At 52.2% G+C, this 57,671-nt stretch carries 43 protein-coding genes (1 of these 43 running past the window's edge); 7 read left to right on the top strand and 36 right to left on the bottom strand.

Annotation, left to right across the window (positions count from 1 at the left end; all coding sequences use genetic code 11):
* The 34 genes from CLV60_RS06370 to CLV60_RS06205 form a co-directional block, all read right to left on the bottom strand.
* On the bottom strand, positions 1-167 hold the beginning of the coding sequence (locus CLV60_RS06370) for a TonB-dependent receptor (RefSeq protein ID WP_106594935.1). Its footprint begins 3,097 nt before the window's first position; the window shows 167 of its 3,264 coding nt (coding positions 1-167); its start codon is at positions 165-167; the stop codon falls past the left edge of the window.
* Between the two features lie 243 nt (positions 168-410).
* Positions 411-1,595, bottom strand: coding sequence for a FecR family protein (locus CLV60_RS06365; protein ID WP_106594553.1), 1,185 nt, complete (start codon positions 1,593-1,595; stop codon positions 411-413).
* 146 nt (positions 1,596-1,741) lie between these two features.
* Positions 1,742-2,323, bottom strand: a complete 582-nt coding sequence (locus CLV60_RS06360; protein WP_170118721.1) for an RNA polymerase sigma factor — start codon at positions 2,321-2,323, stop codon at positions 1,742-1,744.
* A 272-nt stretch (positions 2,324-2,595) separates the two neighbouring features.
* Entirely contained in the window at positions 2,596-3,579 is a 984-nt protein-coding gene (locus CLV60_RS06355) for a Gfo/Idh/MocA family protein (protein ID WP_106594551.1), read from the bottom strand.
* Between the two features lie 6 nt (positions 3,580-3,585).
* A complete protein-coding gene (locus tag CLV60_RS06350; protein ID WP_106594550.1) occupies positions 3,586-6,300 on the bottom strand; it encodes a PQQ-dependent sugar dehydrogenase in 2,715 nt (904 codons plus the stop codon).
* A 10-nt stretch (positions 6,301-6,310) separates the two neighbouring features.
* A complete protein-coding gene (locus tag CLV60_RS06345; protein ID WP_106594934.1) occupies positions 6,311-7,825 on the bottom strand; it encodes an ADP-ribosylglycohydrolase family protein in 1,515 nt (504 codons plus the stop codon).
* 14 nt (positions 7,826-7,839) lie between these two features.
* Positions 7,840-8,670 carry an endonuclease/exonuclease/phosphatase family protein gene (locus CLV60_RS06340; RefSeq protein ID WP_106594549.1) on the bottom strand — a complete coding sequence of 277 codons (831 nt, stop codon included), beginning with the start codon at positions 8,668-8,670 and terminating at the stop codon, positions 7,840-7,842.
* 34 nt (positions 8,671-8,704) lie between these two features.
* Positions 8,705-9,814, bottom strand: a complete 1,110-nt coding sequence (locus CLV60_RS06335; RefSeq protein ID WP_106594548.1) for a metallophosphoesterase — start codon at positions 9,812-9,814, stop codon at positions 8,705-8,707.
* 71 nt (positions 9,815-9,885) lie between these two features.
* Positions 9,886-11,289 (bottom strand): DUF5018 family protein, encoded by a 1,404-nt coding sequence (locus CLV60_RS06330; RefSeq protein WP_106594547.1) that lies wholly within the window; start codon positions 11,287-11,289, stop codon positions 9,886-9,888.
* A gap of 30 nt (positions 11,290-11,319) precedes the next feature.
* Positions 11,320-12,915 (bottom strand): RagB/SusD family nutrient uptake outer membrane protein, encoded by a 1,596-nt coding sequence (locus CLV60_RS06325; RefSeq protein WP_106594546.1) that lies wholly within the window; start codon positions 12,913-12,915, stop codon positions 11,320-11,322.
* Between the two features lie 33 nt (positions 12,916-12,948).
* Entirely contained in the window at positions 12,949-16,341 is a 3,393-nt protein-coding gene (locus CLV60_RS06320; protein WP_211302202.1) for a TonB-dependent receptor, read from the bottom strand.
* A gap of 205 nt (positions 16,342-16,546) precedes the next feature.
* Positions 16,547-17,677, bottom strand: a complete 1,131-nt coding sequence (locus CLV60_RS06315; protein ID WP_106594545.1) for a FecR domain-containing protein — start codon at positions 17,675-17,677, stop codon at positions 16,547-16,549.
* 102 nt (positions 17,678-17,779) lie between these two features.
* Complete coding sequence (locus tag CLV60_RS06310) at positions 17,780-18,373, bottom strand: RNA polymerase sigma factor (RefSeq protein WP_106594544.1); 594 nt, start codon at positions 18,371-18,373, stop codon at positions 17,780-17,782.
* A gap of 219 nt (positions 18,374-18,592) precedes the next feature.
* Positions 18,593-21,478, bottom strand: coding sequence for a glycosyl hydrolase (locus CLV60_RS06305; RefSeq protein ID WP_106594543.1), 2,886 nt, complete (start codon positions 21,476-21,478; stop codon positions 18,593-18,595).
* Positions 21,479-21,566: 88 nt separating this feature from the next.
* Positions 21,567-23,288: a RagB/SusD family nutrient uptake outer membrane protein gene (locus tag CLV60_RS06300; protein WP_106594542.1), complete on the bottom strand. Its 1,722-nt coding sequence runs from the start codon at positions 23,286-23,288 to the stop codon at positions 21,567-21,569.
* A 14-nt stretch (positions 23,289-23,302) separates the two neighbouring features.
* Positions 23,303-26,731, bottom strand: a complete 3,429-nt coding sequence (locus CLV60_RS06295) for a SusC/RagA family TonB-linked outer membrane protein (RefSeq protein WP_229210838.1) — start codon at positions 26,729-26,731, stop codon at positions 23,303-23,305.
* 232 nt (positions 26,732-26,963) lie between these two features.
* Positions 26,964-28,010 carry a FecR family protein gene (locus tag CLV60_RS06290; protein WP_106594540.1) on the bottom strand — a complete coding sequence of 349 codons (1,047 nt, stop codon included), beginning with the start codon at positions 28,008-28,010 and terminating at the stop codon, positions 26,964-26,966.
* Positions 28,011-28,173: 163 nt separating this feature from the next.
* Entirely contained in the window at positions 28,174-28,755 is a 582-nt protein-coding gene (locus tag CLV60_RS06285) for an RNA polymerase sigma factor (protein ID WP_106594539.1), read from the bottom strand.
* Positions 28,756-28,859: 104 nt separating this feature from the next.
* Positions 28,860-29,654, bottom strand: coding sequence for an SDR family NAD(P)-dependent oxidoreductase (locus CLV60_RS06280; RefSeq protein ID WP_211302201.1), 795 nt, complete (start codon positions 29,652-29,654; stop codon positions 28,860-28,862).
* 3 nt (positions 29,655-29,657) lie between these two features.
* Positions 29,658-30,593: an aldo/keto reductase gene (locus CLV60_RS06275; RefSeq protein ID WP_106594538.1), complete on the bottom strand. Its 936-nt coding sequence runs from the start codon at positions 30,591-30,593 to the stop codon at positions 29,658-29,660.
* A 6-nt stretch (positions 30,594-30,599) separates the two neighbouring features.
* The gene (locus CLV60_RS06270) at positions 30,600-31,655 is read right to left on the bottom strand and encodes a hypothetical protein (protein WP_146151523.1); all 1,056 of its coding nucleotides are present in this window, start codon (positions 31,653-31,655) and stop codon (positions 30,600-30,602) included.
* A gap of 8 nt (positions 31,656-31,663) precedes the next feature.
* Positions 31,664-32,497, bottom strand: a complete 834-nt coding sequence (locus CLV60_RS06265) for an SMP-30/gluconolactonase/LRE family protein (RefSeq protein WP_106594536.1) — start codon at positions 32,495-32,497, stop codon at positions 31,664-31,666.
* A 6-nt stretch (positions 32,498-32,503) separates the two neighbouring features.
* Positions 32,504-34,018 (bottom strand): M81 family metallopeptidase, encoded by a 1,515-nt coding sequence (locus CLV60_RS06260; RefSeq protein WP_211302200.1) that lies wholly within the window; start codon positions 34,016-34,018, stop codon positions 32,504-32,506.
* Positions 34,019-34,024: 6 nt separating this feature from the next.
* Positions 34,025-34,405 (bottom strand): RidA family protein, encoded by a 381-nt coding sequence (locus CLV60_RS06255; RefSeq protein ID WP_106594534.1) that lies wholly within the window; start codon positions 34,403-34,405, stop codon positions 34,025-34,027.
* The gene (locus tag CLV60_RS06250; RefSeq protein ID WP_106594533.1) at positions 34,402-35,046 is read right to left on the bottom strand and encodes an RraA family protein; all 645 of its coding nucleotides are present in this window, start codon (positions 35,044-35,046) and stop codon (positions 34,402-34,404) included. Before CLV60_RS06250 ends, CLV60_RS06255 begins: the two co-directional genes overlap by 4 nt.
* On the bottom strand, positions 35,043-36,308 hold the full coding sequence (locus CLV60_RS06245) for an MFS transporter (protein WP_106594532.1): 1,266 nt from the start codon (positions 36,306-36,308) through the stop codon (positions 35,043-35,045). Before CLV60_RS06245 ends, CLV60_RS06250 begins: the two co-directional genes overlap by 4 nt.
* 54 nt (positions 36,309-36,362) lie before the next feature.
* A complete protein-coding gene (locus CLV60_RS06240; RefSeq protein WP_106594531.1) occupies positions 36,363-37,262 on the bottom strand; it encodes a dihydrodipicolinate synthase family protein in 900 nt (299 codons plus the stop codon).
* Complete coding sequence (locus CLV60_RS06235) at positions 37,255-38,346, bottom strand: PLP-dependent lyase/thiolase (RefSeq protein WP_106594530.1); 1,092 nt, start codon at positions 38,344-38,346, stop codon at positions 37,255-37,257. Before CLV60_RS06235 ends, CLV60_RS06240 begins: the two co-directional genes overlap by 8 nt.
* Positions 38,343-39,158, bottom strand: a complete 816-nt coding sequence (locus tag CLV60_RS06230) for an SDR family NAD(P)-dependent oxidoreductase (RefSeq protein ID WP_106594529.1) — start codon at positions 39,156-39,158, stop codon at positions 38,343-38,345. Before CLV60_RS06230 ends, CLV60_RS06235 begins: the two co-directional genes overlap by 4 nt.
* Positions 39,151-40,119 (bottom strand): succinylglutamate desuccinylase/aspartoacylase family protein, encoded by a 969-nt coding sequence (locus CLV60_RS06225; RefSeq protein WP_211302199.1) that lies wholly within the window; start codon positions 40,117-40,119, stop codon positions 39,151-39,153. Before CLV60_RS06225 ends, CLV60_RS06230 begins: the two co-directional genes overlap by 8 nt.
* Positions 40,067-40,873, bottom strand: coding sequence for an SGNH/GDSL hydrolase family protein (locus CLV60_RS06220; protein WP_106594527.1), 807 nt, complete (start codon positions 40,871-40,873; stop codon positions 40,067-40,069). The genes CLV60_RS06225 and CLV60_RS06220 overlap by 53 nt, the downstream gene beginning before the upstream one ends.
* Positions 40,874-40,881: 8 nt before the next feature.
* Positions 40,882-42,000 (bottom strand): sialidase family protein, encoded by a 1,119-nt coding sequence (locus CLV60_RS06215; RefSeq protein WP_106594526.1) that lies wholly within the window; start codon positions 41,998-42,000, stop codon positions 40,882-40,884.
* A gap of 32 nt (positions 42,001-42,032) precedes the next feature.
* Complete coding sequence (locus tag CLV60_RS06210; RefSeq protein ID WP_106594525.1) at positions 42,033-43,514, bottom strand: RagB/SusD family nutrient uptake outer membrane protein; 1,482 nt, start codon at positions 43,512-43,514, stop codon at positions 42,033-42,035.
* 19 nt (positions 43,515-43,533) lie between these two features.
* Positions 43,534-46,737: a SusC/RagA family TonB-linked outer membrane protein gene (locus tag CLV60_RS06205; protein WP_229210837.1), complete on the bottom strand. Its 3,204-nt coding sequence runs from the start codon at positions 46,735-46,737 to the stop codon at positions 43,534-43,536.
* A gap of 187 nt (positions 46,738-46,924) precedes the next feature.
* On the opposite strand from CLV60_RS06205, the gene CLV60_RS06200 reads away from it, so the two are divergent.
* Positions 46,925-47,635: a FadR/GntR family transcriptional regulator gene (locus CLV60_RS06200; protein ID WP_106594524.1), complete on the top strand. Its 711-nt coding sequence runs from the start codon at positions 46,925-46,927 to the stop codon at positions 47,633-47,635.
* Between the two features lie 12 nt (positions 47,636-47,647).
* Here CLV60_RS06200 and CLV60_RS06195 read toward each other — a convergent pair whose 3' ends face one another.
* Together CLV60_RS06195 and CLV60_RS06190 are read right to left on the bottom strand one after the other, a co-directional pair.
* A complete protein-coding gene (locus CLV60_RS06195; RefSeq protein WP_106594523.1) occupies positions 47,648-48,271 on the bottom strand; it encodes a hypothetical protein in 624 nt (207 codons plus the stop codon).
* Positions 48,272-48,354: 83 nt separating this feature from the next.
* Positions 48,355-48,936, bottom strand: coding sequence for a Crp/Fnr family transcriptional regulator (locus CLV60_RS06190; RefSeq protein WP_106594522.1), 582 nt, complete (start codon positions 48,934-48,936; stop codon positions 48,355-48,357).
* Positions 48,937-49,399: 463 nt separating this feature from the next.
* On the opposite strand from CLV60_RS06190, the gene CLV60_RS06185 reads away from it, so the two are divergent.
* From CLV60_RS06185 to CLV60_RS06155, 6 genes are all read left to right on the top strand, one after another.
* Positions 49,400-51,805 (top strand): FtsX-like permease family protein, encoded by a 2,406-nt coding sequence (locus CLV60_RS06185; RefSeq protein ID WP_106594521.1) that lies wholly within the window; start codon positions 49,400-49,402, stop codon positions 51,803-51,805.
* A 733-nt stretch (positions 51,806-52,538) separates the two neighbouring features.
* Positions 52,539-53,129 carry a TetR/AcrR family transcriptional regulator gene (locus CLV60_RS06175; protein ID WP_106594520.1) on the top strand — a complete coding sequence of 197 codons (591 nt, stop codon included), beginning with the start codon at positions 52,539-52,541 and terminating at the stop codon, positions 53,127-53,129.
* Positions 53,130-53,354: 225 nt separating this feature from the next.
* Entirely contained in the window at positions 53,355-54,122 is a 768-nt protein-coding gene (locus CLV60_RS06170) for an SDR family oxidoreductase (protein ID WP_106594519.1), read from the top strand.
* Between the two features lie 38 nt (positions 54,123-54,160).
* Entirely contained in the window at positions 54,161-54,967 is an 807-nt protein-coding gene (locus tag CLV60_RS06165) for an SDR family NAD(P)-dependent oxidoreductase (RefSeq protein WP_106594518.1), read from the top strand.
* 137 nt (positions 54,968-55,104) lie between these two features.
* A complete protein-coding gene (locus CLV60_RS06160; protein WP_106594517.1) occupies positions 55,105-55,983 on the top strand; it encodes a strictosidine synthase in 879 nt (292 codons plus the stop codon).
* 96 nt (positions 55,984-56,079) lie between these two features.
* A complete protein-coding gene (locus CLV60_RS06155; protein ID WP_106594516.1) occupies positions 56,080-57,081 on the top strand; it encodes an NADP-dependent oxidoreductase in 1,002 nt (333 codons plus the stop codon).
* Positions 57,082-57,671: the final 590 nt, after the last annotated feature.

Below are 57,671 nucleotides of genomic sequence, written 5' to 3'. Positions count from 1 at the left end.
CGGATAAGCTCCGTTTTGTACCAGAATGAATAGCCGCTTTGCTTTTCAATTTCCTTTAATACCTTTTCCAGCGGCGCATTCTTCGCCAGGATGGTGATCTTCTGCGAAAAGCTGCTGGCGCTTACCTGCATACAGAATGCGAGCGATATCATAAAGATCAGTTTCATAATCCGGATGGCCCTGATAAAGGGAGAGCAGGGAGGTTCTTCATGGGCATATGAAGGCCCTATCCCCTTTTGGATAAAAGAGTTGTGGTTCATACTTTTGTCTTGAGAGTTGGTACTAAACAGTTGGACAATTGTTTACAAGTGCCGGGCTCTTGCCGGATCGGGAGCGGTTGCAACGTTCCCGTTCTTTTTTACCAGAGGCCGGTGAGAGAGTCGCTATTCGGTCATAGGCAGAGAGGGGGGTTATGGTGTTACAATAATGGTCTTATCTTCAATCCTGAATTTCACGCCGCTTAGGGAAAGGATTTTCAGGACACTCGATACATTGGAGTTACGGGTAAGCCGTCCGGTGAAGTTCTCCCCCTTGCTATTGCCCTCATACCTAACCTCCACATCATACCAGCGCGAAACCTGCCGCATAATGCTTTCCAGGCTCTCGTCTTCAAACTGGAAATAGCCATTTTTCCAGGAAAGCTCTTTTCCGGTATCCACGTCATCGACCACACGCAAACTACCCGTCGCCGGGCTGATCCGCGCCTGTTGCCCGGGCGCAAGCAATGCCTGCCTCCCGCCCCGGGTCACTTTCACCGCTCCTTCGAGCAACGTCGTCCGCATGATCTTCTCGTCGTCGTAGGCCATTACATTGAAATGCGTTCCGAGCACGGTAATCTCCGTCGGCCCGTTCTTCACGACAAAAGGCATCTGCCGATTGTGCGCCACTTCGAAGTACACCTCGCCGGTAATCTCCACGCTGCGCTGCTTGCCGGTGAATGCCGTTGGGAAGCGAAGGCTTGAAGCCGCATTGAGCCAGACGCCCGTCCCGTCGGGCAGTACAATGTGAAACTGGCCGCCTTTGGGTGTCGAGACCGTATTAAAAACCGGAACGATTTCGTCTTTCCCACCCGATTTGTAAACGAGCTGCCCTTTGCCCGACTGGGTCACGCTCGTGCCGCCCTGGCTTGCAAGCACGCCGTTACCGGCACTATCGAGGGTAATGCTTGATCCGTCGCCAAGGGTAAGTATGGCCTTGTTACCACCTGGTGGGATGTCGGCCAACTGCACTTTTACAGCTCTCTCCTGCTGCGCCACATCGCGACTGCCGCGATAGCTCGCCCACCAATACACGCCCAACCCAATCACCAACGCTGCCGCGACAAGCTTCGGCCAAAGCCAGGCAATACCTCCACTTTCTTCGGGCTCGTCTTCGGAAACCGTTGCCGGAAAGATGTTGCCCAGAATACGGTCGGAAATGACTTCGGGCATCGGTTGCTCCGGCTCGAACCGCTCCCACGCACGTTCCAGCGCCTGCGGGAAACGTGCGTCGTCGGGATTGAGCTGTACCCATTCGGCCAGCTCGCGTCTCTCCGTCGCATTCAGCGTTCCGCCGATCAGTTTTCCTATTAAAATTTCGATCCGTTCGTCAGGCATAAAATATCTCCATTCCAGCAATCACCATCATTTAAATTTGGCTATTCCCTATATTTTTAGCTCAATAGCAAGCGATTCTTTCCGGTTGCCAAATGAAAGACAACCGGCAAAAGGCCAGGGACTAGTCGGACGAAAAATTTTTTGAATTATTTTTTCAGAGAGATCAGCATGGCCGCCACAAGCAGCGAATCGGCATGACGGCGAAGCTGCGTACGAATGGTAGCCATCGCCTGCACAATGTGGTTTTTAACCGTATTGGGAGATATTTTGAGAAGATCAGCGATTTCTTCATGGGTTTTCCCCTCTTCCCGGCTAAGGCGGTATACGGCGCGTTGTTGGGGCGGCAACGTATCCACCACCGACTGCAAAACTTCTTCCACCTCCCTCACAGCCAGCATATCCTGCGCATTGTTGTTACCTGGCTCACCCTCCCGAAACATCTCCGCTACGATGGCCGTCTCGTGTGCCATGCGCTTAAAGTGGTTGAGTACATGGTTCCGGGACATGCGAAAAAGGTATCCGGAGAAATTATCGACCGAGCCCAGCGAGGCATGATCTGCCCAGAGTTTCGTGAAAACATCCTGCACAATGTCCTCCGCCAGCATTTCCGAACCGGTCAGGCGGAGGGTGTAGCCATAAAGTTTGCTTTTGTAGCGATGAAAAAGTGCAACAAAAGCAGCCTGACTGCCCTGTGCGGCAGAGAGTACCAGGTGTTTGTCGCTATTCAAATATGCCTCGCCCAATTATCAAACAGAACTAATAATCAATAAGTAACCACTCAACAATATATTATTTGGAAAATTACAAAAATTAAAGCAGAAATTTTCCGCAAAATATCAAAAACCAAACAAAAGAATGGCTACCCCTGCACGATGGAGTAGCCATTCCGTACCGTTCCTTCAAGACGGTGTTACTGCGGACGAACCATTACTGAGCTCCAAGCCGGCGCTCAGGTACCGATCAAATAATTGCTATCCTGATTTTAACACCTCGTTCAGGTCTATCCATTCATAGGCAGCTGAATCGTTTTTCCGCCCTTTTTGCGGCTCAAATCCGCAGCTTCAATAAAACTGAAAATTTCCAGCGTCTCGGCCGGGCTTACGGGGACCTTGCCGGTCTCGAAAAACGTGACAATCTGTTTTACCAGCGGCTCGTAACCGGAAAAAGGGCCCAAAGGTGCAATGCCCTTTGTTCCGAAAGCCGTTCCGGCGATATTCGAAGCGCCTGTCCGGATGCCACGTACGGTTCCGATGCGGCCATCGCTCCAAACACCCACCGTCAGGTCCGTGCCATCGCGGTAGGTGCGCGAAACGCTTTTACAACCCGGCCCCATCACGGTAAACAGCATTTCGACGCCGTGAATGGCATACCAGGCCAGGTCGCTGTGATGTGGCTCCATTTCGGCAGGCGTATAAACATCCGCACCCGTGACATTACCGATGCTGCCCCCTACGACTTGCCGGACGTTGGCGTCAAAACGCAAAGCAGATGAGGTAAATACCGGTGTGTTGTGCTGCGCGGCAGCCTTGAAAATCGCTTTGGCGCCGTCCAGGGACGCAGCCACCGGCTTATCGATGAAAATACGCTTCCCAGCTTTGAAAACCGGCAGCGCCTGTTCCAGGTGCGGCCTACCATCGTTGGATTCGAGCAGCACTACATCCACTTTGCCCAGCAGCGCCTCAATGGAATCGACGATTTCGACTCCCATTTCCCTGACCTTCGCGGTTACGCCCGGACGAAGGTTTAATGCGGACGCAATATCTTTGCTGCCCAGCTCGTAAGCCGCAATTACCCGGTACCCATTCATATCCGGGGAACCGCTGTTGATCATCCTCGTGAAAACCTCGCTATGGCTGGTATCCAGCCCGATTATTCCTACCCTTTTGCCATTTTCAACTTCACGGCTAAACGACAAGTCACGGGCGGCCACCACCAGGCCGGTCGACGACAGGACCGAACTGTAAATGAAACTTCTGCGGTTCATATTTGATTAAGGTTTAGAATTTTCTGAAAAATACATCCAATCGATGTGAAAGAGCGGCCCCGCGGCTTGCTCATTTTTAAAAACCAGGTAAATATCATGCATTCCGGCTCCGCGCTCCACGGGTAACGAGATCTCCTTCCAGCCTTCTTTAAGGTCAGCAAGTTTGCCTCCGGGAATTTGCACCTTACCGGCCAGCGGCCCGTCCCGGCTATCCAGCCTGAGCTCCACCGTTCCACCGGCACCATGCTCCTGAATGCGCAGGCGGATGTTTTGGATATGTGTCAAATCGATCCCATTGAAGCGGGTATATTTCCCATCGGTGATATTGGCAATGTAAGACACAAAGCCCGTTTGCTGCGTCGCGATCACGACGCCTACATTCCCTTCCTGGTAATCCTCCATCTGAACCAACGGGTTGCGCATTACAATGCGGCTTTCGCTTTTAATCGGCGCTATTCCGTTCGCACCTTTATCGGTATACATGGCTTGCAATACATATGCACCCTCGCTGCCCTGGCCGATATGTTCCGTGAGTTTCAGCGTGGATTTTAATGGCAGCTGTGATGCCGGCTTTCCCAATGACAGAATGTACCCGGCCAACTCCCTGGCACTCTTTTCGGGCAAATCAGGGTGAGGCGGCATCGGATATGACCCCCATTGCCCGCTTCCGCCGCTGATGATCTTCCGGGCCAGCATATCGGCAGCACCCGGTTTCCCGTCGTATCGTTTTGCAACCTCCCGTAACGGCGGTCCAATCGATTTCGCATTCATCGTATGGCATGCGCTGCAATCCAGCGATGCGTACAGTTTGGCTGTCGCAGCGTAGCGGATGTTTTCCTCCCCTCCCGACAATGCCCCTGCCAGGTCCTTCCCGAATGCGATGTAGTTGAACGAGGCATGGATTTTCGAAGGCGCGATCTTCCCGTCCTCCCGGTCGGTAGCATTGATTTCGTAGTCGAACGCAGCATTGTCCCAGTAGAAGCTGCGGTTAGCGCCGGTTTTAATCTGCACAACCGGCGGGGTATTCCCAATTTTAAATTCGGTCGTGGCTGTACCCCTGCCCCCATGCTGGTCCGTGACGGTGAGCACCACATTATACACGCCCGGTTTTGTGAATGTGTGTTTCAAAGTTTCGCCGGTGAATTTTCGGGCGCCGATTTTCCACTCGTAAGTAAGCTTGTCTCCGGCGTCATAATCTTTCGAACCTTTGGCAGAAAGCGTGGCCGTAAATGGAGCCCCACCCGTCGTGTTGCCTGCATTCAGTATGGCCACGGGATTCCGGTTGCCCTCTGCGTATTCCACGCGGATAATGCCGGAATCGGTGTTGCGGGCAAACCAGTTGGTACCGTAGGCGAGCAGGTAAATGGCGCCGTCGGGCGCAATCTGCATGTCGATAGGCGCCACCACTTTCAGCTGCGGCAGGAAAGGTTCCATACCTGAGTAATTCCCGTCCTTATCGATGGTGACCGCCATTATCCACTTCCGTATCCATTCAAAAATGAAAAGCTTACCATCGTAATACCCGGGCAGTTTATAGGGAGCATTAGGGTATCGGTCGCTGTGATATACCGGGCCTGCCATGGCGCTGGCGCCGCCTTTGCCCACTAACGGGTATTTTTTTGAAGGGCCTTTCCCATACCAGATAAAAGCCGGTTGTGCCGGAGGCAACTCACGGATGCCCGTATTATGCGGCGAGTCGTTGACCGGCCGGAGCGGATCCTTACCCGGACCTTCTTTCTTGGTCGCAAAATCGTAGTCGGGAAATACCTGGTTATCTGCCAGAAAATAGGGATACCCGAAAAAACCGGGCTTGCGGGCCTGGTTGATCTCGTCATAACTCATTTTACCCTCGCTTCCCGGCACCTCGGTATCGGGTCCCACATCGCCCCAGTAGAGAAAGTCCGTTTTAGGGTCGACAGAGATGCGAAATGGATTCCTCACCCCCATGACGTAGATTTCCGGCCTCCCCTGCGAACCATCTTTGGGAAAGAGATTGCCATCCGGAATGCTGTAAGTACCGTCCGGCTCGGGCTTGATCCGTAAAATCTTGCCCCGGAGATCATTGCTGTTTGCCGTGGATGCCTGGTCGTCGGAAAGCTCACGTCCGGGACGTTCGTCTATGGGCGTATGCCCTTCGATCTCCTCTGCATTGGTATTGTCGCCGATGGAAAGATAAAGCAGCCCGTTCGCGAAGGTGATGTAACCCGCGGAGTGGCAGCAGTATTTACGCTGCGTCGGCACTTCCAGCAGTACTCTGGCAGATTCCTGCACCAGTTTCCTGCCTTTCAGCTCAAAACGCGTCAGCTGACTGACACTTTTTTCGCCTCCGACTCCGTAATAGAGGTAAACCCAATGATTTGTCTTAAAATCCGGGTCTGCGGCTACTCCCAGCAAACCGTCCTCGATGCCACTGAACACATTGAGTTGTGCGATAGTCGAAAGCTCTTTGGTTGCATTGTCGAAATACCGGACGGCACCTTTTCGCTCGGCGACCACCAGGTCATAGTTAGGCAAAATAGCCATTTGCATCGGCTCGTCCAGTCCGGATACGAGCGTGGAATAGGTAAATCGGCTTGAATCCGGCTCATTTTGCGGTACGCTGATCGAAATCGGTAGCCTGTCAGGCAAATCGGCAAACAATTGCGTGGGCTGCTTCGTAGTAGCGCCGGCACAAAGCAGGCAGCCCAGGAAGAGCGCTATGGAGGATCTTACTTTTTTCACGAAAAATTAGTTATTGATAAACAACTGCTTCCCGGGCCACGATCTCATAGTCCGGATTGGGTGCCACCGCTTTCAGTGTAACCCTGTGTGCTCCCGGTGCGAGGCTATATTTCCAACAAAGCTCGGTGCGCCGGTGCGCTGCGATCAATGGCAGGTCAAACTCTTCCAGAAACTGATCGTCGATGTATAGTGCCACGCGGACAGGCTTGTCGGAAGCACTACGGGACAGCTTTTGGACAAATCCCCTCAACACGAAGCCCTTACCATCAAATCGAAAGGAAACTGAGTCGCTGCGGGTGCTATTGACCTGCACTTTCCCCGCCGGAAAATGCCCCGGAAAACTCTCTTCAAACCGCACGGGGCTCACCGGCTCCTGAGGGATTTCTATTATATTGCCTGAAATGCGCCCCCCGTTTTCGGCAACGTGCTGTAATGCATGCTTAACCCCTAGCTCGTACACATCCCGCAATGCCAGGGTGGTATGACTGAACGGCAGCCGCTCGGCCTTTTTGAGCGGGTCCAGCCAGTAAGCAGGGATCTTGGAATACCCGAGCATTGTCCCCAGTACTCCTCCCGCCGTCGACGGATTGCAGTCCGAATCCTGCCCCGCCCGTGTCGATATTTCCATGGTTTTGGTAAAATCGCCATTTCCGTAGAGCAGCCCCAGCACCACATAAGCGGCATTCAGCTTCGCATCGATATTGAGCGGATGAAATACGCCGTCGGGACAACCGGCCTCCGCACTCCATTTCCGCTGGATCTCAAACCAGGTACGTTTCCAATCGGACGGGTACCGCCGGTGCCAGCGGATAACGTCGGCAATGCATTGATAAAACTTGCTTTGCACGGGAACAGCCCGCAATGCCTGCCCGACAACGGTTTTTACGTCGTTGCTCTTAAATGCCTGGGCGTACATATTCGCCACAAAAACACCGCCATACCAGCCGTCGCCGTAATTCATAATATGCCCTACCCGGTCGCACAGGGCAGATGCCGCGCCGGGCATGGCCGGGCTCATCAGCCCTGCAAAGTCGGCCTCGATCTGGAAATCGATATCGTCGGCGTGCGGGTTATGCTCCCAGTGCCCCGATCGAGCCGCCGGGATTCCCTGCAGAACATTGTACCGTCCCGCCTGATTGGCATGCCAGAGCTCATAACCCGCACTCGCGTAGGCACGGGCGAATGAAGCCGCAGGCGCGTGGACACCCAGCCGTTCGATGACCTCCACGAAAGTCAGGTCCATGTAAATGTCGTCGAACAAACCCGGGAAGGTGTGCATTGCTTCGGAAACGTAGTCGGCATGCCATGGGATCGGTTGATAATCCTGGATAAAAGTGCCCTGATAAACGAATTCCGTTGGCCAGCCGAATGTTACGCCGATCGTCTGACCAGCCCATCCCCCTTTGATTTTATCCTGCAAAGTTTCCTTGCTGATGCGGAAAAGGGGCCCTTTTCGCTGCGCCGGAGCCTGCCAGCCCGTCAGCAGCAGTAACAGGGTCAAATTTATTTTGATAAGGTATTTCATGAAGTTGCCTGACATTAGTGGTTCATAGTTAGCTCCATCACCAGCGGAAAATGATCGGAAGCGTAGTGTTCGGCTACCGCGTGATAGTTGTGTCGTTCAAATGCTTTCCCGGCGCGCTGGTTGAGCATCAGGTAATCGAGCGTGCGGTCGGGATGATCCGCGGGGAAAGTAAGCGGGCAACGGGTGCAAGGCATCGCCAGCTTCAATTGCGAAATGACCGGGTTGTTGGGTACCGCATTCAAATCCGCGCCCAGAATGACCGGCCGCTTCCGGTAGCGATGCAGAATGTTATTCAATTGACCTATCTGATGCGACCGGTCCGCATCGCTCAAATGATCCAGGTGCGCCGAAATGAAAACCACCCGGCCCATCGGCGTACGAACCGTAACGACAGCCGCCGCCCGCGTTTCGGCCTCCGGGTGACCAGAAACAGTACTCAGCCGGAAACTTTCGGCCTTCTCGATCGGATAGCGCGACAGCACCGCTACGCCGTAGTCACCATTGCTGCGGTCGATAGCTTTGGCAAAATGATATTCCATTCCTGTGAGTTTACCCAACTCACGGGCCTGGTGCGATTGCTTACCGGATCGGTCTGTAAATGCGTCTACCTCCTGCAATGCCACCAGGTCGGGCTGCTCCCGGTTAATCACCGCCGCTATCGCCGGCAAATCCGTATAACCCCAGCCTTTTGAAGGCGGACTGGCAATACGGATGTTGTAGGTCATTACTTTCAGGCGCTGCGCGGCTGCTCCGCCAGACTGCGCAAAAGCAGTTGTATGGAGCAGCACGGCCATCAGCGCCGGGAGGAAAAGGTTTAGGTATAATCGGTGTAGGGAAAAGGTCATGATAATCTGTTAGCAAATGCGTTGGAACAATGGGTCAGTACAGCGAAAACTCGAACTGGTCGAACGGCTCGGTACGCCAGGCCAGGTGCTGCGTGGAAGGCGACATCGCGAACAGCGGCGAAAAGGTTTTCACCTTTACGGTTTTGCCATCGGGCAAAAATTCGAGGATGCGCAGCCAGCCGTCGCCGCCGTTGCCTTTCCAGTTACCGCCTTCGTTTTGCGCATTGAATAGCATCTGGTGTACTTTTTGTCCCGCTGCATTCAGGTCCGTGCGAAAACCCACGTGCCCCGCATGGGACGCCACATCGATGATATGTCCGCAAAAGACCATTCTGATATTGCCCGCCGGCTTTACGAGCTGCTGCCACAATGTTTCGCCGAGCGTGTAATCACTGAAACCCGGCGGATAATCTTCCTTCACAATCCGCTGGTTATCGCGCACTCCGGAACGCATGTAGCTGTGTGTCAGCACCACACCGGTATGTTTTTGGTATTCGGGCCTTGCAGCCAGCGCTTTCGCCCATTCCACCACGGCCTTCCGCGGCGCATATTCGAGCGAGAATACGAGCATCGGTGGTCCGAATGGCGGTTTGAACACGTAACAGGCATTTTCCAGGGTTCTGACACCGGAAGCATTGGGTGCCATTTCGACGAGTATCCGCCGGTTCAGCGGGTTTCTGTCCGGCGGGAAATAGCTGTTGAACTGTGAGTAGCGATTCTCGGTCGCGTTGGTGCCGTAATCGTGGTTACCGGTGCAGAGTATATAGGGAAGTTTCCCGTCGAGCCGCCCGAATGCCCCGCTCACGCATTGCCATTGCGAGCTGCTGAGCTGATCGCCATTCTCTTTGGGAAGTTCCGTAATGTAGTTTTGCTCCACGAGGTCGCCGGTGCAAAGCACCAGCCCGATGTTCAGGCGTGCACGGTTATCTTCGATCCAGTTGGTCATCAGATCCAGCAAAGGCTGGTTTCTTTTGAACTTGGTATAACCCTGCGGGTCGGGCACAATCACTATCGACCACGATTTCGGGTCCGACAGGCGGGGTGCTTCGTAATGCTGCCCCGCCGCCGGTTTCGCAGCAAGCAAAGCAAGCATCACTATCGCTGCCCGGCAGCGAAGTATGTTCCTGAAAATAAAAGATGACATGTTGGGAATAGGAATGCGGCGAGGAGCATCGCCTTGAAAATAGCCTGGCGACGCTCCTGACGCACATTTGTTTATTGCTTGTTATACTTCATTTTGTAAACCATAATACCCGAAGTGTTGGCTGCATTCGTGGCCATGGTCGCATAGAAATAGATTTCGTTGCCACGCACATCGGCCACAATGTCGCCATAACGGTTGTAGTTGGTACCGCCATAGGCTTCGGACTCAAAGAGCATGAAATCGGAATAACCCGCCGCACCCGGCACCTGGCCGAACTTGCCCGCATCGGTTGTTTCAAACACTTTCACGTGGGTAGCATCCCAGGCGTAGTAACCCTGCGTAAGCATCGCGGTGTATTCGCTGCCATCGAGTTTGAACACATCGAAACCGAGTACCTTATAATAGTGATTCTGCTTTGCAAAAGGCGTGACTTCCATGTCATTGGTAAAAGACACAAACCGGCTTCCCTGTGTAAGGTTAGGATCGGACGCATTGTAATTGCAATAGGTAAAATAATGCCCGGAGGTTGGATCGAGCGACTTGCGCTGCACGTGTGCGAAAGTCCACGCCTCGGCGGCTGCATAGCGGATCACAGTCGGTTCGTTGGAAGCCGGGACGCCGTCCTGCAACTCCCAGTAGTAAATGCTGTTGTTGCCGTTGGTGGTAGCATAAATGTACGCCTTACCCGATTTCAGGTTCCCGATCACACTCACCTTCCGGCCGAGGTTGACAGGACAACCCATGGCTGCCGTATAGTTCAGCAACAGCTTCGGCTCGCTATGGATGTTTTCATAATAATACACCATAAAACCCGCCGAGTACACATTATAGCGGTTGATCGCGAAATGATTGGCATCGTCGGCGACAACCTGCATACAGAACGTAGTCGGCGGAGCGATGGACTTGACCAGCTCGCCGGTCGTTTTGTTGAACACGCGCACGCCATTGTCTTCGCCGGTATTACCACCGTTGAAATCCGCCACGAGCAAGTGTTCACCCACAATCGCAAGGCCTGAGATATTGGTCCGTTTGATCCCCATCGCTTCCGCGGTTTTAAACCAGGATTTTGAAAAAACGGTCTTGGGTAACGTGGGCACCACTTTGATCACATGCCTGCTCACCACACCCCCGCCGTCGGTCACCTCCACCTGCACAGGCTTGCTGAAATCCATAATGCTGCCCAATGCCGGGTGCATAACCGCATTATGCCCAAGACTGGCGAAGGGTTTCAGATGTGCGAGGTCGAGTGGTGCTTCTTCCGTGGAAGGCACCCGCACGAAAATCGTGTCGCCCGCCGCGTACGGCCCTGCCTGCGTCGCGGGATATTCGATGGTTTGGCCCGGGATGGAAACGGAGAAATTCAGCAGCCCCTGCCGCGAGGTCACGCCTTTGTTCAAGTCTACCTGCTCGCATCCGAACAGGCCCAGCAGTGCCAATAGCCAGCATCCTGCCTGATAAATATATGTTCTTTTCATTTCGAGAGTCTTTGACGGTTGCAATTGGGACTATTTCCACTCGTCGAACTGCTCCATTTGCGCATTGCGCTGGAGTTCCACCGACGGGATCGGAAAACGGTTGTATTTTGCCTGATACACACGCTTCTTGCCGTTGTCTGCATCCACCTCGCGGTAGCTGGCCACGGTATCCGCCACGATCACCGGCACGCGACCGGTGCAATTGATGCCATTCAAAACGGTGCGGGCGAGGTCCCAGCGGCGCAGGTCCCAGTAACGGTGGCCTTCAAACGCAAGCTCGACCATCCGCTCATGCCGCAGCAGGCGCATGAAATCGCCCTTGCTGCCTGCCGTCACATCCTGCCTGAACCCAGCACGCTTCCGGACGCGGTTCAATGCCTGCAACGCCTGTTCGATATTCCCCTGCTCGGCCATCGCCTCGGCTTTGATGAGCAGTACCTCGGCATAGCGCATGAAATAGAAAGTCAGCTCGCCCGGCTGAAATCCCAGGTCCTGTGTTTTGACAGAACCATCGAAAAACTTGCGCATGTAATAACCCGTGCTCGTCGTGCCGCCGCCGATCGCATAACCATCCACACCGCCCTCGCGGGTATCCAGCGTGCGGCCCTTCCACGAAGCACCGTGGTACAGGATCGAAGCATAAAACCGCGGCTCCCGGCCCGTGTAAGGTCTGGCTGCGTGTGCCGGGTTAGTCCAACTGAAATCGGTACCATCGGCCATTTGATAAGCCGAAACCAGGTTTTCGGTCGGGCTGACCTGCGAATAGCCCTTATCCCCCGGCGGGCAAAAGAAGTAATCGAAAGAATAGCCGAAATTGGGCGACGAATAACCAAATTCCAGAATGCTCTCCTTATTCTCCTGATGCAGCGCCCGGCGCATCTGGAACAGTTTGTCATAATCCGGATGAAGGTCGTACAAGCCCAGCGCATCCAGTGCATCCACGGCGTCGGAGGCTGCTTTCCAGCGTTGCGCGTACAGCATAGCCCGTGCTTTCAGGCCCAGCGCTGCACCTTTGGTGAGCTTCCCTGTGAGCGTAGCGGGAACGGTAGCCGGCAAATGCAAAGCGCCGAAATCCAGGTCGCTGGCGATGAAGTCCCACACTTCCTCGGGCGTGCTGCGGGCGCCGGAAGGGCCGTCAGGCAGCTGATCGAAGAGGATGATGCTCGCTCCATAGCGTTTGGCCATTTCGAAATTGACATACGCCCTGAAAAAACGCACTTCGGCCTCGGCACGCATGCGAAGCTCCTCGGGGAATTTGCCGCCGTGCTGCCGCATTCCATCGAGGAACTCGTTACAGGTACGCACCCAGGTGTAGCCCCAGTCCCAGTTGCCCAGCGGGTTTTCGCCCGGCGTGATCATCGACGAGCCCAATGTAAACAGGTTGGAACTTGCCGATGGCGTGTTCATTTTCAGAATGTCCGAAAATGCATCCTGGTTCACGTGGGGCGTATAATATGTCTGCCCGATGAGCGGATAGAATTTATTGAGTGACAGTTCCAGATTGGCTTCGCTCGACCAGGCAACCTCTTCGCTATACACGTCTGTAAGCTCCGGGTCGATGTTGCAGCCCGACAGCAGGACAATGCAACAGGAGACCATCAGGTTTATTTTTGAAAAGACTTTCATGTTGTTAAGATTAATGGGATAGACAACAGGTTCTCAGAACGACAGGCTTAGCCCTGCTTCAAACAGCTTCTGCTGCGGGTAATAGCCCTGGTTCACATCCGGCATTTCGGGATCGAGGTAGTCCAGGCCGGTCAGGGTAAACAGGTTGCTACCTGAAACGTGGATGCGCAGGTTCTCGATCTTCAATTTGCGGGTTAGTGCAGCAGGCAGCGTGTAGCCGATCTGCGCGCTTTTCAACCGCAAATAAGAAGCGTCGCGAATCCACCAGGAGGAAAACTTCCCTCCGCTCTGCGCGGGCAGCGTGCTCAAACGCGGGTATTTCGCATTTGTGTTCTCCGGCGTCCAGGCCCCTTCGGCGAGGTATTTCGGCGAGTTGCCGTCCTGGTAAAAGGCCATGGTGTAAAAGGTATTGTCATAAACTCCCGAACTCGAATACAACCCCGACAACGCTACGTCCGCGATGGCCGCGCCCTGAAAGAACAGGTTGAAATCGAAAGCCTTATAGCCACCGCCTACGTTCAGACCGAACATCATTTCGGGTGTGCTGCTGCGGCCAATGGCCGTCCAGTCCTGGTCCCAGGTAATGCGGCCATCGCCATTGAGATCTTTTAACTTCACCTCCCCTACTTTACTCGGGCCGAAGAGGGCGCTGTTGGCGATCTCCTCTTCGCTCTGGAAAAGCCCGTCCGCCACAAATCCGTACTTCATACCGATCTGGCGTCCGGTACGGCGCAAGTGATCGGGCACATTTACGTTCTCCGTGGTTTCGATGACGCGGTTGCGGGCCCAGCTCACATTTCCCCTTACATTATAATAGAAATCGCCCACGCTCTTGCGATGCGTCAGGATGAGTTCGAAACCGCGGTTATCGACCACCCCGGAATTGACCGTAGCAGGATAATAGCCCCCCATCGAAGGTGGCATCAGGCCGCTCTGCGGTTGCAGAATGTCTTTGGTCACGTTATAAAAAACATCCGCTTCGACGCCCAGCAGGCCATTCCAGAGCGTACTCTCGAAACCCGCATTGTAAGTAGTGGTTGTCTCCCATTTGATATCCTTGTTCGGCACATTGTTCACGCCCAGCGAGCGAACGATCTTGTCGCCGATCAATGCCACCGGGTCAGCGCCCATGGCCATTGTGCGGATGTAAGCGTAATCGCCCACGGCGTCGTTACCCAGGCGCCCCGACGATACGCGGAGTTTCAGGTCGTTGACAAAATGAACGTTCTGCTTGAAAAAGTTTTCATCCGAAATCCGCCAGCCCAATGCCACAGCCGGAAAGAGCCCCCAGCGGTTTCGGGAAGGAAGACGCGTCGAGCCGTCATAGCGGCCTGTGAACTCGGCCAGGTATTTGCCTTTGTAATCGTAGGTAAGCCGCGATACATAGCCCGCGCGATGGAACATGGAGTGACCGCCCTTTACAAGGTCGTTGATCACCTCTTCCCCGTAATTCAGGTCCATGATATCGGTAATAGGAAAGCCCCTGCGGCCAGCCGACATGGAAGTGCCATTGTTGCGGATGTATTCATACAGAAACATCCCGCCCACCTTATGCGCACCAAATGTTCTGTTGAAATTAATGGACGGCTGCACGGTCGTCTGCCACGAATCGGCAAACCACTGATTGATAGTCGCATTGCCTGTGAGCGCGTGGCGTGCGTACGTCTCCGTAAATGTGCGGGTGGCATTGTTGTACACCGAAAGCAGGTATGGTAAAACCGCCGCTTTGCGCATGCTGTAACCTTTGTCGAATGCGCCATTCACTTTCAGGTTAAGGCCTTCTATAAATGGCAGGTCGTATTGCAGTGTAATGTTTCCCTGCATGTTGTTGGCGCGGGTGTCCTGCTTACCCGAAAGGTCGCGCGCTGCGAGCGGGTTCTGATTACCATTGCCCGCGTTGAAGCTTCCGACCGGCATTCCCTCCGCATTGGTTGGGCGGAGGAACGGGTAAGACATCATGGCCTGGCTGAAAATAGATGCATACGTGTTGCCCAGACCTGCCGAAAGACCTGGCTGGGTGGTTGTTTCGTCCCGCACAGCGATCCCGAAAGCTGCCTTGAAACGATCTGAAACCTGCGCGTCGATGTTGGCGCGGAAGTTGTAGCGGTTGTTGCTCGTCCGCGCAATGGCGCCCTGCTGGTTGTAGGAGCCCACAGACACGAAGTATTTGAACTTATCGGAACCGCCGTTCAGGGAAAGGTTATTGGTATAAATCGGAGCTGATTTGCGGAAAAGCAGGTCAAACCAGTCGGTGTTACCGAAGACGCCCTTCTCGGGATCGCCGTTGTTGATCCGCCCGATTTCCTCGGCTGTGAACCGGCGCGCTGTTTCCGCCACACCGTCCATTTCCTGCGCTTTGTTATACCATTGGGCATATTCGGGCCCGTTCAGGAATTTGGGAAAACGCGTGTTGGAACTGAGCGCGAGGGAAGAATTGAATGTGATGGTCGGCTTTTGCACCGTACCTCTTTTGGTCGTGACCAGAATAACGCCATTGGCAGCCCGCGCACCATACACCGCCGCAGAAGCCGCATCTTTGAGCACAGTTACGGATTCCACCTCGTCGGGGTTGATCTGCGGAAAACCCCGCTCGATGCCGTCGACGATGATCAGCGGGCTCGAACCGCTCAACGTGTTCATACCACGTACCAAAAGCGACGCGCCGTCCGAACCGGGCTGGCCGCTCGCCTGGCGCGTGACCAACCCCGGCAGGCGCCCCTGCAACATGGAAGACAAGTTGGCAGTCGGGGCCGTTTTCAACTCCGCCGAACTGACCTGCACCACCGAGGACACAATGCTCTGCTTTGTGGTAGCCCCATATCCCAGCACGATCACGTCGCCCAGCGATTTGTTTTCGACTTCCAGCACCACCTTAATGTCGCCATCGCCTTTGACAACCACTTCTTTGGAAATGTATCCGATGAACGAAATCACCAATACATCGCCCTTTTCGGCGGGTACTGAAAAAATTCCGCTGGCGTCCGTGGCTGTACCAATCCCGTTGCTGTTTTTGACCACTACCGATGCCCCTACCAGCGGCGTGCCGTCGGTATCAAGCACTTTACCGGTAATGGGCGCTTTCTGGACCTGCTCTTTCGGCGCTTCGGCTTCCGGCTGGCGAACCGTAACCGGCTTCCTGCGCACAAGCACGGTGGCCTTGTCAACGGTATAATAAAGCGGCTGACCTTCCATACAGGCGTCGAGGATCTTGTCCAGCGACACGTTGCTGACGTTGATCGTCACCGGCCGGGTGTCTTTCAGGTCGTCGGAGACGTACAGGAAATCGACGCCAGTCTGCTTTTTGAGCATCCTGAACACTTCCCGGATCGGCGCATTTTTGACGCGTATTGTGGCATTTTGGCCATAAACCGTCGCCGCGGCGACTTCCAGCACGCCGCACAGCACCATAATGAGGCACAGTTTCATAATGAGAATTAATTTCCTCCACGCCGAAATCCCGTTCCGGCGCAAGGGTACCACCCTTTCTTCGTACATTTGTTTGCTATAAGGTTATCCTTGAAATTGAAAATGTTCACTGCATTTCGAATCGGGGCCTAGCACAGCTTTCCCAAGCTGTCGTGCCGGAGGTGTTCCACCACTTCCGGCTTTTTTCGGCCAGGGTCATAGTCGCCTATTGTTTTACCATAATTTTCTTTCCCTGTTGTTTAAAGTGAATATTACTCAGCTGCCCGAGATAACTCAGCAGGCCGCCAAGGTCTTTGGACTTTGAAAAAGTACCTCCGAAACGCCGGGGCGGAATATCTCCCTCATACACCACCTCCACGTCGTACCAGCGCGCGATCATCTTCATCACCGACCGGAGCTCCATGTCATCGAACACAAAATACCCTTCCTTCCACGCCAGCGTGCCCTCCACATCGACCTCGCGGACAGTTAGCTTGCCCGAGTCGTTGCTTAGCGCCTGCTGGCCGGGTTTCAGCACAGCCTGCTTTCCTTCCCTTCCCACCAGCACTTGCCCTTCGGCGAGTGTTGTGATTACATCCTTTTCATCTTCGTAGGCATTTACATTGAAATGCGTCCCCGTTACCGTGATTTCCGTTCCGCCGGAAAGCACCCTGAATGGCCGTTTTTTGTCCGGCCTTACTTCAAAATAGGCTTCGCCGCTGAGCTCCACCAATCGTTCACTTCCCGTATTGCCTGCCGGGTAAGTCATGCGCGTCGCCGAGTTGATCCAGGCAACCGTGCCGTCTGGCAAGGTCACCTTAAAAGTGCTCCCGCGCGGCACCAATAGCGTATTCCGGCCATCGGACGCCTGGCCGTCGGAATCCTTCCGGTATTCCAGGTTGCCCTGATCCGTTTTGAGCACGGTCATGTCGCCGTCTTTGGAAAGCACACCCCGCGCCGCGCCGTCCACCAGCACCGACGAGCCATCGCTGAGCGTGAGCATTGCCTGCTGCGTGCCGGGCTTCACGGCCGTTTGGCTGTAATCCGCCGCCCTGTCCCGGCCATTGCCGGAGTAGATGAACCACCATGCGCCCGCTACCAGCAACAACGCCACGGAGGCCGCCGCACTCAGGTAAGGCCATAGTCGTCTGGGCTTGCGATCCGTTTCTCTGATCTGCATTTGAATACTGTTCAGCATTTGCTGCCGTGTGTGCTCCCGTGCCTGCGTGTCCGTCCATTTCCAGTCCGACCGCACGGAAGTCTGGTCGAACCAAAGTTCGAGCAGTTCTTTTTCCTCTTCTGTGCAAGTCCCTTCCCGGAACCGCCGCAACAGGTCTGTCAATTCTGATTCACTCATAGTCGTGTTGATATCGCGTGCAGAATGCCCGCCAGGGATAAGTGCATCAAAAAGGGCGCAGGTAGTATCTGCGCCCCGAAAATTTTTGAAATATTTTTGGAATCAGTGTACGGTGGCCATACCGAGCAGGATTGTAGCCCACATGTGCTGCTCGTCGAGCACGCTGCGCAGGTGCTTCAATGCATTGTGGATCTGCTTCTTAACGGTTTTATCGGAGATTTGAAGCCGCTCCGCGATCTCCGCATAGGAAAGATGCTCGCGGCGGCTCAGCAAGAAAACTTCCCGCATGCGGTCGGGCAGCCTGTCGATGTGTTCATTCAAAACACGCTCCATCTCCCCGGCCATCAGCTCTGCCTCCGGCGACCGCTGGGTATCCGCAAAAAAATGAAGCAGTGAAGCGCGATGCCGCTCCTCGGAAAGGCTGAGATTAATGGTGCGCAAAGCCTTGTACCGGGCAATACCGATCAGAAACGCCTTGACCGAATGGATTTCCGGCAGTTCGGCGCGTCGTTGCCATAATGCGATGAAAGTCTCCTGAACCACATCCCGCGCCTCGTCCTCGTCCCGCAGCACACGAACTACGTAAAGGAATACCTGCTCCCAATAGCGATCGTAAAGTTCGGTTAACACGGCCTGACCGTCGACTTGCATTTGAGCGAGCAACCCGGCGTCTGTTACCTGGCGAAGTTGGTCCATAAATTAGTCACTGTGAGGCGGATATTATGAGTCAGCAGAAGAGGTCGCAATGTAGCACAAAATTTTTCATCAGCGTGGTTAAGTAAATGTTAATTTAATAACATGCGTGATCCGCTGCAAGCAGAATACTGAGCGCCGATCCGACAAAACGAGCGCGGGCAGCTCCCATGAAATGTGAGCTGCCCGCTGTGAAAATCTTACCTGGTTAAAGCATTAATACTATTTATCACCAGCGACCAACAGGCGAACGGGTCCTAAAAGGCCGGATGGCGTCAGCTGCCAGCTATCCAGTACTTTGACGTTGGTTTTGGTCAGCTTCTTTTCGGCTGGTTTTGTCCGGTCGCCGATGAGCCGGTTCCGCCAGGTATTGGTGACCTCCACTTTCAGCTCATTGTCCTTTTCCTGCAAAACACCGCTGACATTCACGCGCAATGGCGGCGCCCAGAGAATACCCAGGTCCTGACCGTTCAAAATAACCCGTGCAATGCCGATATCCTTCACATCCCCCAAATCGAGATAGACCGGCATGCCTGCACTTACAACCGTTTCCGCATCGAACTTTTTGGAATAAACCGCTTTGCCTGAATAGAATTTGATGCCCTCTTCATTGCGATCGGACCAACTGGTCAACTCGTTAAAAACAGCATTGGAAGGGCCGCCCCAATTCGTATCGAAGGCCACATTCCAGGCGCCGTGGAGCGTAGTTTTGTGCTTATACTCCGGATAATTCATACTAGCGGTACCATTCTGATCCTTACTGATGTCGCTTTGAAAAACAACGAATACGGAACCATAGGGATCAAATTGGAGCGGCACATAGGTAATGCCATCCTTTTGGGTAAATGATGCGGCCGGTTTCACTTCACCTGTTACCGCATTCCAAAGCTCAGGTTGTTTGCCGGAAATACGGAATGCAGCGGTCATTTTCGAAGCGGCGCGATTCTGGCTGCTGATAAAGTAGAAATCGGTATTCTCAACATTGCGGTGAATGTAATCATATCGACTGCCTGTTTCCTTTTCCACAATCTCCATATCAAATGCTACACCCGCTGATCTCAAATAGTCCGCCGCAGTTTTGCCCCACACCACCAATCCTTTTCCGACTTTTCTCGAACCAGCCGGTTGGCCTTCATTTCCCCAAAGCGCGTCGGCGATCTTCTTCACACTTAGCTCCGAAGCCGGATATTTCACCAGACTGGCCGTAGTCGCAGTTTTGTTGCCGATCACCACGGCACCTGCATTCACCAATGCTTCAATCTTGGTGAGAGCAGCCAGCGACAAGGTTTTATGGTCGGGCAAGGCCAGCACACGGTAGGAAACGCCATGTGGGAGGAAAAGCTTTCCATCTTTTACTTCCAGCGCCAGAAGCCGGTCTTCGTTGATCAGATCGTAGTCAAATCCCGGCAAAGCGCCCGCCGGATCGTCCTCTTTCAGCCTCCCTATATTGGGCGAGTGATCACCGTAGTAATACAGCACGTCGGCCACCGAAGTCCCTTGCTGGAGTAAATACTGGCACCGGGTGAGGTATTTGATAAACTCGGTAGATTGGTTCCACCAGGTCACATTGGGATTAAAATGCGTTCCGGCAAAATACTCCTGCCCCGGCAACCCCATCGCCTTGGGCGAAGCGGTGAAAGTGTGCAGGTATACCAGATTCAGCCCGGCACAAAACTCGTGGTCTGCGCTGGGTTTCATATCCGACCACATTACATCGTTCCAATGCGGACCGATGGTGGTAAACGATTCGGCCCCAACCAGTTTTTTATTGAATATTTTGGCGGCACTTCCCGCCTGTTTCACAAAAAAACGATCGACAGGCCTGGCGCGGTGCGGCGACGGCGACCAGAACTCGCTCATCATGATCTCGCTATGGCCGTAGTTTTTCAACCCGTCAAATGGCCCTGCATGCGGCCCGGCCGATTCCGGTTGAAGGCCGATTCCATATGCACTGGCGCGTTTGGCAAATGTGCCATAGTGTTTCTCCGAGATCAGATCGCCCAGTGTTTTGCGAAGATCGGCGAGGAAACGATTGCTTACCTCGCGGTCTCCGATGATTTTGCCGGCCAGTACCGGGAGATACGGGACAGGATCGTATCCTCTGAGTCTGATAAATTCCTTTTCAAACCCGTCCGACCAGTTCAAACCGCCTGCCTCGAAACTATCTGTCTGAAGGTATCGCAACGTTTTGCCGGCCATAGGCCCGATGGCTTTCAACAGGGGCTCCACGTGGGTGTCCCAGTAACGGTTAAAATGCTTATCACTCAGATAATCGATCACATGTCCCTGCCATTTTCCGCTGGACGTCGAAACTTCCGCATCCGTGGGTGTGAAACCCATGCGCAGGACGGTCCATTCCCCGGCTGGTGCCTTCCAGCTGAGTTTTCCGTTTGTTACAAATCGGGTAATGTTCAATACTTGCTTAACACTGGCATCTTCCTCGCCCGGAGTGCCGGGGATATCGGTCAGCAAAGGGCGGGTTTCCGGGGCAGAGCCGCCCACTTCGCGGGTAGCTGCCTTATTTTTAAAATCGCTGATAGGCGCCCGGTTCGTGAAGGTCCTGGAAGGAATGGCCAGCACAACGATGTCACGGTAATAATCGTAGCGAACCTCCGGCAAGGGCAATTCAATAGTGACTGCCGAACCGCCTTTGACTTTCGTTTCCGTGAAGACGACCTGCTTGGCGGTTTCTGCCGGTGTGACGTCCGGGCCGCCGAGGTTCCAGCCGCTCTGGATGCTCATCGACATCACCAGCCCGAGGCGGTCGGCTTCCCTGATCGCGTGCACATACAGCTCACGCCATGCGGGCGAGCCGAACATCGGCCCTTCCGGGACCTGATCATTTCCCCGCTGTTCCGCCCCGCCCGCATCAAAAATACAGGCGCCGCTGAATCCTTTCGCTTTCATTTCTTCCAGATCACGTGTGATGGTCTCTTTATCAATATTACCATTCAACCACCACCACCAGCAGCGGATACCATAGTTAGAGGAGGGATTCTTAAATACCGATGGTTCCAGTATCCTTGTACTTTTTTGGGCATATGCGTTTGCAATTGATACCAGCGCCAAGGCCAGAATCAGGCGAAACGGGATTAATTTTCTAAGCATTGGAAAAAAAGTTAATGAATGTCGGCTTGCAAATAGCCCGAACCGAAATCCGGGCTATTTTTAAAACAATCCAAATGAATACCGGTAACTACCGCTGCCAGCCCGGGTTTTGTTCCCAAATCACGTCCTTGTTAGTGTCCAGGATGGTTTGAGGAATAGGCCAAAGGTTGTAATTAAAAGTCAGCGTAGCCTTAGCCTCGGGCCAGTAAGCGTATTTTTTGATACGGTCTACGGCAATGGTTCCGCCCATCCGGAGCAATGTGTTCCATCTTGCCTCTTCATAAATCAGTTCACGCGCCCGTTCGTCGAGAATCAGGTTGAAACTGTCGTCCATATCGGCCGCGGTCACTTTGTAGGTGGCCTTGGCGCGTTCCCTCAGCAGATTGACATCCGCTGCGGCTCCCGCTTTGTCGCCTGTACGCTGTTTGGCTTCTGCCCGCAAAAGAATCGTTTCGGAGAGGCGGATAAAGTAATCATCCCGGAACAGGTTGCTCATGTTTTCCCCGTCGGCAAGACCAGTATATTTGTCCGTCGCGATTTTGCAGGAAACAGGGTATACCAGGCTGGTATTGTTCAGGTTGGTCGTGGCATCCCCGCTTCCATTGTACAGCACTTCCCAGGGTACAGGTTTCTTGAAATAAGGTGACGTGCTCACATTCCCGTAGAACACCCGGCGGAACACGATTTCCGAATTCCGAAGATCCGCTCCAAATTTATCCGCGTACACACCGTCCCTTACGTACATGGTAGGGATGATCTGCGCAATACCGCGGCCGCCCACATCTTCCAGTGTGCCGGTCAGGTGATCTTTCGCACCATCGCGAAAAACCGGGCCATAGGTACGGGAATAGGGCAATTTGGACCGGCCGTCCTCCGCGCGGTAGGCCGCGTAGTCAACCTGCAACGCCCAAACGCATTCCCTGTTCCCATCCTGGTAATTCACGTTTTTCTCCTGAAACAGGTCCCAATACACATTACCCTGTGCCTCTGTGCTTCTCGACCCAAACCTTGAGGTCATCAGGCCGTAGGTTCCTCCATCGATAACCTTGCCGGCGTAAGCGATCGACTGCGCAAAAGCGGCCTGACCTTCCGCAGACTTACCGTCCGCGACGAGCTGAGTGCCCATTGCCAGGTACAACTCCGCCAGGTAATGCTGTGCAGCGCCTTTCACGACACGTCCCCCGCTCACCGTGGTTTCGGGTAAATCCTTTTCAGCTTCGAGAAGGTCGTTAATAGCGAACTGATAGGTTTCCACACGGGTGGCTCTTTCGAAATTGTACTGCGGAGCTTTGGAAACCTTGGTAACAATGGACACGCCGCCAAAAAGCTCGGCCAGGTTGCGGTAGCCATATGCCCTGAAAAATTTCGCCTGTGCTACGATGTACGCCTTTTCTGCCGGCGACGAAAACGATATATGCGGAAGCTCCGCGGCTTCCAAAGCAAGGTTCGCCTTCGAGATCAGCTGATAGTAGGTGCTGTAAATGTTGTAAAACGTGTTGTTATCCGCGTTGATCAACCCGTAGTTGTTGAAAGTAGAACCTTTGCGGATACTGGCCACATCGTACATATCGGTACCATTGCCGCGCAAAACAAAAATCCAGCCCTCCTCCGCGGGATTTGCCCATAAATCCCTCACCTGGGCGTAGGCGCCCACCAGCACCTGATCTACCTGCGCGGAAGTGGAAAACGCATTATCGACTGTATAAAAAGTGGTTGGATTCTCCTTCAAAAAACCGTCATTGTCGCAGCTGGTGAGGTTAACCAGCAGCATCAACGCCCAAAAGGATTTTCTGGAAAGTATATTTTTCATGTGGATTGGTGTTTTTAGAAACTGATATTAGCGCCAATGGAATACGAAGTCGGGACGGGGAAAGTATTGTCGCGCACGGTAGTACCTGTTTCGGGATCGCCCCCCTCCCATTTGGTGAAGGTGGCCAGGTTCCTGGCACTCACAAACAGCTTGGCCGAATTCATACGTATTTTCGAGATCCATTCGGGTTTCAGGCGATACGAAAGCGTCACGTCCTGTACACGCACAAAGGCACGCGACTGCAAGCCCAGAAAGCGGCCGTCACCGGTGAAATAGGCCGATGGATATACATTGCTGGGGTTTTCCGGTGTCCAGTACGGCTTGGAGGTCATGTTATCATTGAATCTGCCTGTACCCGCCGTCATATATGCCTGCTGGTTGCTTCTCAGAAACCGGTTGCCTCCGCCGAATGTACCCGTCAGCATGACGTACAGTTCGAAGTTTTTGTATGTCAGGGTATTGCTCATATTCAGCCTGAAATTTTCCTGCGCATAGCCGAGCACCTTCCTGTCCGCAGGCGTGATTCCGGCCTGCCCGTCGATATCCTTGTACTTCGGAGCCCCCGGAGCCGCGCCCGTTTGCGCAATGTACTCCGCGTCGCCCACCTGAACGATCCCGATCTGCTCATAGCCGAAAATGGTACCCAGCGGCTGTCCTATGAAGAGGTTGTTGGCAATGTCATCATCCTCCCTGCCGTCGCCGTCATTGTCTTCTCCGTAGAGCTTCGCCAGCTTATTCCTGTTTTGCCAGAAAGTCAAAGATGTATTCCAGCTGAGGTCCCTGCTTTTGAGGTTCACCGATCGTACCGTGATCTCCACGCCCCGGTTGTTCACCTGTCCCATGGAAGTCCGGATTGTTTTGAAACCGGTCATTACAGGAATATTGCGGACAAAAATCTGATCGGTGGTTTTGCCGTAATACACATCCAGATCCAAAAACAGGCGGTTATTCAACCAGGCCGACTCGAATCCGGCGTTCCAGGAAGTTGTCGTTTCCCATCCCAGGCCAGCATTACCCAATGCATCCTGGTACAGCCCGTAGTTGATTATGCCCGGCGTATTCGAAAACTCATACCTCGATCCGCCGCTTGCCGCATTGGCAATGGTGGATAATGTAGCAAAAGGAGCGACGCCCTGGTTACCGTTCTGTCCGTAGGAGAATTTAACTTTCAGATTGTTCAGCGGGGCAAAGCTTTTGAGAAACTCCTCACTGCTTATCTTCCACGCAACACCCGCTGCGAGGAAATTAGCCCACTTGTTATTGGCCCCAAACACACTCGCACCGTCGCGGCGGTAGGAACCCGTCAGGAAATACTTGTCATCAAAAGCGTAGCTGGCGCGGGCCAGGTAGCCAATGTTCGAGCGCTCGTTTGCATCCTGATTAACCCGCTGCACCGTCGCTTTGTGCAATCCCCACATCCCGAGGGTGGTGTTGCCGTTAGCCGCAAAGTTGTTGCCCGACGAGGCAACCAGCTGGTATTGCTGATGGTCGCGCGTGGCAACCAGCGTCACATCGATACCGTGTTTTCCGAATGCGTTTTTGTAATTGATAATGTTGTCAAAAACATAGCTTTTGGTACCATAAGTATTGATTACGCCATTTGCATTGGTCAGAAAGCCCTGGACCGTAGACGGCAGGTAACGATTAGGTCCTTCTCCCTCCTGCACATAATAGCGCTCATTCGTAAAATTCCCGGATTCGTTGCTGGTAGTGTTGTAAAGGAGGTTAACCCGGTATGTCAGCCCTTCTACCCAGGGAACGGATACCACTGCATTGGAATTGAGACGGTAGTTAAGCCGCACATCCTGATTGCTCCTGGTACCGTCATTAACGCCCCAAAGCGGGTTGATCGCGGACTGCGTGTACGGATATTTTTCAAGATTACCGGCCTCATCCCGGTACATCACACCATAAGGCGACATCGTCTGTGCCTCATTGATATTAGCCGCAAAGCGTGTTTCCGGCTGTGCCGAGTTCCGGTTGCTGCTCCTTTGCAATAGAGGATCCGTGCCGGTGTAGGTCCTTTTGGAATATCCCGCATCGACCCCCACTTCAAGCCAGTCGGTGATATTGGTTTTCACTTTTCCCGAAAGAGAAATCCGGTCGAAACCATCGCCGATAACGATGCCCTTATTTTTATCATAAGCCGTTGACATATAGTAGCTCACACGCTCGCTGGCGCCTGACACCGCCGCCTGGTAGGTTTGGATTACCCCTGTCTGCGTAACCTGATCCAGCCAGTTGGTTTCTCTTCCGGCGGCCAGATTCGCCAGCTCGCCGGGTTTCATCCAGTTGGTCGAACCTTCCGCATATTTGTTCCTGGCATTCACTACTTTGATCCACTCCTCGCCTCTCATCATTTCGGGCCTGTTCTGCCAGGTTTGAAAACCCGTCGAAGAGTTTAATGTAATCACAGGTTTACCCACTTTTCCCCTTTTGGTAGTAATCGCAATGACGCCGTTCGCCGAGCGGGAACCGTAGGCCGCAGCCGATGTGGCGTCTTTCAGCACGTCAAAAGAAGCGATGTCATTGGGATTAATATCGGCCAGATTGCCGAGAAAAACGACTCCGTCCAGTACGATCAGCGGGTCGTTGGAACCATTGATCGAATTCTGCCCGCGGACGTCCACACTGGGCTGCCCGCCGGCGGTATTCGATGCGCCGATGTTAAGCCCCGGCAGGCTTCCTTTCAATGCTTCGAGCGCGTTCATATTGGGCATCAGCGCAATAGACGAGCCCTCCATTTTCAACGAGCTCACCGATCCCGTAAAATCCTGACGCTTAACGGTACCATACCCGATCACGACTACCTCTTCCAGGGCTTTGGTATCAGGTTTCAGTTCAATCTGCAGGGATGTCTGAGCGCCCGGCTGTATCTCTTGCGCAATGTAGCCTACGAAGGAAAAAACCAGGGTGACATTGTTGTCGGGAATGGATAAGGAAAATTTCCCTTCCACATCCGTGGACGTGCCGGACGTGGTTCCCTTAACGGTAATGCTGACACCCGGAAGCGGTTCGCCCGTATTGTCTTTAACCACACCGGTCAAAACGCGGTCAGCGACCCGGGTCATTGCCATCACCGGACTGATCGGGGCCATTTCAGGAAAGTCCGAGAGCGTGCGGTCCACCTTTTTAAGCACGATCTTGTTTCTGATTTGCTTATAAGAAATATGGTCGGGCTGAAACATTTTTTCAAGCACTTCACTCAACTGCTTGTCTTCCATATGAAGTGTAATCTTACGGTCGGCCGGAAGTAACTGTACACTATATACGAACTTCACATCCACATTTTTTTCCAGGATCGCCAGCACCTCCCGGATCGCCTTCTGCTCCACTTTAACGGATACTTTCTGCGAAAGGAGTTGCTGCGCTTCCGATGTGTAGGCATGCCCGTACGCGGTAGCGATCAGCATCAGCACGATTTGTAAAGTTGACGCCTTCATAATTGTCCACAAGGGATTTATGATCTTTTGTTTTTTTTTCATTGCTTTGTAGGTGATAGATCTCTTAACACGATGATTTACAACTCCCAAGCGCTCGTTTCCAGACGAACGCTACGATTATTTCCAGTAATCGGGGCGGGAGAAGCCGAAGCATGTTTCCAGCATCTTCGGCTTTTTATTTTGAGGGTAATCTGCTTACTGCATAGGTTTATAGGGTTTACGGTTTACAATCTTATTTAGTCGCCTCGCAGCCCTGGCCCGAAAGGGCAACGGTGTCGCCTACCAACTGGTATTCTGCACTGATGCTCTCACAAAGAATTTCCAGCTGCGAGAAAAGTGTCTTTTCCTGCGACAAGTCTGCATTGATGATACAATTGCGTAGTTTTTCATTGGCGATTACAATCCTTACGCCGTAGGCGTTTTCCAAGACCGACACGATCTCCGGCAATGATTTTTCCGCATAGTTAAAATCAAATCTATGGGGCTGCTCCGTCTTGGTTTGGATCAACGTGGGCGTTTCGACCAGACCGGTGACCAGCTTTTCTTCCTCGTTGAAAAAAGTGACCTTTTTATTCTGCGTCAATATCACCTTATCACCTTCCATCGTGCTTTCCTGAGGGTCCTCGGCTTTCCGTACCTCGACCACACCCGTCATCACTGCTACCTCAATGCTTTCGGTTTTAGCATTCTCGCGTATAGTGAAACTGGTACCGAGCACTTTTGTGACGATGTTGTTGGCATGCACGAAGAACGGCCGGGAAGAATCGTGAGCGATTTCAAAAAACACATTTCCTTTCAGAAATACGTTTCGCTCGTGCCGCTCAAACCGAACCGGATAATACAATGTAGCTCCCGGCTCCAACACAACCTTGCTTCCATCCGACAATGTAAATGCCATGCTGCCGGATCCGGAATTCTGAATGCGGCGCATATTTTCCAACACTTCATTCTTCACACCCGATATCACCTCTCCTCCCCGTACGAATGTCCGGTAGGAAAAGAAACCGGCCACCAGCAGCACGCAGGCTGCGGCCAGTTTGAAGTAAAGCCGTCGCACGCTGCGGCGGGATATTTCCTGCCTGTCCGATGCTTCCATCCGGCTCTCCATAGCCGCCCACATTACCTTCCCAGCCTGATCTTCACTGAGCCGGTTTTGATTTTCATCCGAATGGTCGATCGATTCATACCAGATATCCATGATCCTCTTTTCCTTGGGATCAAGTTCATTGCGCTGGTAGCGCTCCAGTAGTTTAAGAAAACCTCGTAAATTTTTGATCATCACGTGATGGATATGCGTCCCTGGTAACAGCCCATGGGAGCTTTCGTGATGTAAGTCGATCAAAGATTGAACGACCGCAAATGGTTTTAAATATTCTTTGAAAATTTATATAATACCCACCAAATTGCTTGAAAATTATTGGATTTGTAACGATCACACGACCTTACCACCAGGTCCAAAATGTGAGCATAAGAAGCAGAATGTAGTCTTTCAGGTTTGACCGCAATGCTTTCAGCCCCTGGCTGATGTGGTATTCCACGGTCCGAAGCGGGATATTGAGAAGTGTCGAAATCTCGTCCGAGCTCGTATGCTGAATCCGGCTGAGCTCGAAAATTTTCCTGGTTTTCTCGGGGAGTTTATCAATGCATTCCAGGACAGAGCGGGTCAGCTCGTTAAATGCCAGCGTCTCTTCCGTACTGGACGATTGGTCCAGATTGCCGAGCTGGGCAAACTGCATATAACGTTTACGATGAAATTCCTTCTTAAAATGGTCCAGCACTTTGTATTTAATGGCGGAGCACAAGTATCGTTCGAGATCGGTGATTTCTACCTCCCCGCGCCTGACCCACAAGTCCAAAAAAACGTCCTGGACAAGCTCCATGGCATTTTCCTGCGTCCGGACTTTGCTGAGCGCAATTCTATACAATTTAGGATGGTAACGGTTGTAGATTTCTTCGAAACCAGCCTTATCTCCCTGCACTAAAAGCTGCACTAATCGGATGTCATCGCTAACTATCGGCTGCATTCGTCGCCAGTATCATAGAATAAATCCTAAAGAGCATTCTAAACGGATCTTTTACTCACTAACGGACACATATTAAAGCGTATCAACTTTGCATTACGAGACCGCTACCAGCTCGTCCAGCCGCCATCGACCAGCAGGTTCTGCCCGGTTATGAATGCCGACGCGTCCGAGGCCATAAATACGACCGGGCCTTTGATATCCGCGTCATCGGCGAACCGCCCCAACGGGGTAAGTCTTTTGTAATTTTCAATGAACTCCTCCTTCCCTTCCAGCTGGGCAACCCCGGGCCCGTACCCACCCGGACTAATGCAGTTGGCCCGGATGTTGTACCGGCCGTAAAAATTGGCCAGCCATTTGGTGAAACCCACCATGCCCCATTTGTCGTAGGTATAGTTGACCGGACTTGTCATCCCCGTCTCTCCATAAACCGGGAAATGCGGCCCTACCGCTCCCTGGATCGATCCTATGTTGATGATGCTTCCCCCGCCCGCTGCCTTCATCGGCCCGATAACAGCCCGGGTCATCAACATGAGCCCGGTAGCATTGACGCGCTGGGCTGCTTCCCAGCCTTCAATTTCGATTTCTTCCAGGTTTTGAAAACCCTGCCTCGAAACAGCGTTATTGACAAGAATATCGATGCGTCCGAACATGGCCATCACCGCTTCAACAAGTGCCCGGATGGAAGATTCATCTTCCAGGTCTACCGACATGGCTGTGGCAAGCAGCCCCCGGGCCGACAACCCGGACGCTAAATGCTCGCATGTGCTGACGTTGCGCGAGGCGATGACCACCTGAGCGCCAGCCTCCGCCAAAGCTGTGGATATGGGTGTCCCAAAAAAGCCGGCTCCTCCCGTGACGATCGCCACTTTGTCGGTCAAGCTAAATAACTGGTTCATCATTGATTAAATTTTCCATCTTCCCGGCGTAAGGATTTCGTCGGGGACAGCTGTAAATACTTTGATAAATTCATCCCGAAGCGCCGGGGGAATCTCCGGGGCATCAAGCAATCTCACATTCTCGGCCAGTTGTGCCGAAGTAACCGCCCCTATGACGACACTATCGATCCCCGGCAGGTCTCTGACGTAAGCAAAGGCCATTCCCGCTACATCGAGGTGGTATTCGCTGGCGAATGCATGAAGCTGCCTCAAAAACGGTATGGCTGGTTTAAGGTTACCACTGATTTGCCCGGGATCCATGAAAAACAGCCCTTGCAGGAAGACACTGCGCGCAAAAACCAGCTTCCGCGCTCCTGCAAGGCGTTGCAATGCCCCCGAAACGACCAGCCGCTGATCGAAGATATTGACCGGCACCTGCACCGCTTCAACAAGGGGCTCCGACAGGCAAAAAGCAACGTCCACCGGTTCATACACGGACACTCCGCCAATATCGATCAACCCCTGTTCCCTGAGCCTCGAAATGATTTCAGGCAGTACGCCCGCCACTGTTTCCATGGGTTCCTCTCCCTTGTGCAGCAGGCATACAGGCAGTTTACTGATTCCCAGGCATTCAATGGACGCCCTGACACTGGCTTCTACCGATTTCCAGGCCCGCTCCAATGAACCGGCTTCTTGAGGCGCAATCTTAAACTTGGAAACCATATTCAGGCCTTTTCCCATATGGCCTTCTAAAAAGCGGCCCAGGAGCGCCTCGGAAGCCCCATACTGCCGTGCGGTATCGAAAGTGGTAATCCCTGCACCCGCCGCCATATGTAGCATATCCAATGCATCCTGGTCGTTGGGCATACCTTGCGAATTGGATATCCCGTAGGGCATCCCCAGCTGCACGGTTCCCAACGTAAGCTGGGAAAAGCGGTATCCTTTGAATGTGATTGTTTTCATAAGGTGTTAATTAACTCCCGTAATGGCGGGCGTTCTGATGCCGGGTTTGATCTCTCCGCTAATATAAAGCCACTGGTTTTGCCAATGCACCACCGGCAATGTCACACGGGCCGGAAAACGCTGCTGCCGGCCCACAAACTCCCAGGAATCCGTGTGGGGGAAGTAATACAACAGGTCGTTGGTAATCCCCGGATGCGAGGAGGGTGTCTTATGTTGTGCCGTCACGGCATCTACGCCGCCCCAGAACAAAAATCGGTCGCCCTTTACCACCGGCAGCACCGCGCCACCCGCCGACATGCCCCTTGGCATCGCTGCCAGTTTTTCCCAATGCGCACTTCGCCGTCCGGCCAAATACTGAATGCTCAGCCGGTAGCCGTCCTGGTGAATCAGCCTGTACGAATTACCCTTGGAATTGATCGCGGTCGTCTCGCCGCTGAACATATAAAACGCCCCGTCGAATATCGCGCAAACAGGGAAAACACGTCCGGGACCTGGCCATGCTTCCATTTCAGTCCAGCCTGATTGAACATCCTTCAAATCCAGCACCAAACATTTAGTAAGTCCTGCGCCTATGGGCGAAACATTTCCCCCGACCACAATCAGAAGGTCTTCGAGCACCGCACCGGACATATTAGCCAGCGGAAAGGGCAGCGCAGGATAGTGATGCCGCGCAAGCGCGTGCCCGTCCCATTCATAGCCGATTACCCGGCTCAAATGTTCACGCGCATTGCTGCCACCGACCAGAATTACTTTATCCTGATAGGAAACCGAAACGCCATAGCCGGCGGCGGTTTCCATTGTTTGGGGCAGCTTTCTCCATTTACCGCCCTGTTCGAGCAGATAAATCCCGTCATACCATTTCTTGACACCTCCTTCCCAGGGATACCCGTCGGGAAAATTCGCACCACCCAGACACAGGAGCGCGCCGTGGCTTACGCCCGCATACATGCCTGCAAACCCGCGTTCATCAGGCAAATCGGGGAATGTCTTCCATTCCAATGCGGTTTGTGCAACAGCCGCTTCAACTACCATCATCATCACTATAATTAAAAAATATTTCATAAAATCATTCATATCACATCGACGGTCATCATCAGTACAGCTCCCGGACCGGGCTCAGCGTACCCACCGGTGATCAAAACGGTTTTCCGATGCGGTTGGTCGGAAACAAAGCACAGGTTGCTGGTAAGGGGTAATTTGGTATCCAGGCTGGCCAGCAATGTGCCTTCAGGCGAAAATACCTGAATAGCCTGCATGCCGTAATGGGCTACCCAAACACGCCCCTGTGCATCGGTTGCCAGTCCGTCCGGCAGGTTATCAGCGGGCCTGCCGGATCGATGCCCGGGCAACACGGCCCAGACAAATACCGACGGGCCCGGCTTCCCATTCAGCGAAATAGCCAGTATCCTGTTCCGATAACTCTCCGCGACATAGAGCAGCGATTCGTCCGGCGACAGCGCCAATCCGTTCGGATAGTCTACGCCGGCGGCAATGCATTCCCCCGACCCGTCTTTTCCCACTTTGAAAACCCTGCCGCTGTCGCGTACCGAATCGGTAAAAAACACATTTCCGTCACGGTCTTCGATCAGGTCGTTCGGGCAATAAACAGTATGCCCGGCGTATTGCTTGTTTAACAGCGCTCCCGTTCGATTGCCTTCACGATCAAACTGCACAATGCTACCCGCCCCACTGTCGCACACCAGATGCGTCCCCCCTGAGGTGATCAGCTGACCATTCGGACAACCGGCTTCGGCCCATCTTACCGGGGCTTCGCCCGGCCGCATGTGCAGGAGCTGGCCACCGCTCAATGTGGTAAAAAAACAATTGCCCGCATCATCCGCACAGGGGCCCTCCGTGTAAAAAGGCAGATCCAGAAGTTTTACTATGGTGCTTTGCAGGTTCATAAACGGTCAAACAGATTCTTCAAAAGGGAACAGAGGTACTTTTCGGTTCTGGTATGTAAATAGGGTCATATCGGCTTGGGTCACTCCGGGCGTATCGACCTGAATAATCGACGGGCAAACATCGCTGTAAGCAGCAATGGGCGCGTTGACCCCTTTGGCTACAATCCCCCGGAAGCCACGCGGATCCAGTCCAAAAGCCGTGAGCTGCCGCAGACTGTACGGTGGCGTGCGCCTCGTCGTAAGCATGACCGTATTGCCGCTCGGGGTACGGACCACCGCCGTAGCGCCCATATCATAATGAACAAACCCTCCGTGCCGCGGCGTATCCTCCGTGAAGCGGCCATCTTGTAACGCAAGCACCTCCACGCTCGTTTGAAAACCGTTTTTCCCGCCAAGAAAAAGAGGAACAACTGCCCCGGCGCTCACGTCCTGGCATTTTTCCACGCTTTCCGGATCGTACAGGCAAACAAAAAAGCCTGACAATCCGCCTGCTTCAAGTTGTTCGAGAATCAAAGTGCTGTTGCCCGGCGCTCCGCCTCCGATGTTGTCGCCCATATCCAGCAGCAGTACCGGTTGCAGGTGATTTACCAAGTCATCGAGCACTGCATCAATGCCCGATTTCTTCCCATTGAATGCCCGCTTGCGGTCCAGTAAAAAGGCTGAAAGTATAGATCCAGCTTCCTCCGCCTGGCCGACCGCAGCCAGTGACTGATTGCGGTCCGCGATCACGATGAACCCCGACCCCATTTCATGTACATCCGCATAGGGAAAGCCAAGCAGTACGCTCACCGAAACCAGAGCCATACGCTGTTCCAGCTCTTGCGCAAGCGCATAAAGCCCCAGGCAAGGCTGATTTGAAGTAAACTGCTGCTCGATACTAATGGCTACGGGCGGTTTGACGAGCAGCTGCACAGGCGAAATCTCACCGCGCAAGGTATTCACCAGCAGCCGGGCAGCCGCAATACCGGTCTGTTTCTGATCAATATGCGGATTGGTAGCATAGGCGATCAGGCCATCGGTGGCATCGGCCATCGCCTGGCTTACATTGGCATGCGGGTCCAGCGTGCCGATGATCGGTACATCAATTCCCAACTTCTGTCTCAGCAGCAACAACCAATGCCCGTCCATATCCAGGCACCCCTCGGCCACACCGGCACCATGCGGCGCGACCAAGCAGGCATCCAATGGCCCCGCCTGGTCCAGAAGCTGCATCATACGATCCAGCAATGCCAGGTAGCAATCTCTCGTGATCAGTCCTCCCGGCGTGGCCATCGCATAAAATACCGGCACCAGTTCCATATCCGGAGCGCTGTCTATCACCTCGATCAGCCCGCTGATCTCATGGTTGGCTCCCTGATACTCGTCTCTGATCTGGCTTGCTTCCAGCCAATATCCATTCCGAAAATCAGCGAGGGTCGTTGCGGATTCGATAAATGTGTTGGTCTCATGGTAGATTCCCAGCAATCCCACACGCCGGGGTGCGCCCTGCAAACCAGACATCGGTGGTGTTAATTCAGCCATGCCGGACTATTTACCTAAATGAATGACCGCGTCGACTTCGAATTTGAGCAGATCCCCGAGACATCCAATCAGCGTTGTACGTGCAGGAAACGGCTCCCGGAAGTATTCCCGGTAAATGGCATTGAAACTGGCCAGATCCTGCTGGCGACCAACGTAATTCCTGACCTGCACGGCATCGTCCAGTGTTGCCCCGGCGGCCTCGACGATCCTTTTCAGATTATCAAACGACCTGCGGCATTCGCCCTCGAAAGTGTCGTCGACAATCTGGCCCTGATCGTCGACGCTCGCTTGTCCGGACACAAAAAGATATTCACCCGATACGATTCCGGGAGAAAAAGGTAAATGGCTCTGCGGGACCGGGCCGGTCACAACATGTTTTGTTTTCATAATACACCGAATTTCTGATATGCCTCCGCCGCCTTCATGCCGTTCCTGATCGCATCGCGAGTGACGTTCTCCGCCGAAACCTTTTCGAGTGCTGCGGCCAGCACCTGTGCTTCCACCTGCTGCGGTACTACCACAATACCATCCTGGTCGGCCATGACCAGATCGCCGGGCGCAAATTTCACCCCGTCGATTTCCACAACCACATCCAGGTCCACCACCTTTTGACGGTTCTGGCTGTCATAGGGGTTTTTACCGGTCGCAAATACAGGAAATCCCATCGCAGTCATTTTATCGATGTCACGCACCGAACCATGCACCAATACTCCCACACAGCCCGCATTGCTTGCTGCGGTAGAAAGCAGCTCGCCCCAGATACCCGACCGGTTGGAGCCGCCCGCCGCGCAGATCAGCAAATCGCCGGGCTGGCATGAATCGACCGCCTTCAATTCGAGCTCATAAGGGTTGGGATCCTGATGGTACATATCCACCCAAAGCGTGGTCTTGCAGCGGCCCATCAGCTTATTGGTACCCGTGTAGGCGAAAAAAGGCGTTCGGGTAGCCTGTTGGGTAAACCCCAGCTGATCGAGCACGTCAGCAAGCACGGCCACATATAATTTGTCTTTTAGTTCTTCAATATTCATTTTTCTATTTGATTTAATACCTGATTCTCAACAGGCTCCGTCCTGATATATCTTAAAACCACCACGCAGACCAGCATCAAGCCTGCCGCAACTTTGAACATGGCAGAAAGCGCCACATCCGCGTCACGGAGCATCCCTCCCGCGTAAATCCCCAAACCGCCGACAATGCAGCTGAACATATTGAGAATACCATATGCCGTGGCCCGGTAGCGCGCATCGACGATCATGCTCAGAATGGGCATCATGTTCGCATCCGTGAACGTGCGTGTGAGCGCATACAACATGAAACAGCCGATTGCCACAGACAGTACCGCCGTATTACTGGCCAGAAAGATCGCGGGCGCTCCGATCAGCAAACCGTAGAGGGGTACCAGCACCCGCGCGCGGGGATTATGCCTGCTCCACCGGTCGGCCAGAAAACCACCCAGCAGTACACCCGCCAGCGATGCGCTATGAAAATACCCCGTCGAATACACCCCTGCCATACTCTGCGACAGGGCAAAATGCTCCTTAAAATACGTCGGCAGCCATGCCACCACCAGCCAGCCGACAATGCTGATCAATCCCCAGTACAGGATCGCAAACAGGTAGGAACGTGTCCTGAGCAGCTTGCGTATTGCTCCCGCAAAACCCCCGGGTTTATTGATATCCCCGCTTGATTTTTGAATGGCTGATTGAGAATCACGCAGCGTAAGTGCCAGCACCATGGCATACACGATGCCGAAACCTCCGAATACCTTGAATGCGAAATTCCAGGAGTGGTTTTCGGCAAGCCATCCGCCGATAAAGCCCAGGCTCTGCCCAAACATTACGCCGCCCATGTGGATACCCGTGGCCAGCGATTTGGTCTTTTCCGGGTGGTAGTCCATGATCAGGGCCAGGGCAGCCGGAATGTAACATGCCTCGCTGATGCCCATCAATGCCCTGGTAGCGAGCAGTTGCTCGAAGGTGACCGCATGCGAGGTGAGCCAGGTTACGAGTGACCACACCAGCAAGCTGATGATAATCACTTTGCTGCGGCTGAAACGATCGGCCAAAAAACCCGCGACGGGGCTAAGCAGTCCGTAAACCCAAAGGAAGACGGAAGTTAGCAACCCGAACTGCGTCTCCGACATCGGAATCGCAGCCACAATGGAACTGCGCATGGTGGTAATCATCATCCTGTCGAGGTAGTTGAGACAGCCCACCAGGCAGAGCATTACAACCACCAGCCAGGCATACAAGGCCGGCCGGCCTTCCGAAAAGGGTTTTGCGATCTTCATGAACCGTGGGTTTTGCAGGATATTTTGGTAAAATCAGGCGGTGCCGCCGCTTAATTAGCTGACAGGCGTATAGAAATTCTCTATTTCTTCCATCATGGCGATAATCTGCTCATCCGTCCAGGGAAGTTGCTTGGCCAGCAATGGCGGCTTGGGTTCTCCAATGACGATGTTATAGCGTAAATACATTGCACGGTTAAAAAAGGACCAGATAACCGGAATGATCGTCTCGATAAACTTCTGGAAAGTAAGCATATACTCCATGGCATGCATTGTTTCTCCTGCCAGGAACGATTCTCTGATGAATTTACAGGTCGGGCCAAACAGGTTGTAACTCGTGCCGATCGCCCCCACAGTACCGCAAAGCGCCGCCTGGCACATCAGCTCATCGGCCCCGCTAAATAGCTTCCATTGCTCCCCTGCCCTATTTTTAATCGTACTGATCTCCAACATCTTGTCGGTTGTCAGTTTCATCCCATGGACCTGCGGCAAGGTCAGAAGCCGGTCGATCACCTGCATATTGGCTGCATTGCCGATCTGGTAAGGGAAAAAAGGTACGTCGGTAGCCTGCGCGATGCGCCGGTAATGCTCAAAGGCCATGTCGGCCGAAGCGCCATAATAGATCGGGCCAACAGCCGAAATACCGTCGGCGCCATGTTCGGCGGCGTGCCGTGCCAGACGTATGGATTCTTCCGTATTAAGGGCTCCAACCTGTACCATTACCGGAATACGTTTTGCGGCAATTTCCAGCGTCAGCCGGGTAATCTGCTTACGCTCCTCTTCTGAAAAAAGGAAGCCCTGGCCCGTCGAGCCCAGCAAATACAACCCGTCCACCTTTTGGGCGATCAGCAGTTCGATGAGCTTTTCGAGCTCTTTGGGATTTAGGCTTCCATCGGGGTTTACCGGTGTAAAAAGCGCCGGCCACAGGCCCTGAAAAATAGAACTTTGCTCACGCATAATCTTGATTAAAAAGAGTTTGAATTGTTTTTATCCATTGATGTGACGGCATTGCGTCGGTCGGAGGGAGTTGAAAACGCTGGTCCACCGCGTTCATATCTTTAAAACCGCTGCCGGTAACGAGGCACACTACCGGGCGGCTTTTATCCAGTTCATTTCGCCGAAGGGCATTTTCCAGCCCTGCCAATGCTACCGCACCGGCAGGCTCGCAAAAAATACCTTCTTTTTGCGCCAGCGCTCTTTGCCAGCCAAACACCTGCTCGTCGCTGACGCTGTACCCATTGCCGCCCGACCGCCGGCAATGCCCGATCACCGCATCGCCGTCGATCACGCTCGCTACCTGCAACCCGCTGACCGCCGTGGTGGACGCATTCACCGGAACAGCCGCAACGTCGCCGTTTCGCAGCGCGCTCACGATCGTATCATTCCCCCCGGGCTGAACGCAATGGACTGTAAAATCGGCTCCGGACTGCGCTGCTCCGCGGCATACCGCCAATGAGAGGCCTCCGCCGCCGGCCGGTGCAAAAATCTGCACACCGCTCGGTAGCACCTCTGCTATTTCGGCGGCAATCGTTTCCACGCCCCTCATGGCCGACGGGCAATACCGGTACGCACTAATCGGAAGCGGAAGGTTATGCGAATCGCAAAGCGCTTCCAGCTGATCGAAAACAAAGGTGGTAGTCTGCGGATCCTTGCCAAAGTCTTTCACCATGATCACCTCCGCCCCATAAAGCTGCATTTGCCGTACCTTCTGCACCGGCGCTCCGTCCACCGCGACGATCACACAACGAATGCCCGCCGCCGCGCAATAGGCGCTCAGCGCTGCGCCGGTATTTCCGCTGGACGTGGCAATGCAAATTTTCTGTCCGCGCATATGCATTTCCGAAACAAGCACTGCTGCAAAGCGGTCCTTGTACGAACCGGTCGGATTCAGGTTTTCCAGTTTGAAATACAGTGCATCCAGGCCCAGCGCGGCTGCTATACTTCGTGAACGCACCAATGGGGTCTCGGCCTCACCGAGCAAAATCCGGTATTCTGCCGCCACCTGCGGCAATAGTGAAGAATGTCTCCAGATATTTTTCAAAACTGATCAGGGAATTGATTTCTTTTAACACTGTACCCGCTGAAATTATGTTTGAAGCCGCCGTCGATAACCAATGTGGTCCCGGTAATGTAGGAGGCTCCTTCCGAGCTCAGCCAGCATATTGCCGAAGCGATTTCCTCCGGGCCCGCCCCTCTTCCAAGCGGTACGTTGTCATTTACCGCGTCGATCAGGCGTGCGCTTACATTATCTCCGTCAGCATCCCGGTAGTCGCGGCTCAATGCGGTCTCTACATAACCCGGGCTCACGCCTACCACCCTGATCCCGCTGCGCCCGTAGGTGACCGCCAGCTCGGCCGTCAGGCTGTCGAGTGCGCCCTTCGAGGCAATGTAGGCCGGGGAAGTGCCGGCAGGCCGGTCGGCCATCATACTCGACACATTCACAATCACAGCCGGGCGCTTCAATGCCTCCATCCGCGCCGCTACCGCCCGTGAAAGGAAAGCCGGTGCCGTCAGGCAAATGCGCAGGGTTTTCTCCCAAGTCTCAACCGGGATTGTCCGCATGGTTTCGATCGCCCGCCAGGCTGCATTGTTGACCAGGACATCGACAGTTCCCCATTTTGCAAAAGCGTTGCCTATCAGTTCATCCCAAAAACCGGTTTCTGCCAAATCGCCCGGCAGGGATAAAACCTGCTGATAATGCCCTGCTTTCAACTCCTCTTCCAATGCCGACAATTGCGATGGGCCTGTGTCGGTTAACACCAGCTTGCAGCCCACCGAGGCAAATGCCCAGGCTGTGGCGCGGCCAATGCCTCCGGTAGCACCGGTAATCAATACCACATGGTCTCTATTCATAAATCGTATGTTTTCCTTTTTGCGTAATGGGCAGAATGCCCCCCAGTGCGTCGCCGGATTGCACTTTCACGATTGCCCTTTTGAGAAAAACCATTCCCCCGAGCTCCGCATAAACCGAATGGCTGACGCCCGACACCGGATCAAAAATGCGTCCGAAACATTGGCCAGCGCTAACCATTTCCCCCAATGCTACCTGGGTCATCAGGATACCTTCTGCGGGCGAAGGCATTTTTCCCTGAAGATAACCGCTGTCGGGGCGGTGATCTTCCAACCAATAGGACTCAGACGACTTGATTGCCTCTCCGGTAATCATCCCCAAAAACCTGAGCATATTGATCACCCCGGCCACATAGGTATCGACCACTTCCCGGCGAAAACCGGCCCCGCCGCCGAATTCCAGGTACACGGCCGGAACATTTGCATCTCTTGCGACCGATAAGGTCCGCCCCTGCGGCCGGCAATCGGTGCCCCAAATCACCGGCACATCGAAGCAGCGTGCCATTTGCCGCTGTACATCCAGAACAGCCTCATTGGGATGAAGCATATATCCTGCCAACGGGTGGATTTCGTAGGTCAAACCGCCGGTGTGCATATCCACATAGTAATCGGCCTGTTTTATCATCGAACTGATCCGGGCCGCATAGGCCTCGGAAACCGACCCACCAAGGTCACCCGGGCAAATCCGGGCCAGATCCAGCCCATCACTGCCTTGCCGCGTCCCATGCCCATAGGCGTCGGGATTTACAACTTTGACGATCGTGACCTGGCCGTGTGTAAGCATCTCAGGCAAAGTTGCCGCAAGCTCCGCCGCCGCAACCATGGGCTCGTATTCGTCGCCATGCACGCCTGCGGAAATCAGCACGGCGGGGCCCCGCTGCGTCGCGGTAATGACGCTGGTTTGTTCGTTCTCAGTGTTCTCCTTCATAATAGGCTCCTCCGCAAGTGGGTTGGGCTGGGTCAAAAATGTTCAGCGTTTTAAATAGCGCTGCAGCAAGCTGCTGGTGCCCGCGTTGGTTGGGATGCAGCGGATCGTTCAGCCACTCACGGTACACTGTCTCAGCAGTCCGGTTCTGCATCTCGGTATTCCATCCGGCGTCATGATCCACCAGGATTGTATTTTCCGCACCGGCCACTTTTCTGATCACCGTTACGTATTCGGGGAGGGACGCACGCTCGGGAGCTTTACCGGCGATAATCGGGTTGGGCGTATGCAGGATCGGCACGGCATTCATCGCCCTGATCTGCGCCACGATGGACCGCAGGTTAGCTTCAAAATCCGCCAGAGTTACCTGATTGCGTGCGCAGTCATTCGTTCCCAGCATCGCCGATACCACCCCGGGTCTGAATTGCCCCACACGCCAATCCATGTCATTCAGCATGTGCCGGGTAGTGTGTCCGCTCATTCCCGTGTTGACCACAATGTCGCCTACCCGTGCCAGCTCCCACCGGAGCCGCTCCGCGAAAATTTCGGGATAACTCCGATGCCCGTGGGTATGCTTGGCTCCCTGGGTAATGCTGTCTCCGGCAAAAACCCAGGTGCTGCGTGTCTTGCCGCTCAGCAAAGCCGCAATCTTTTCCAGATCCCCTTCTGCCGAGCCTGCTTTCCTGCCCGCAGTTACATTCGCGGTTGCCCATGCGGGCAGCACTCCCGCGAGCGTACCTGCCAGCGCACGCAGCAGAAAAGATCTCCGTGACCGACGATGACGCTCTTTCATGTGACCGCTTATTGGTACAGCCATTTTTGCGAAAACCGCTTCACGTTCGTTACCGACAGATGCGTCTTTTTTGCCTGGCTTCCCGCGCAATACCCCAGCAGCACGTCATTTTTCGTAAAATGAATCGCGATGTAACAGTACCAGCCATCCGGGTCGGTTTCGATGTTCCGGGTGTTGATCCAGGTTTTACCGTCGTCTTTGGAAATGGCCACGGTCAGCGGCGTGCGTTTGTCTTTGGTTTGGGGCTGGCTGCCGTCGTTGTTATTCCAAACCAGCAGCAGATCGGACGTACCCGGAATTCTTTTAATAGAAGCCGGCGACAATGGCGAAGCAATGTTACTCGGCTCGATGTGCGACCAGCTGGCTCCCTTGTCCGACGAATAGGACAATTGCTGCACACCACCGCTGGCGCGAATGAACATCATAATCCGGCCGTCTTTCAATTCGATCAAGCCTGGCTCCTGAGTGATGATTTGAGAATTGTTAGGGATGGCCGAAGACGACTTCCAACTGGCACCCTGGTCGTCGGAATAGTAGCTGTACAGCGTGGCCTGGTTCTGCCATTTGCCATCCACAGCCCGATGCAGCGCAACAGCCATCATCAGCCGGCCATCCGACAACTGGATCACCCGACTGTTGTTCAGCACGAAATACCCTTTCTTGTCGGTAATGCAGGGCACCGGCTCACTCCACGTCTTGCCTTCGTCGGCTGAGGTCCGCATCTGAGGGATACAGTCGGTTTCCGAATTCTTTTTCAGGTAAAACAGGGCTATCTTCCCATTTTTCAACCGGAGCAGGGATACCGACATCACGTTCATATCCCCTTCCTGCTTCACGATCAATCTATCAGCAGTTGTCCATGTTTTACCACCGTCGCGGGACAGTCTTCCAGCCAGGTAGGCAGGCGCGTGATCGCTCGTGGAAATGCCTGTATAGCGGCTATATATAAAAAGGATATCGCCGTTTTTGAGTGTGATAAAATCCCCTTCACTGTTTCGCGGATTGTCCGGACCGGGATTGAGCTGCAATGCAAGCTGCGGCCCGCCGGCTGGCAGCTTTTGAGCGTGTGTACAAATACCGGACGCGACAAGCAGCGAGAGAAAAGCAGTAAGGATTAGATGTTTCATGAGGTTAAGAGTTTAATTCAGTAATGATCTGATCAGTAGCCCGGGTTTTGTTTAACCTGGGGTTCGAGGCTCAATGTAGCCTCTGAAATCGGGAAAAGCAGCAGATAATCCTTGCCTGCGCGGTCCTTCAATGAGGGTATTTTTTCGAATGCTTTTCCAAAACGCACCAGGTCCCACCACCTTTTTCCTTCAAAAACGAGTTCGAAAAGACGCTCCTGAAGAATGGCTTCGTCGTTGGCCTGCTTGCTGCCGCTTACGAATACATGCTGCTTATACGCTGCGCCGTAGGCCCGCTCCCGCACCTTGTTGATTTCGGCGGAAGCGTCCTGCCCCAGCGCATTTTTTGCCTCCGCTTTCATTAGTAGTACATCCGCATACCGATACAGGATCACATCATCCAGGAACAGCCTAATGCCGGAGTTGACAAAACCATTGAACTTCACAGCAAGCGACCCGACGAACTTTTGGGTACCTGACGCAGCAGTGTATACTTCAATAAAAGAAGCATTCTTCCGGGTATCGTCCGCTGTAAACTGGCTCCGGATCGTTGCAGACGGCGCCCAGTAATTCTGCCCTGCCGGGAGACCGATCGCCGCTTTGGTGGCCGCATCCAGGTCGGACGGTAAGAATGCCTGCGGGAAGTACATCAGGCTGTAATGGTTGTCGGTCACTTCGATATCCTTGAAACGCACCGCCATCAGAATCTCCTTGTTGCCTTTGTTGGTATAGTCGAAAACGTCCTCGAATTTGGGCAGGAGACTCACATCCGCTTTCTCAGCCTCGGTAATGGCGGCCAGCGCGATGTTAAAATCGGCCTCGCCGCCGCCGAGTCTTTTGGCAGTCCAGAGAAACACATCCGCTTTCAGGGCATTCAGAGCGGGTTTCGACCAGAACTGCCGTCCCTGCGCCAGGGCATTGGATTCACCAAAAAGCTGGGCGGCCTTGGCGATGTCCTCCTTGACAAAAGAGAAAATCCCGGCTACCGGTGTGCGGGGTTTTTGAATGGTGGCCGGGTCGTAGCCCTCGGTCGGTTCGGTCACCAATGGCAAGTCTCCCCAGGTTTTGGCCATGGTGAAGTAGGTGTATGCCCGCATGGTGTACGCCTGGGCGAGGATATTGTTTTTACTAGCCTCGGAAGTAAAGGTGATTTGCGGCACATATTTCAGGATCAGGTTGGCCTGATGAACAATGTAATACATCCCTAGCCAGTTAGGTCCCGCCGTGGTCACATCCAGGCTGTTGTCGTGATACCGCTCCCGGCCGCCCGAACCCTGCACGCCCAGGCCCATTACCTCGCTCCGGCCTTCGCCCCACAGGTACAGGTTTTCCGATGCCTGTCTTCTTAGAAGCACGTACAGGCCGTTTAAAGCGCCATTCGCGTCGTTTTCCGATTTCCAGTAAGAGGCCTCCGTGATCACGCTCACCGGCGCGACATCGAGGTTATCGGTGCAGGACTGATTTACCCCGGCACAGAAGAATGCCAGGCAGGTCAGCATTTTATATTTTGTCTTCATCTGAATCGTCGTGATGGTTTTACAATGAAATATTCAAGCCCAGGATAATCGAGCGGGGTATCGGATACCTTCCCCTGTCGACTCCGCCCTCCTCGGGGTTCAAACCCTTGTAGCCGGTGAAGTAATGCAGGTTGTTTGCCGTCACGTTAAGCCGTAAGCCGTTGATTTTCGCCCTGTTCAAGATCGATTTGGGGATGCTGTACGCCAGGGTAAGCTCTCGCACGGCGAGGTAATCCCCCTTTTCGTAGTACATCGAGTTCCCGCCGCCGATACCTCCGCGGTACAGGTTATTCTGCACCTGCTGATCAGCCCAGTAGAACCGGGGAATATCGGTAATGTCGCCGGGCTTCTGCCAGGATCTCTTCACGTCCGAAAGCAGCCCTATTTCTCCCTGAAACTGGCCGATCATCTGCGCCCTGGGATAATTCTGGATCGTGTGACCGGTCGTGTAATCCATCCGCAGCAGCAAGCTGATCCCTTTGTATTCCAATGAATTTGTAAAACCGCCCGTCCAGACCGGGTAGGGATTTCCCACATACACCCTGTCCTTCTCATCGATCACATTGTTTTGATCCGCATCCTGCCAGTTCACATCCCCGCCATACTTCGTCTTGTTGGCACCCGTAACCAGGTTGTCCACAGGGCCTGCGGCGGCTTCCTCGTCGGTGGCGTAAATGCTCAACTGCTTGTAAGTATACATGTCGCCGATCCGGCCGCCCTCTTGCAAGCCGCCCATCCAGGCATAGCCATTCGTAGCCGGGTTCCAGACGTAGACGCCGCCGATACGGTTGTTCTCAATGCCATTGTAAGGCAGGCTGAGGATTTTATGCTTGGTCTGCGCTGCATTGAAAGAGACATTCCAATTGACGGCGCTGCTCGCCGGAAGCACGCGGGCGCTCAATTCAAGCTCCACGCCTTTGTTTTCCAGGCTTCCCAAATTGGTGAGCACGCTCGAAAAGCCGGTCGACATCGGAAGACTTAGCGAGGTCAGCAGGTTATCGGTGACCCTGCGGTAATAGTCAAAGAGCAAACTGATCCTGTTTCCAAACAAACCTACATCGGCACCGAGATCAAATGTCTTCGAACGCTCCCATTTCAGATCCGAATTGGAAATAGTCGTATTCAGCACGGCAGCATTGGTCGAGTACTGGTTGCCAACGCTGTAATTTCCCTGCGCGGTAAAGTCGCCCAGGCCGCTGATGTTACCATTCACGCCATAGCTTGCCCGCAATTTCACGCGCAGCAGATTTTCGGGCAGTACCTTCCAGAATTCCTCCCGATGCAGGTTCCAGCCGACCGACACACCCGGGAAAACGCCCCATTGGTTGTTACGCCCCAGGTTGGAAGCGCCGTCGTAGCGCGCGCTGAGCGATACCAGGTATTTCTGGTCAAAATCATAGTTGATCCGCGAAAAATAGCCGATCAATACCTGGCTGCTCTCCGATCCGCCCACGGCAACCGGCTCAGCCGATGCATTCAGGGTTGGTACCAGGTCGGACGCGGCCTTTCTACCCGTCGCACTCAACCCGGTGCTGATCCGATTAAAGTAGGAAATACCTGCCTTCACTTCCAGATTGTGCTTTCCCGCCAACGTTTTGGCGTAAGTCAGCACACCATCGGCCTGGTATTGTTCGGTTTTATCAAAAGATCCCGTCGCGTTGCGCGTATCCACGTACAAACCCGGCCCGTTATAAAATGCTTCCTGGAAGGACCGCGCTTCGAGCGTAGATTTGAACAGAGACAGCTGGGGATCGAAAGAGAGACCCGGCAAAATGTCCCAATGCGAGCCGATTGCCAGCGTCAGGTTATCCCGGTTGTTCTTAGCCTTGATTTTATTGAGATGATACACCGGATTACCGATGCTCTGCCCGGTCCCGGGCGCCAGCGTGCCATCCTCGTAGGCGTATTTGGCCGTCGGGGCGAGTCCGCTGGACCGCTCGAAAAGGGCATTGTCGGAAATGCCCTGATTATTACCCGAGCTGGAAAACATCAACCTGCTGTAAAAACGAAGCTTGTTACTCACGGTCAGGTCACCATTCAGGTCAAAGTTCAGCCTCCGGTATTTGGTGGTGATGGCAATGCCCTCGGCATCCATATAACCGAGCCCGGCGCTATAAGTCGCCTTTTCTGTGCCGCCGCTGACCGAAACATGATGGTTTTGAGACAATGCCGTTCTAAAAAGAAGGTCCTGGTAGTCGGTACCTTTAAAAAGCAGCGTTTTGCTCGGATCGACCGGATCGGGCATGCTTTCCCATCCTTCTTTGAGTTTATACTCGTTGGCGGGCGTCAGATACTGAGTCGTATAAGCGGTGTTGTTTGTCAGATCGTTCCCGGTGCCGGAGCTGTTGGGCAACGTCAGCTTGTTAAGGTTGGCGGGGTTCTTGACCGACGATGCTACCGTGCCCAGCCGCTGAAAATAGAGCCAGTCGCGCGCGGAAAGCAGGTCGTACCCTTTGGCAAGGCTCGACATCGTGGCATCGTACTGATACGAAACCCGCACCTTGCCCGCCTTCCCCGACCGCGTGGTGATGATTACCACACCGTTAGAAGCCCTGGCCCCGTAAATGGCCGTAGCAGCCGCATCCTTCAACACCTGCATGGTTTCAATCTCTTCCGAGCTGATGTCATTCATATTGGAGCGGATAACGCCGTCGATGATGAAAAGCGGCGCCGAGCCGTCCGGGTTGTTGATCGACGTCCCTCCCCGCAGGATAATGCGCGGCGCATTGCCGGGTAATCCCGACGTACTCTGCACCCGCAAGCCGGCGATAGAGCCTTGCAGGGCCGAAGCGGCATTGGCGAAAGGGATATTCTCAAGAACCTTGCTGTCGAGCTTGGAAATGGAAGAAGTGATGTTTTCGCGTTCCTGCTTTCCATAACCCACCACTACCACTTCATTCAGGTTGTTCTGGTCGGGTTCCAGGACCACGTTCATCTCGCTCCTGCTTCCAACCCGTTCTTCATGCGTACGATAACCTACGAAACTAAAGATCAAAATGCTTTCACTGGCCACGCTGATCTTGTATTTCCCTTCGGCGTCCGTATTCACTCCCTGCTGGCTGCCTTTTACCAGGACAGTCACAAAGGGCAACGGCTGGTTGTCCTGCCCGGACTTCACCTGCCCGGAAACTACCAGATCCTGCGCATACACCGCCGAAACCGCAGACCACAAGCCTGCGAAAATCATCAGTGTTTTGATCGTTTTGCTTTTAATGTACCGCATAAAATTTCAAATCATAAAGGTTTATATCGGGAATTGTCAGAAATACGAAAGAATGATTGGTTGTTTATTTGTCCTACAAATATAATTATAGGATTTTAATATAAAAGTGTTTGTCTGAAAATATTATAAAACTTGTCGATGTAGCCATCTTTGACTTACCTTTGCCCGCAAAAGGAAACTGAGATCAATGAAAGCGAGCGCACTAGGGCCCATGGAGAGCCTGTCGATGACCGACAGGGTGGAAAACATTCTGAGGGAATATCTGATGGACAATGGTTTCAAACCGGGCGATTCGTTGCCCAACGAAACCGAGATTGCACAAAAACTGAATGTGAGTCGTAATGTAGTCCGCGAAGCGCTGAGTCGGCTAAGGATGCTGGGCCTGATCGAGAGCCGCACGCGGCGCGGGATGATTATGGCGCAACCCGATCTTTTCGCGGGTATTGAGAAGGTAATGAGCCCATCGATCCTGAGCCACGACAACCAGAAAGACCTTTTCGAGCTACGATTGATTCTCGAAATGGGGATCGCCGAGTTCCTGTTCGCCCGCAAAACCGACAAGGACCTCGCAGAGCTTGAAGCGATCGTCAATAAGCAGAAAGGCCTGAAATCGCTCTCGCGCGAAGACGAGATCGAGTTTCATGGCAAACTATACGAAATGACCGGCAACGATACATTCAGGCGTTTTCAGACGCTGTTGTTCCCGGTATTCGATCATGTATTCAAGGAGTATCTGGATAAGGGCGTTCATATGGATTTGCCCAATCCCGTTTCGCACGCCGATCTTTTCGAGGTCCTGAAAAACGGCACCGCCGGGCAGTTCCGCAACGCAATGTACGTGCATCTGACGCCCTATTTTACGACAACGCTTAAAAACGGGGGGCTTTCGCCTTCATAGCCGTGCCTGGCATTAAAAATTTACCCCAAAATGCAGGCCCGGCTGCCAGAAGAAGACTCTTGGCCATCTGTCGTCAACCTGTTTGAACGAATCAGGCATAGTTGATTGATATGGCCGATGGGTCATTGCTATGGAAGGTTGAAAAAAAAGCCTGTCCTTGAAAAGCTTAATGTGATATCCAATGGAGTAAGTATTAAATATCTGAAAGCCTTTATCAATCTTCTTACCATTATCATTTACAAAAGTTTGAAAAGCAGGCATCACATCAACCTGGGCAAAAAGACCATTCCATAAAAATCTTTGATAATTAAGTGAAACCCCATGCTCACGAATATACCCTGGAAACCCCTCACCTTCCGCTTCAAATGATTTTCCATAGGGAATCCCGATAGGCCACGCATATTTCCAAGTTTTAAATTCAAGCGAAATTACATCCCTTCCCGTGATACGATATCCTAGATTCAGATAAACCATTTCAGGCGGGTTATTATCAGGTATCACGTTGGCTATCATAAATAAGGTACTTCCTATAAAGTACTTTCTATATGTGGTGTCTTGTTTGGAATACTGAGCTTTAAGTTGCAGACTGCCTGCCATCATTAAAATGAAGGCATAATATAGAACGTTCTTTTGCATATCCTTCCGCTATGGTTAAGTGATAGCGCAAAATTAAGTCGGCAGGTAGCTTAAAAACGTTCACTTAAGTTAAGAAACGCCTCTTAACCCCTATTTTTCTCAAAAATCCTCGCCCTTAGCCTGCTTAGTGATTGTGGCTTTATACCAAGGTAACTTGCCAACTGATGCTGCGGAACGCGTTGAATCAAGTCCGGTCTTTTGTGAAGCAGATTCAAATATCGTTGTTCGGGTGACGACGTCTTAAACTCGTCAAAATTAATTTGTTGTTTAGCTAAAAGTTCTTCTGCCAGTATTCTGCAAAGGGTTTCAAACTTTGGAAATTTACTAAACATTTCAGCTTCCATATCAGGATTTGAAACTAGCAGAATTGCATCACTCACGCATGATACATAATATTCAGAAGGGGCTTTATTGATAACACAATGCGGTGTCAAGGCTTCCATTTCGGTGTAGAAAGCGGTTGTTTTTTCTTCTCCTTCTATCATATAATATGTCCGAATGCACCCTTTAAGAACAAAGTAACCATCATCGGACTTTTCGCCTGCGCTGAGCAAAACCGTTCCTTTTTTTGCTGTGCGAAATATAGCTAATGAAAGGATTGCTTCCTTTTCATCGTCTGTCAGTGGAATGTATTTTGATATGAAGTCAAATAGTAAATCCTGCATTGTTTTGGTTGTTAATTTTGAGGCTCTCTTCACTTACTTGCACATAGTGCAGGGCCTTTTGATGTCGCTATGCTCTACCAATCGAAAAATCAATTTAATATACTAAAAATCAATAACTTAAATAGTATTTAAAACTCTCCTGGCAACGCATAATCCCGACACCAATTTCAATAAATTTCGTGCTACTACCAAATCGGCTTTTCGGTATAAAATCAGAATTTACCGCAATTTCAAATTCAACCTGTATGCGATTGACGTTTGTTTCAGCCCTTCCATTGAAGAATCCGTTATAGCAACCCCGCTAAGTCCATTACCGAACAAAATATGTCCAAAACCGCACATCTTATTTTGTCGTAAGTGGTTACAAATGGCCCAAAAGCGGTTTTGCCTTCATGGTACGGAAATTGGACTACGCTAATCCGGCGGCCATTACCGACCCGCCTCAACGTCCTAACTCCCCATTATGCTCTATAATTATATCAAAATAGCATGGCGTAATTTGCGTAAGAATCAGGCTTACGCGGTTATCAACATCAGCGGACTCGGACTAGGCCTGGGTTGCGCTTTACTGATCTTCGCGCTGGTCCGTTTTCACTACCAGATTGACCGCCATCACCGCAATTACGACCGGATATATCAGATCACTTCCCGCTTCACATCGTCGTCGGGCGCATTCAACATCCAGGGCATTCCTTACCCGCTAGGTCAGGCCGTCCGGAACGAATACCCTGACATCGAACATGTGGCGATGCTGGAAGAATGGTATTCGCCGATGGTAGCCGTGCCGGCTGTGAACCAGGCTGACAAGAAAATCAAGGACAAAACACACCACGGCGCATTCGTGGAGCCCGCCTTTTTCAATATTTTCGACTATACCTGGATAGCCGGCGGCCCCGACGAACTGAGCCAGCCGGGCACCGTGGTGATGAGTGCTGAAATGGCCCGTAAATGCTTCGGTTCCACAGCCCATGCCATAGGCCGGCTCGTACGACTGGATGCGCGCATTCCCGCACGTGTGGTGGGCGTATTTGCCGACTACCGCGACGACACCGACCTTGCTTATTCGGTGATGGCTTCCTGGCCATTGGTGAAAGAACAGCTCAATGGTCGCCCCGAAGATCAGCCTTTCGACAATACCAATGGCAGTACCCATTGTTTCGCCCTTTTCAATGATCGGTTTACAGTCGCGGACTGGAACCGCGAACTGCCGTCATTTGTCAAAAAATACAATCCTGCGAAGGCGAAAGAAACGTCCTACCCGGCGGTGCTGTTCAGCAGTATGCATTTATCGCCCGAATTTGGGGGCGTGAGCCGCGGGCTGCTATGGTCGCTAGCACTGATCGGCATACTTTTGATTGCTACGGCAAGCATCAACTTTGTAAACCTGGCCACCGCACAGGCGCTCAACCGAGCACGGGAGGTAGGCGTGCGCAAAGTGTTGGGCAGCACCAAGACGCAGCTTTTCTGGCAGTTCATCGGCGAAACGACGCTGATTGTACTGACGGCATTGGTGCTTGGGATGGTAGTTTTCAATTATGGTCAGATATTGGCGCAAACTTATCTGCACGGGCCGTTCCGGTTTACCTTCTATTTCTCACCGGAGGTCGCCGGCGGGCTGGTTTTGCTGGTATTGGCAGTTATCTTGCTGGCGGGCTTGTACCCGGCGTTAGTGGTGGCGGGTTTTCGTCCGGTGGTAGCACTGGCCGGACGGCTTACCACGCAGCAAGCTGGCAGGTTTTCGCTAAGGCACGGGCTGGTGGTCATGCAGTTCGCCATTTCACAAATGCTCATCATCGGGCTCATTGTGGTTGCCAACCAGCTGCACTACGTACAGACCAAGGATCTCGGCTTTCGAAAAGATGCCATCCTAACGGTAGGCCTACCCAACGTACCTTCTCAGGATGTCGGAAAAATGCGCGCTTTCCGCAACCTTGCCAATGCACTTCCCGACGTCGCCAATGTGAGCTATTCGATGGGTGGCCCTCCCCAGTCGGGCTGGATGAGCCAGACGAGAATACGCTTTGACAACCGCCCGGAGGAGGAGCCATATGGCCCCCAACAGGCCTGGATCGATGCCGATTATGTGGGCTTGTATGGTTTGAAATTGGTGGCTGGCCGTAACCTGCAACCGTCCGACACTGCCCGCGAAACACTCATCAACGAAACGCTTATGAGGCGCCTGGGCTTCACCCAACCTGCCGATGTAGTGGGAAAACACCTGCATAAGGCTGGCTTTGCGCCGCTAGAAATTGTAGGCGTATTAAAAGATTACAACCAGTTGGACCTCCGCCAGCGCATTAACCCGATGTTCCTGACTACCCTAGCCACCGGTTATTATTCGGCCAACATTCAGCTCCGGTCTGCTGATTATGGCCGCGCATTGAAACAGTTGGAGAAAGTCTACAACCAGGTATATGCCGACAGCTTTTTCGAGCCGAAGTTTGTGGACGACCAGATCCGGGAGAATTATGAGCAAGAACAAACAATGGGCCGTTTAATCAACTTTTTTGCCGGCATAGCGCTACTTATTGGGTGTATGGGTTTGTACGGCCTCATCCTGTTTATGGTTGTGCGGCGCACCAAGGAGGTGGGTGTACGCAAAGTGCTGGGTGCGAGCGTAGGCAGCATTCTCTGGCTATTCAACCGCGAGTTGCTGCAACTCGTTGGCATTGCATTTCTGGTCTCCGGGCCGGTGGCATGGTGGGTGATGAAGGACTGGCTGAGCAACTTCGAATACCGCATTTCCCTTAGTCCTGCCATCTTTCTGCTGGCATTGCTGGTAACGCTCATTATCGCATTGATCACCGTGAGTTTCCAAAGTGTGAAAGCGGCGGTAATGAATCCGGTAAAGTCGTTGCGAAGTGAGTGATATCAGGTGAAAGGAACTTTACTGTCAGAGTAATTTTGTGGCTTGATAAGCTAGCAAAACCAAACTCGTGTGGCAAGGCTGGTAACCGAAAGGGTTGCCAGATGTTTCGATGTGAATCGATAGAAATTCTGAAACAAGCTGATTTTCAGAACAATTTAAAACAAAAAAGCGCCCTCAAAGGGCGCTTTCAGTGATCCCGCTGGAATCATTTTTATCGCCTAACTGTCTCAAAAACAGCAATCTTTTAGTCTCTAATTTCCAGGTTACCGGATAGGTTACCAGATGAAATGATCAATTATGAGCAGACTTGACAGATTTCTTACTACAAATCTACAAAAAATCAGAGCTAGTTAATGAAATTTATTGCGCACAACGAATCGCAAGATTACCAATGCCGAACATTCTGTATCCGCCACCGCACCGACACAGTGTAGGCTCATCAATGAAGTTGTACCAACTGTCTACCTGGAGCTGCGAAGTGATAATGGTCGAACTGTTCCCATAGCGGTCTTCAAGTATGTCCAGCCTTTGATATCCTTCGCCATGATCAACAGATCGCTATTTAACTGATGTCCACCGGTAGTTACTTCCGGCGCGGAACCGAGGAATACGTGTTCCGAGATCTTCGTTTAAAAAGAAGGGTCTGCCCCGACCTTGCGCTGACTCAGAAAATATTTTTTGCAAAAATAAACTTTTTAGTATATTTTTGTCCCGAAGTAACAACAAAACGATCATGCTTACAAAGGCAGAAAGAACAAAACAATTTATTTTGGAAACAGCCGCGCCGCTGTACAATGAGAAAGGTATATCCGGTGTCAACATCGATGATGTCCTTGCTGCTGCAAAGGTCACCAAAGGGTGCCTTTATGGCCATTTTGAAAGCAAAGACGATCTTTCCGCGCAGGTCATTGACCTTTTACTGAAAAAGGTTTCTGACAAAATACGAATGGCCGTCTATCCGCATAAAACGGCAAAAGCAAGAGTATTTGCTTTTATGGACTTTTATAAGGACCCGATCCAGACTTATATACCGGGGGGGTGCCCCATCTTCAATACAGCGGTAGAGGCCGATGATAACCATCCTGCGGTTAAGCAAAAGGTGAGCGCAATCATCAGGGCGGGTCAGCAGGAAATCACCGCTGTTCTTCAGGAAGGGATACGGAATGGGGAATTTTCAGATAAACTCGACCCGGCCGTCTTTGCTTTTAAAATGGTAGCCGCCATAGAGGGGGGAGTGGTGATGTGCAGGGCGATGGACACCGTCAAGCCGATGTACACGCTGATCAAAAGCCTGAAATCCGAATTGGAACAATATGAACCGTAATTTTTTTTGCAAAAAAAAATAAACTAAAAAGTATTTTTTTGAATAAGAATAAACTAAAAAGTCTAAAACCAAACATCATCATTATGAATAACAACCAAATTTTAGCCCTTACCAAAAACAGTTTAACCTTCGGGTTGGTGAGTCTAAAAATCTACGCGCTTGCAAAAATATTTCAGAGAAAGCACCCCATTAATTAATCCCTAACAACAGCTGAATTAAATCGATATGAAACTAAGTGCAAAAACAATACTGATCACCGGAGGGGCCTCGGGCATAGGGCTTGAAGCGGCAAGGCAATTTTTGGATCTGGGAGCCAAGGTAATTGTAACGGGCAGAAACCAGCAGAAACTGGATACGGTTAAAAAGTTGTACCCGCAATTAATTGCCATCAGAAGTGATGTAGCTAATGCCGGAGATGCGATGCTCCTTTTCAACCGGGTTAAAGAGCTGGGAGGTATTGATATCCTTTACAATAACGCAGCCGTGCTCGTACCACCATCAAATTTGGGTATCGCAAATGACAAACATGCAGAGGCGGCTGCCTATGAAATGGAAGTCAATTATCTCGGTGTGATAAGGCTAAATAATCTCTTTCTGGAAATGTTGCAATCAAGGAAAGATGCTGCGATAATCAACACAACATCGATACTGAGCCAGGCTCCCTCCTTGATTGAGGCCACCTATTCGTCGTCTAAAACTGCACTGGCCTTCTATACTGTCTCGCTCCGTGAACACTTAAAGATTATTGGCAGTAATGTAAAAATATTTGAACTAATCCCGCCACTTGTCGCCACTGAAATGACCCAGGACAGGAATGACAAAAAAATATCTGCGGAAGAAATGGTAAAAGGCCTTATCGACGGTTTACGAAAAGAGCACGAAACTATCCGTGTAGGAGACGCAAAACTATTTAATCTGGTTAACAGGTTTTTCCCAAAAATTGCCTTTGGATTGCTTAACCCGAAGAAGACCCATCAACTTTTAAAGAATTGAAGCAAAAATTAAAAGATCACTTTTCTAATACAAATAACATGAAACAAACAATCTTAATAACAGGTGCGTCATCAGGTTTTGGACTTCTGTTGGCTAATAAGCTACATGAAAGTGGCTATAAGATAATTGGTACAAGCCGAAATCCGGAAAAATATCAGTCTCAGGTCCCGTTTAAATTGCTCAAATTGGATATTAATGATGATAAATCAATTCATTCTTTCAGTAAAGACCTGTTCAGTCAGATTAATCAGTTAGACATATTGATTAACAATGCAGGTTTCTATTTGTCCGGACTTGCCGAAGAAACTACTATTGAGCAAGGCAGGAAACAACTAGAGACCAACTTTTGGGGAACTGTAAAACTTACAAACGAGTTGCTGCCTTATTTTAGAAAACAACGTTTTGGCAAAATAATCACATTAAGTTCGATTATGGGATTAATCAGTCTTCCGGGTGGTGCTTATTACGCCGCTTCCAAGCATGCCCTTGAAGGTTATTTCAGGGCGTTGCGTTTTGAAGTAAATGAATTTAATATAAAAGTGAGCATGGTTGAGCCAGTTGGTTTTAAAACCAATATAGTCTCTAACTCTATGGTTGCGGAAAATAGAATTGGCGACTATGACGTATATCGCAAAACTCTTGAAGATTATACAAAAGATTTATTTTCAAAATCAGAAGAGCCTATTGCTGTTATAGAAACTCTTTTAAAACTCGTTGAAAGTAAAAATCCGAAATTTAACCACCCTGTAGGTAAAGGCTCTACTTTATTCCCTGCAGTACAGTTTCTCTCTTTTAAAACCTTTGAAAATTCGATAATCAAAACAATCAATAAATTTAAAAAATAGCTAAACGCCTTCCCATGCACAGCTGCATATCTATCGATAAACCGCGCACGAGATGTGTTCCAACAATCCAATGATTTTGTAAACAGGCCCCGGCTTTTTAGCTTCCTGACTGAGACAAATAAAATAATATATCCAAAATGAAAAAGATAATAGCCATCCTCTTACTAGCCTTCGTTGCAGGCCGAGCTACGTTTGCACAAAACGCGGCATCAAAACCTGAAAAGGTGAATACCGATGTCCGATCAGAAAAGCACCTGTCCTCTTCGATACTCCTCTGGATGCGCATTGACAAAGCTCGTCAGCAGGGAATGGACCGCTGGAAAGGGCCACATGCTAAAATAATTTCTGCCAACAAAGGGTTGTGGGAGTACCGCCAGATCCACCTAAGTGAAAACAATCCTGGCCTGTGGCCAGGGGTCGAAGGCGTGCAAACCGCGATACCTTCAGACCGTAAAATAGACGGGGTAGCAGATGTTACTCTGAAAAATTTCTTTTCGCTCTTCCGGGGCAAAAAACAAAACAAGCTCGCCTACAAAGATGAAGTAAACCTGTTTAAGCGTACCATACTCTACGCAGCAATGCCTAAATCATCCCGCTGGTATGAGGTGGCCCAGCCAAACCAAAAACCTGATGCCCGAAGCATTGTTTTCCTCCGGATAAAAGAAGGCGTGAAAGAAGATGATTTTAAAAAATTTATCGGTGAAGAGCTTACCCCTGCGTTGGCCAATACCGGCGCATTAGCGGAATTAAGAAGCAAGATATACATGCCCTGGAAACAAAAACAATGGAATACCCCCGATGTCGCACATGACAACGCACAAGCAGTGCAATTTCAGGCTTCATTGATGCTGGGTTTCACCGATAAAAACGCCATGGAGAAATTCTTTAAGAGCGAGGATGTCAAAAAACTTTCAGGGCGGTTATTTGTTTTCTGCTCGGCGGTCCACGCTTATGAAATAGATGAGACGCTGACCTTTGTGAAAGACGGAAAAGAACTTTCCCAAGGTCAAAAATAGCAAGGTAACACCTGTCAACCTGTTGACCGCTATTCGGACTGCTCAAGACGGCACACTGCCAGAGGCATAACTAGTTCAAACATTCAAAGAAACAACATGAAAGCATTCATCATTGATCGTTACAAGCCCAAAGACGGCATGCATATGGCGGAGGTTGCCGACCCGGTGGCGGGGGAAAACTATGTCCTCATCCGGGTACATGCTGCCGGTGTTAACCTGCTTGACTCCAAAATCAAAACGGGCGAGTTCAAAGCCATGTTACCTTATAAATTCCCCCTGATCATGGGGCATGACGTGGCAGGCGTCGTGGTCAAGACCGGCGCCCGGGTTAAAAAGTTCAGGGCAGGTGACCAGGTATATGCGAGACCGGCCGATTACCGGACCGGAACATTTGCCCAGCTGATAGCCGTCCATGAAGCTGACCTGGCCCTGATGCCAGACTCGCTTTCCATGGAAGAGGCCGCATCAATCCCACTGGTGGGCCTCACTGCATGGCAGGCGCTGGTTGAAAAGGCTAACCTGAAAAAAGGCCAGAAAGTGTTTATCCAGGCGGGCTCGGGCGGCGTGGGCACGTTCGCGATACAACTGGCCAAACATCTTGGTGCTACGGTAGCGACAACTACCAGTGCCGCCAACATCGAACTGGTAAAAAGCCTGGGTGCCGATGTGGTGATCGACTATCGGACACAAGATTTTGAAACGATTCTTAATGATTACGATGTGGTCCTGAACAGCCAGGATGCCAAGACCCTGGAAAAATCGCTTCGCATATTAAAACCTGGTGGAAAACTAATTTCTATATCCGGCCCTCCGGACGTGGAATTCGCCAGGAAAACCGGGTTGAATCCATTGCTAAAAATCCTCATGTTCCTGCTAAGCTTTACAACAAAAAGAAAAGCCAGGCGGCTTGGCGTGGACTACTCGTTCCTCTTTATGTGGGCCGACGGAAGTCAACTGAGCAAGATCACTGATTTGATCAATTCAGGATTCATACGGCCGGTAATCGACAAGGTCTTTCCCTTCGCGCGGGCAAATGATGCCTTGGCATATGTAGAAAACGGGCACGCCAAAGGCAAGGTGATCATTAAGGTAACATAATATCACGGCCGGCCAGTTACCGGCTGATGAAGGCTTATAGTTCCCAATCATACCGTCAAAAGTTTTACATTGGCGCATATGGCCAATTTTGAACTAATTCAGTCAACGCCACCCAAAATCAACCCTTTTCTTTTGAGCAAACTAATCCCTCAGACTGGACTGCCTCTTTCAGTTGTAGCCGATCGCACTTGCTCTTAGAGCCGTAAGACTACAGGAGAAGTCTTATTGCAGCCTTGAGCTCATGCACAGGCCGTAAGCATTACTCGCAGGATGATATCAATCGTATGGATACCCTGATACATGTGCTCCATGCGAGATCGCGTAATTTATCGTAAAAATCAGGGGACGCTGCCTTCATGTAATATGAGGCGGCCTCTCCTGTTTCGGGAAAGCAAGAGTAAGGCTGCAGGCCCATCTTAGGTTCATGCGGTTGACATGTAGCGCAGCTATTGCGCCGTATTTTGAGGGTTAGTGCGGCTATTACCTAGTCCTGGGTGGAAAATTCGGTGAAATTGACCACCTCAATACGGTTTAAACTGACCACCTGTTCCGGCTGAAATTGACCGCCTTGTTTCGGAGCAAATTGACCA

This window comes from Dyadobacter jiangsuensis (assembly GCF_003014695.1).
GTDB classification, from domain to species: domain Bacteria; phylum Bacteroidota; class Bacteroidia; order Cytophagales; family Spirosomataceae; genus Dyadobacter; species Dyadobacter jiangsuensis.
The sequence above is the reverse complement of the archived record's forward strand: the minus strand, read 5'-3'. Positions and strand labels throughout refer to the sequence as shown.

Bases quoted from the DNA above. Each gene is read 5' to 3' on its own strand.
- CLV60_RS06365 (WP_106594553.1), bottom strand. From the start codon at position 1,595: ATGCCTGACGAACGGATCGAAATTTTAATAGGAAAACTGATCGGCGGA.
- CLV60_RS06355 (WP_106594551.1), bottom strand. From the start codon at position 3,579: ATGAACCGCAGAAGTTTCATTTACAGTTCGGTCCTGTCGTCGACCGGC.
- CLV60_RS06345 (WP_106594934.1), bottom strand. From the start codon at position 7,825: ATGAAATACCTTATCAAAATAAATTTGACCCTGTTACTGCTGCTGACG.
- CLV60_RS06340 (WP_106594549.1), bottom strand. From the start codon at position 8,670: ATGACCTTTTCCCTACACCGATTATACCTAAACCTTTTCCTCCCGGCG.
- CLV60_RS06335 (WP_106594548.1), bottom strand. From the start codon at position 9,814: ATGTCATCTTTTATTTTCAGGAACATACTTCGCTGCCGGGCAGCGATA.
- CLV60_RS06330 (WP_106594547.1), bottom strand. From the start codon at position 11,289: ATGAAAAGAACATATATTTATCAGGCAGGATGCTGGCTATTGGCACTG.
- CLV60_RS06325 (WP_106594546.1), bottom strand. From the start codon at position 12,915: ATGAAAGTCTTTTCAAAAATAAACCTGATGGTCTCCTGTTGCATTGTC.
- CLV60_RS06320 (WP_211302202.1), bottom strand. From the start codon at position 16,341: ATGAAACTGTGCCTCATTATGGTGCTGTGCGGCGTGCTGGAAGTCGCC.
- CLV60_RS06315 (WP_106594545.1), bottom strand. From the start codon at position 17,677: ATGAGTGAATCAGAATTGACAGACCTGTTGCGGCGGTTCCGGGAAGGG.
- CLV60_RS06310 (WP_106594544.1), bottom strand. From the start codon at position 18,373: ATGGACCAACTTCGCCAGGTAACAGACGCCGGGTTGCTCGCTCAAATG.
- CLV60_RS06305 (WP_106594543.1), bottom strand. From the start codon at position 21,478: ATGCTTAGAAAATTAATCCCGTTTCGCCTGATTCTGGCCTTGGCGCTG.
- CLV60_RS06300 (WP_106594542.1), bottom strand. From the start codon at position 23,288: ATGAAAAATATACTTTCCAGAAAATCCTTTTGGGCGTTGATGCTGCTG.
- CLV60_RS06295 (WP_229210838.1), bottom strand. From the start codon at position 26,731: ATGAAGGCGTCAACTTTACAAATCGTGCTGATGCTGATCGCTACCGCG.
- CLV60_RS06290 (WP_106594540.1), bottom strand. From the start codon at position 28,010: ATGATCAAAAATTTACGAGGTTTTCTTAAACTACTGGAGCGCTACCAG.
- CLV60_RS06285 (WP_106594539.1), bottom strand. From the start codon at position 28,755: ATGCAGCCGATAGTTAGCGATGACATCCGATTAGTGCAGCTTTTAGTG.
- CLV60_RS06280 (WP_211302201.1), bottom strand. From the start codon at position 29,654: ATGATGAACCAGTTATTTAGCTTGACCGACAAAGTGGCGATCGTCACG.
- CLV60_RS06275 (WP_106594538.1), bottom strand. From the start codon at position 30,593: ATGAAAACAATCACATTCAAAGGATACCGCTTTTCCCAGCTTACGTTG.
- CLV60_RS06270 (WP_146151523.1), bottom strand. From the start codon at position 31,655: ATGAAATATTTTTTAATTATAGTGATGATGATGGTAGTTGAAGCGGCT.
- CLV60_RS06265 (WP_106594536.1), bottom strand. From the start codon at position 32,497: ATGAACCTGCAAAGCACCATAGTAAAACTTCTGGATCTGCCTTTTTAC.
- CLV60_RS06260 (WP_211302200.1), bottom strand. From the start codon at position 34,018: ATGGCTGAATTAACACCACCGATGTCTGGTTTGCAGGGCGCACCCCGG.
- CLV60_RS06255 (WP_106594534.1), bottom strand. From the start codon at position 34,405: ATGAAAACAAAACATGTTGTGACCGGCCCGGTCCCGCAGAGCCATTTA.
- CLV60_RS06250 (WP_106594533.1), bottom strand. From the start codon at position 35,046: ATGAATATTGAAGAACTAAAAGACAAATTATATGTGGCCGTGCTTGCT.
- CLV60_RS06245 (WP_106594532.1), bottom strand. From the start codon at position 36,308: ATGAAGATCGCAAAACCCTTTTCGGAAGGCCGGCCGGCCTTGTATGCC.
- CLV60_RS06240 (WP_106594531.1), bottom strand. From the start codon at position 37,262: ATGCGTGAGCAAAGTTCTATTTTTCAGGGCCTGTGGCCGGCGCTTTTT.
- CLV60_RS06230 (WP_106594529.1), bottom strand. From the start codon at position 39,158: ATGAATAGAGACCATGTGGTATTGATTACCGGTGCTACCGGAGGCATT.
- CLV60_RS06220 (WP_106594527.1), bottom strand. From the start codon at position 40,873: ATGAAAGAGCGTCATCGTCGGTCACGGAGATCTTTTCTGCTGCGTGCG.
- CLV60_RS06215 (WP_106594526.1), bottom strand. From the start codon at position 42,000: ATGAAACATCTAATCCTTACTGCTTTTCTCTCGCTGCTTGTCGCGTCC.
- CLV60_RS06210 (WP_106594525.1), bottom strand. From the start codon at position 43,514: ATGAAGACAAAATATAAAATGCTGACCTGCCTGGCATTCTTCTGTGCC.
- CLV60_RS06205 (WP_229210837.1), bottom strand. From the start codon at position 46,737: ATGCGGTACATTAAAAGCAAAACGATCAAAACACTGATGATTTTCGCA.
- CLV60_RS06200 (WP_106594524.1), top strand. From the start codon at position 46,925: ATGAAAGCGAGCGCACTAGGGCCCATGGAGAGCCTGTCGATGACCGAC.
- CLV60_RS06195 (WP_106594523.1), bottom strand. From the start codon at position 48,271: ATGCAAAAGAACGTTCTATATTATGCCTTCATTTTAATGATGGCAGGC.
- CLV60_RS06190 (WP_106594522.1), bottom strand. From the start codon at position 48,936: ATGCAGGATTTACTATTTGACTTCATATCAAAATACATTCCACTGACA.
- CLV60_RS06185 (WP_106594521.1), top strand. From the start codon at position 49,400: ATGCTCTATAATTATATCAAAATAGCATGGCGTAATTTGCGTAAGAAT.
- CLV60_RS06175 (WP_106594520.1), top strand. From the start codon at position 52,539: ATGCTTACAAAGGCAGAAAGAACAAAACAATTTATTTTGGAAACAGCC.
- CLV60_RS06170 (WP_106594519.1), top strand. From the start codon at position 53,355: ATGAAACTAAGTGCAAAAACAATACTGATCACCGGAGGGGCCTCGGGC.
- CLV60_RS06165 (WP_106594518.1), top strand. From the start codon at position 54,161: ATGAAACAAACAATCTTAATAACAGGTGCGTCATCAGGTTTTGGACTT.
- CLV60_RS06160 (WP_106594517.1), top strand. From the start codon at position 55,105: ATGAAAAAGATAATAGCCATCCTCTTACTAGCCTTCGTTGCAGGCCGA.
- CLV60_RS06155 (WP_106594516.1), top strand. From the start codon at position 56,080: ATGAAAGCATTCATCATTGATCGTTACAAGCCCAAAGACGGCATGCAT.